The sequence below is a fragment of the Dactylosporangium sp. NBC_01737 genome, assembly GCF_035963215.1.
GTDB lineage: Bacteria > Actinomycetota > Actinomycetes > Mycobacteriales > Micromonosporaceae > Dactylosporangium.
The window spans coordinates 9,617,454-9,672,441 of sequence record NZ_CP109153.1; the positions used below are offsets into that span (position 1 = coordinate 9,617,454).

Below are 54,988 nucleotides of genomic sequence, written 5' to 3' on the forward strand. Positions count from 1 at the left end.
GCCGTGACCGGCGCTCAGCCGCCGAGCGTGTCCGGGCGCTGCCTGGTGCCGGGGATGTCGCCGGCCTTGCCTGCGACGCCGGCCCGCGGGTGCGCAGTGGACCGCCCGAGCGTCTTCGCCGTCGCGGTCGTGAACGTCTCCGTGTACTGCGCGTCGTCGTACGCGCCCGGCACGGAGATGGCGTCGCCGAGCGGCTCGATCAGGTCGTTCTTCAACGCGAGCGGGCCGCGGCAGCGAGCAGCGCGGAGCGGCGGGTCAGTCCGAACGACGCGATGTCTCCCCAGGAGGTCGTCGACCGCCTCCCCCGGTGATCATCGCGAGGAGTGTAAGGGCACCTCGCGTCCCGTGAGTACCTCCGCGATCCGCGCCGCGGCCGCCGGGGCGGTGAGGATCGTGTAGTGGTTGCAGTCCGCGATCAGCTCGGCGCGCAACGTGCTCTGCCGCGTCCAGTGCTCGACGAGCGGTTGCGGCAGGATGCCGGGCTCCTGGCCGAACATGCCCCGCGGCGCGTACAGCAGGTCGGCGGGGAGCCGCAGGCCGCGCAGGTCGTCGCCGAACGTGGCGGCGTTGACGATCAGGTCCCGGCCGTCGGCGGCGACGGCGGCGGGGTCGACCCGGGAGCGGATCGCCCCCGGGTCGCCGGTCGCGTCGTAGCGGACGTACGCGTCGAGGTCGTCGCTCCACGACGCGGCCAGGGCGGGATGGTTGCGGAAGACGTCGACGTACGCCTCCTGCGTGGGGAACGTCATCCGCAGCCGGAGGATCGCCGGGCCGAGGGTGGCCTCCAGGACCGCGTCGGGGTCGGCGCCGGCCGGGACCGGCAGCGGCAGGCCGCCGTCGATGAGCACCAGGCGGGTGAACAGGCCGGGGAACCTGGTCGCGGCCCGCAGCGCCGCGTACGCGCCCATCGACTGGCCGGTCAGCACGACCGGGCGGCCGACGTGCTCGGCGGCGCTTGCCAGGTCCCCGGCGTGGCGGTCCATGCCGTACGGCCCCGGCAGGGTGTTGCTGCGGCCGCGGCCGCGCAGGTCCACGGCGAGCAGCGACCAGTCCGGCGGGAGCGCGCGGGCGACCGCCGCGAACGACATCGCCGAGGCGGTGATGCCGTGCGCGGCGAGCACGACCGGCCCGCCGTCGCTTGCTGCGGGCCCGGACCGCAGCGCGTGCAGCGGGCCGTCCGGCGTGGGGATCTCGACGGTGTGCATGGCCGGTGTTTCCTCCGTTGCGGTGATCTACGGGACGAGGGCGTTGCGGCGGACGTCGGACCAGGTCGCGGTGTCGGTGCACATGCCGCAGGACGGTCCGTAGAACTCCGCCCGGGCGGCGGTGTCGCCCATCAGCTGGAACCGGAACCAGGCGGTGGTCGGCGCCGCGAACGGCCCCGGGTCACCCACGACGGTGAAGTGGTCGGCGCCCCTGACCTCACCGTAGATCGCCGGGATGTGGGTCGCGTCGTTGTAGAACGCCTTCACCAGGAACGGGAAGACGATGCTGTCGTACTGCCCGGCCAGCAGCAGCGCCGGCACGTGCACGTCGTCGATGTCGGCGAGGGGGCCGGGCTGGATCGGCAGGATCGCGTCGATGCGCGGGTCGGCGCCGACCACGATCGCCGCGGCGCCGCCCTGCGAGTGGCCGGACGCGCCGATGTGCGCCAGGTCGACCTTGCCGCGGAAGACGCTGCCCGGGGTCGCGTCGGCCTGGGCGAGGGCGTCGATGCCGAGCCGCATCGAGATGCCGAGGTTGGAGGCGGGGGTGTTGGCGGCCGAGACGATGAAGCCATGGCTGGCCCAGTACAGCAGCAGGTCGCGGTACACCAGCGGCGCGGCGCCGGTGCCGTTGCCCCACACGATCACCGGGTGGCGGCGCGGGCTCGAGGCGATGTCGCGCGGGTAGTACAGGGTGTTGACGGCGCCGATCTGCACGGCGGTGGCGTAGGGGCCCGGCGCGTCCCAGGGGTCCTGGGTCGCGGCCGTGGCGGCGGCCGGCGTGGCGGGGATCAGCAGCGCCACCGTGCACAGCACGGCGGCAAGGCGGGAACGGTGAGACATCGTGCCTCCTCGTTGCTTGGGGGTTACCGAATCCTCACGCCTGCGCGCGCCCGCTGTCTGTGCGCACTTGCGGCAATCATTGACGCGCCGGTTTGGGCAATGTGACGATGCCGGGATGCCGGACCTGCATGATCGGATGGCCGGCCGGCTCGCCGACCTGACCCGCGAGATCGTCGCCGGATGCGCCGCCGACGTGCCGTTCTACCGCGGGCTGCCGGCCTCGACCCTGGACGGGCCGGTCCGCGAGTCGGTCGGCGCCGTCTTGGGCCTCCTGCTGAGGATGCTGCGCGACCCGGGCCCGCTGCGCCCGTCGGACCTGACCTGGGTGGTGGAGCTGTCCGCCCGCCGGGCCCGCGACCATCTGCCCCTGGAGGCGGCGCTTGCGGCGTACCTCATCGGTGCCAGGGCATGGTGGCGCACGGTCACCCGGGTCGCCGCGCCCGACGACCTCGCGGTGGCCGGTGCGCGCCTGCTGGACGGTCTGGCGGCGGTGATGCCCGCCGTCGTCCTGGCCCACCTCCAGGCCCAGGAGGACCTGCACAGCGAGGACCGGCGGACCCGGCGCGAGCTGCTCGCCGCCCTGCTGCACGGTGCGCCGTTCCAGTCCCTGGCGCAGGACGCCCGCGTCGAGGTCGGCCGCCGGCACACGGTGCTCATGCTGCGGTGCTCACCCCGCCCGCCGGACCGCCTGGTGCAGGTCGCGTTCGACGCGCACGCCGGCACACCCGTCCTCGTCGACCACGTCGACGGCGTCGCCCTGCTGCCCGACGGCGTCGAGGCAGGCGCCCTCGTCGCGAGCCTGCGCGAGGCCCTGGACACCGCCGTGCTGGCCACCGCCGCCGACGCCGCCACCCCGGCCGCGATCCCCGCCGCGGCCGCCGAGGCCCGCGAGGTCCTCGACCTGGTCACCCGCATCGGTCACCCGCAGGGGCTGTACCGCTTCGACGACGTCCTCGTCGAGTACCAGCTGGCCCGGCCCGGCCCGGGGCTGCGCCGGCTGGCCGCGAAGCTGGACCCGCTCGCGGAGCACCCGTATCTGCTGGAGACGCTGCGCACCTTCGTGCGCCACGGGCACAACCGGCGCCAGGCGGCCCTGGAGCTGCACATCCACCGCAACACCCTGGACTACCGGCTGCACCGCATCACCACCATGACCGGCCTCGACCCGGCCGTGCCCGCGCAGGCCAGGATCCTCGACGCCGCCCTCACCGCCGCGGACCTGCGCTGACCCGCGGCGCCCGCTATCGGTGGGTGGTGCCGTGCCCGCTGCGCTGGGCGAGACGGTGGAGCTGCCCGTCGTGCACTTCGCTGACCCACTCCCAGCCGGGCCTGGCCGACGGGCCGATCCGCGGGTCGCCGGGGGCGTGGCCGTCGCGCAGGGCGAGCACGTAGGCCCGGTCCCGCTCGATGCGTGCGTGCACCTCGCCGGCTCCGCCGACCGACCCGTGGCCGGGGACGACGACCTCGGCGTCGCCCGCCACGTCCTGCAGCAGCCGCAGCGCGGCGAGGTAGTCCCCGACCGGGTCGGCGGCGCCGTGCAGGTCGAGCATCGGGATCAGCACGTCGGAGAGCATGTCGCCGGCGACGAGCACCCGGCGGTCCTCGATGAACAGCGCCGCGTGGCCCGGGGCATGCGCGCGATGCTCGATGATCCGCACGTGCGGGCCGTCCCAGGGGATCCGCGCCGTCCCGTCGGGCAGGGCGGTGATGAGCCCGTAGAGGTCCAGCGCGACCTTCTCGGCGATGCCCGTCTCGGCCAGGTGTTCGGTGATGGCGGCCTTCGCGCCCGGGTCGGACAGCTCCTGCCGGACCGCGGCCGCGCAGCCGGTCGTGCCGTAGCGGGGTGCCTCCCCGAACCTGGGGTGCCACAGCAGGTGGTCCCAGTGCGGATGGGTCGAGAAGCCCACCACGACGGTCTGCCCCGAACCGGACAGGTCCTCGGCGAGGCAGGCCAGCTCGTCGTCCTGCACCCCGGCGTCGATGAGCAGCACGCCGTCGCGGCCCTGCACGACCACGGCATTGCTCTGGACGAACTCGCTCTCGTGGACCAGCACACCCTCCGCGACCTGCCTCAGCACGAGCCCGTCTCCCTTGCGTCCTGGATGGCGTAACGGTGCATCGTGACGCCCTGCTTGAACGATCGCTGCTCGATCAGGTCGAGGTCGATCGGCACGTCGTAGTCGTCGAACAGCGGCCTGCCGAAGCCGAGGATCGCCGGGTGGGTGAACAGCAGCAGCTCGTCGAGCAGCCCCGCCCGCAGCAGCTGCGTGGCCAGCGCCGCGCCGCCCACGCTGATGCTGCCCTCGGTGCCGGCCCGCAGGGCGGCGAGCTGCCCGATCGCGTCGTCACCGCCGATGACGCGGGTGTTGTGATCGGCGCTGCGGCGGGTGCGGGAGACCAGCACCTTGGGCTTGGCCGTCCAGAGCTCGCCGTATTCACGCATGTAGTCCGGCAGCGACGCGTCCTCGCCCGCCCGTGGCCAGAACTCTTCCATCACCTCGTAGAAGACCCGGCCGTGGACCATGAGCGCGAGCGCCCGCGTCTGCGCATTGGCCTCGCGGTGCAGCTCCTCGTCGATGCGTAGCCACTCGCCGGCACCGTTGTCCCCAGGCACCTGTTCGATCCGCAGGTCGAGGGACACCTGCATCGCATAGATGAAGCGGCCCATCCTCTTCCCGTCCCATAGTGATTGCGTTCTGCAACCACTATATTGGGGGCGAGGTACCTGTCAAGGAGGAACGGTGGAACCACGGTCCGGGTGTCCGATCAACGCCGCCATCGAGGTGCTCGGAGATCGCTGGTCGCTGCTCGTGCTCCGCGACGTCATCTTCGGCGACCGCCGCTACTTCCGGGCGCTGCTCACCGGGTCGGCCGAGGGCATCGCCTCCAACATCCTCGCCGACCGCCTCGTGCGGCTCGTCGAGGCGGGCATCCTCACCCGCGGCACCGCGGCGCGGGGGCAGCGCGCCCGCTACAGCCTCACCGAGGCCGGCATCCAGACGCTGCCGATCATCTACGCCCTCGGCAACTGGGGCCTCGACTGGCGCCCCGGCGGCGACGAGCTGCGCGGCCGGCAGCAGCGCATGCGCGATGGAGGCCCGGCGTTCGTCGAGGAGCTCATGGACGAGCTGCGCGTGCGCCACCTCGGCGCCACGCCGGGGCCGCACGACGGACCGGGCCCGTTCGATCGCCTCGACGCCACCGGCACGCCGCCGGGCCGGTGACCGGCACCGCGCACCGGCCCGCGACCGACGTTCAGGGGCCTGCCGGGCCGGGGGCGGCACCGGCCGCGATGCTCTCCATGGCGCGCAGCACGGCCTCGCCGTCGGCGGGTGAGATGTAGTCGGCGTCGAGCTGGATGGTGAGGCGCATGGTGCCCGGCGCGTCGTCGACGTGCACGAACAGCGGCTCGACCGCGGGTGCGTCCTGTTTGGACACCCAGCGCAGCCCGGACACCGACGGCGCGTCGTGCGGTGCGTCGAGGTCCCGCTCGCGGTCCGGGCCGCGGCGGTCGTTGTAGAAGCAGCCGATCTCGACCGGCGCGCCGCGGTCGGAGGCGACCCGGTCCAGCAGCTCGGCGACGTCGTCCGGGTCGAAGTACGCGTACTTGTACGCCGGCAGCGTCAGCCGCCTGGTCCGCTCCAGCACCTCGTCGAACGGGGTGCCGGCGACGTGCACCATGAGCAGCCCGGCCTGCACCAGGGTGCAGACCACGTCGGACAGGCCGGCGCGGAAGCGGTTGCTGACCGTCGGGCGGATCGCGACCGGGTCGACGCCGCTGACCTGGCCCAGCGCCGCGGCGTACAGCGCCACCAGGACCGTGGAGGAGTCGACGCCGGTGCGCCGCACGATCGCGCGCACCGCGTGGTGCAGGTCCGGGGAGACGAACTCGCCCTGCCAGTACCGCGGCGAGGTGCGCACGACCGGGTCGGGGAACCTGCGCGGGGCCAGGGTGCGCAGGATGCCGTCCCAGTAGCGCAGCGCCGCGGCGTTGTGCCGCCGGCCGGCCGGTGAGCGCTGCCAGTCCGCCTGATCCAGTGGCTGCTGCCCGGTGACCGGCGTGGCGTCGCCGGTGGACACGCCGGCCAGCATGACCGCGGCTCCGGTGGCGTCGACGGCGAAGTGGCTCAGCAGCGCCACCAGATGGGTCAGCCCGCCGTCCTTGCGCACGGCCGCCATCCGGATCGGCCACTCGGCGGTGAAGTCGAGATCGGTGTCGCGGTAGCGGTCGTGCACCTCGCCGGCCACCGCACCCGGGTCGCGTCCGCCGGCGTCGTACACCTCGAGCATGATCTCGCCCGAACCGGCCACCACCTGGACGGGGCGCCCGCCGTCGGTGAGCCGCAGCCGGGTGCGCAGCGACGGGAACCGGCTCAGCAGGTAGCGCAGCTCCCCGGCGACCCCGGCGACGGTGCTGTCCGCGGGCAGCGGCTGGACCCCGCCGAGCGGCAGCCAGGTCTGCTGCCGCTGGATGGCGCGCCAGTTCTCCGTCTGGCCCCAGGACAGGGGCCCCTCGCCGGCGCCGTCCCCCTCGAACCGCACCACGACCTGCTCCGGTGGCTGCATGCGCTCGTCCTCCGATGAACCTCGTGCTGCTGTGAATTTGCGGCAATCGAAGCGCAAAGCACGCACAACATTGCCGACTTATTGCTGAAGGTGATGTTCAAGGTTGCAGATTCGTCACTGGTCGTCAATCCGCCATCCGCCGCGGAACGGGCGGGGCCGGCACGGCGGTACCGTGGGCCGGTGCTGACGACCCGCGTCGGAGGTCCCGCCGACGCCGCCGCTGTCGCGCGCCTGTGGACCGTCGCCAACGTCGCCCGGCAGGCGCACCTCGGCCTGCCGCTGGGGCCCGTCGCCGGCGCAGTCTCCCTGACCGCCGCCGAGGACCGGGTCCGCGGGCGGCTGGCCGGCCCGGGCGCCGTGCTGATCCTCGGCTTCGCACGTGAAGCCTCAGGCAGTGCCCCAGGCAGTGCCGCCGACGGTGAGCCGGCGGCCATGGCGCTCGTCGTGCAGGCCCTCACCGACGACGGCGCCGGCACCGACCCGCTGCCCGGCCTCGCCCACGTGTCGATGGTCGCCGTGCACCCCGACCAGTGGGGCCGCCGCCTCGGCGGCGTCGTCATGCAGCGCGCCCAGGTGGAGGCCCGCCACGCCGGCTACACCCGGGCCCAGCTGTGGACGCACGAGACGAACCACCGCGCCCAGCGCCTGTACGAGCGCCTCGGCTGGGCACTGTCCGGCCGCACGACGGCCGATGAGCACGGCGAACAGATCCGCCACTACACCCGGGACCTGTGAGCCCGCCGCAAGGTTGCCGGTGACCGGCGAAAACCCCGGCCGGTGCACGGAACACCGCCCGCCGTTGCCGGTGATGGCACCGCTGCGATACGACGGTCCCTTGTGGACCGCTTCGGCTGATCGGGGGACTCGATGCGATCACTGCACGTGGTGTCGGCGGCGCTCGCGCTGGTGCTGCTCGCCCCGGCGACGCCGGCCGGCGCGGGCGGGATCCGTTTCCTGCCTGGGGCGCCGGGCATCGGCGACCCGCAGTATCCGGCCGACGGCAACGGCGGCTACGACGTGCGGCACTACGACCTGGCGGTGCGCTACCAGCCGGCCACCCACCACCTCGACGGCCACGCCACCGTCGTGGCCACCGCGACGCAGCACCTGTCGCGCTTCAACCTCGACCTGATGGACCTGACCGTCGAGGCGGTCACCGTCAACGGGCGGCCCGCCACGTGGTCCCGGTACGCCGACGAGCTCGTCGTCACGCCGTCGCGAGGGCTCCCCGCCGGTCGGCCGTTCGTCGTGGACGTCCGCTACCGGGGTGTACCGCGCACCTTCAGCGTGCCGGAGATTCCCCTGGAGTCGCTGTTCATGCCCACCGGCGACGGCGCGATCGTCGCGGGCGAACCGCAGTCGGGGGCGTCGTGGTACCCCGTGAACGAGCACCCGCAGGACAAGGCGACCTACACGGTCGCGGTCACCGTGCCGGCCGGGCTCACCGCGCTGAGCAACGGCGTGCTGCTCGGCTCCACGACCCGCGACGCGTGGACGACGTGGCGGTGGGCCTCGACCAGCCCGATGGCCAGCTACCTGAGCACCGTGGCGATCGGACGGTGGCGCATCGACCAGCACACGCACGACGGCCGGCAGACCATCATCGCGGTCGACGCGACCCTGCCGCCCACGCTCGCCGACGACGCGGTCGGCCGCACCGACGAGATCACCGACTTCCTGGAGGCACAGTTCGGCCCGTACCCGTTCGAGGCCAACGGCGCCATCGTCGAGCAGCACGAGCCGCTGCTGTTCGCGCTGGAGACGCAGACCCGGCCGATCTACCCGGCGAGCTTCTTCGCCGACGGCCCCAACCCGTTCGACGACAACATGGTCGCGCACGAGCTGGCACACCAGTGGTTCGGCGACAGCGTCTCCGTGCGGTACTGGCGGGACCTGTGGCTCAACGAGGGGTTCGCCACCTACGCGGAGTGGCTGTGGAGCGAGCACGACGGCGCCATGTCGGTCCGGGAATGGTTCAACCTGTTCTACGACACTCCCGTGGAGGACGGGTTCTGGAGCCCACCGCCATACGACCCGGCCGCCGCGAACCCGTTCGTGGTCTCGGTGTACCAGCGCGGCGCGATGACACTGCACGCGCTGCGGCTGCGCATCGGCGAGGCCGCGTTCTGGCGGACGATGCGCGCCTGGACCGCCGTGCACCGCCACGGCAACGCCTCCACGCCGGACTTCGTCGCCCTCGCCGAACACGAGTCGGGGCAGCCGCTCGGCACGTTCTTCGCCGCCTGGCTCAGCGGCGCGCAGAAGCCGCCGAACCCTGACCCGCTGCCGCCGGGCCTGCGCAAGGCTTCCCTGCCGGCCGCCTGCACCGCGGTGCCGCACCTCAACTGCCGGACGGCTTGAGGGCGGCCCGCAGCGCGTCGGGCACCGCCCGCTCCCGCGGGTCGGCGGCCTTGGGCCGACGCCGGTCATCGCCCCACCCGGGACAGCCTCGTCGTGGGGCGGCCGGCGTCGTAGGGTCGAGACGGTCCCGGGGACGGAGGGTGCGGTGCTCATCGTCGGCGAGGTGCACACGAACGTGTTGCGGGAGCGGGACCCGGTGACCACCGATCATGCCGGGCACCTGCTGGATCTGCTGCCGGGTGAGCCGGTGCTGGTGTCGGAGCGGCCGATGTCCCACGTGCGGTCGCCGGAGAAGCCCGTCGGTGTGGACTGTCCCGTGGTGGAGGGGAGCGGGCGGCAGGTGCGGGTGGTCGGCACGGTGCTGCAGCGGGCGACGATCGCCGGTGGGCACGTGCTGCAGGGGTCGGCGTACGTGGAGGTCCGGCGGGCGGCGCAGAACGCGCGGCTCGGGTGGTCGCACTATCTGGCGCGCCCCGGGGTGGTGGAGGCGCTCGGGCGGGCGCGGTGGCCCGAGCTCGCCGACGCGTTCGCCGGGGGCGGGCACGCCGGGGCCGAGCTGGACCTCGGGGCGATCGCCGGGCGGGTCGTCGACGACGTGCAGCGGCGCGCGGTGCGGGACACGCGATACCAGGGGCCGCTGCGGCTGCGGTCGGCGCGGACCCGGCTGCGGTGGGTGGCGGAGGTCGGCGCGGAGCCCGGGGACCCGGTCCGGTTCGCGGTGCGAAGCGGCGATCTGCGGGTGCTGCGCCTGACCACCGCGACGCAGACCGCCCCGGCGCAGGACGCAGGTGTTTCGCGGGAGACCGTCGAGCGGCTGGTGGCGGTCTGCGAGGACGTGGCGTTGCACGACTGGCTGCTGACCACGCTGGTGGACATCACCCGCAAGGCGGGCATCGGCGTGCTGCCCCGGCACGAGAGCCTGGAGCGTCTCGTGCCGGCGATCGACTACCTGCTGCACCTGTGGCTGCCGGGCGCCCGCGGCGGCGAGGTCAGCGACCTGGTGTGGGCGGCGCTGGAGCGGCGGGGCGGCTTCAGCCGGCAGTGGGACACGCTGGTCCGCCGCATCCGCGACCAGCTGTCGGTCGCCGCGGTCACCAGCCTCGCCCAGGCCGTGCCGCGCCAACCGCCTGGGCAGCAGCCTTACACGAACGCGTAGCCGATCCGTTCGACCACCTCCGAGGGCAGTTCGAGACCTTCGGAGCGGGCCCGGCGCAGGGTCTGCTCCGCGACGACCGGGTCGATCGACACCTGGCTGATGATCGTGCGCACCGCGTGCTCGATCGGCAGGAAACGGCCGTCCATCGCCGTGAACGTGCGGTACGCCCGCATCGGTGCGGCGCCCGGCGTCAGCTGTACCACCGCCGGCATCGCATCCCAGTCGGCGGGCAGGTCGGCGACGGCGAGGGGGACGGGGTCGGCGACCGGTTCGCCGCGGTAACGGACCAGGCCGAGCCGCTGCAGCTGCCAGACCGCGGCGAGGAACGGGCAGGACCACAGGCGCTCGTCGCGGCCGCCGCTCCACAGCTCGACGTCGACGAAGATCGAGTGGTTGCGCACGGCGTTCTCCCGGGGTGGCTGCCACTGCCGCGGCGGCGCCATCGCCGGGCCGGGCGCGGCCGACGGCGAGCGCACGCCGTTGGTCAGCCACCCGGACACGGTCGTCGCCGGGCGGCCACCGTTGGTGCCCTCGGCCGGTTCGTCGACGATGTGCTGCTGCACCAGCGTCGCGAGGTCCACGTCGCCGGCGCGGGCACAGCCGGACTCCCGGGCCACGTAGTCGATCGTCAGCCCCGCCGACGCGGCGGCCGTGACCAGTGCCGTGACCACCTCGGGTGGTGTGGAGAACCGGGTGAAGTAGTCGTCGATGAGGAAGCAGGTGCTGACGCGTGGCTTCCGCGACCGCACGTCGAGGGCGTCCACCGCGGCGCGGGCCCACGGCGCCACCCGCCGGAACTGCTGCCGCAGCCGGGTCTCGCCTTCCAGGAAGTCGTCCATGTACAGGTGGCCCAGCTCGATCGACAGGTGCGACAGCGGCACCGAGCGGACGACCCGCGCCGCGCTCTCCTCGGTGAAGGTGGGGGTGTCGTCGGCGCTCGTCACAGCCCGTCCCAGGCCCGGTCGTCGGTGACGAGCTTGGCGAGCTCCTCGAAGGCGTTCACGGTGCCCTGGTTGGCGGTGCGGTGCAGCCAGACGTCCTCGCCGGACAGGATCTGCTCCTGCCACTGCAGGACCGGATCGAGGGGGATCTTGGCCAGCAGCGCGGCGCGGCCCACGTTGCTGCGGCCGGCGAGCTCCTGCAGGCGCTGGTCGCACACCTCGAGCCAGGCGAGCTGCTCGGCGCGTAGCCCGGCCTGGTCGGGGCCGCTGATGTCGGGCACGGCCGTGCGCACGAAGCGGATCGCCCGGCGCAGCGCCTCGCGGTCGTGGCCGCGGTGCTGGCCGGATTCGAGGATCCCGGACGGGCCGTACACCAGGCCGTTCGCGGCGATGATGTGCTGGCGGGTCCACCGGTGGAAGATCAGCCAGCGCACCTGCACCTCGCGGGTCCAGTCCAGCGCGGTGGCGGCCAGGACCATGTCGATCGCGTAGGAGCGCCCGGCGCTGAGGTCGACGATGACGAGGTCGTGCTCCTCGTCGGCGCGCAGGAACAGGTCGGCGCACCGGGCGATGATGTCCTCGTCGATGCTGAACTCGCCGAAGCCGGAGTCGCCCGGCATGAGGGTCAGCTTGCCTGCGCCGCCGGGGCGCCGGCGCAGGGCGTCGCGGTGCGAGTCGGCCCACACGTCGATCTGCCGTGCGCGCGGGACACCACCGGTCAGGTAGCTGTGCAGGCCGCCGCCGGCGACCCCGGCCTGGACGCCCGGGATCTCGAAGATCGCTCCGGAGGTCGGCGAGCCGAAGTCGAAGTCGAGGTAGCAGGAGTCCCTGCCCTGCAGCGCGTGCTGGTAGGCGAGGTTGCAGCTGGTGACGGACCGGCCGGTCCCGCCCTTGTCCGAGGCGGCGAAGATGAGCATGGTCCCCCTACCTCAGGTCCCGGCCCGCTGGGCGGCGGCGAGCACACCCAGCTCGCGCAGGACGGCCTGGGCGATGGACACCGCGACGCCCGGCTGGGTCGCGAGGACGTCGCGGGCCAGGCGCAGCTCCACGCCCATGCGGTCCAGCTCCTCGCGCCGTTTCGTGCCCGCCTTCGCGGAGCAGTTGAACAGCTCCCGGTCGTGCAGGTGCCCGGCCTCGTCCAGCAGCCCGGTCGCGAACTGCAGCAGCCACTCCGCCGGTTTCGGCGGCGCCCCGATCATGCGGGCGGCGGTGACCAGGCAGTCCACGATGCGTTTGGTGTAGTACCAGCTGAGGCTCCCCTCGGGCAGGTCGGTCTCGGTGAACACCCCGGCGGGCCGGTCCCACAGCCGCTCCCCCGTGCCGGCGGGGATCCGGCGGCGGTCCAGGTGCTCCCAGACCCGTTCGGCCAGGTCGACGGCGGTGCGGCGCTGGTCGCCGTCGGGCATCGCGCCGATCAGCTCCAGGGTGCGTTTCAGCAGGATCGGCGCCATGTCGCTGAACGTCCATTCCAGCTCGGGGCCGGTCGTCGCGGCGCTGCCGACGAGCGGGAACCCGACGCCCGGGTGGTGCATCTCGATGCCGTCGGCGTTGCGGCCGGTGACGCGGGCGGTGATCCGGCTGCGCTCCGCCAGCCGTTCGAGGACGGCGCCGATGCGGCCGAGGTCGGTGCCGTCGCCGCCGGGCCCGCCGTCGCCCGGCGGCGGGCGCACCAGGCCGGCGACGAGCAGGCTGTAGTAGTCGGTCTCGCGCCCGTCGGTGGTGCGCCACGGCAGGTCCTCGATCGGCCAGCGTCCCCCGGAGTCGAACGTGGCCACCGTGGTCCAGTAGGCGCGCACCAGCTCGGAGCGGACCTGCAGCTGCTGCGCCAGCCGCAGCTGCTCCGCGTCCAGCCAGCCCGGCAGCCGGGTCCGCTCCGAGGCGAGAGCCTCCGCGGCGTCCATCGCGACCGTGGTGAAGTACAGGTAGGGGGCGTTCTCCGCGACGCCGTCACGCTGCGCGCCGATGTGGGCGCGGGTCTCGACCTGCTCGGCGCCGCTCACCACGCCCCACGACCAGCCGCACTCGAACAGCCAGTACGGGTTCTCCAGGTGCTCGCTCTTGTTGCCGGTGCTGATCGTACGGTCGTCGCGCAGCCCGGCAATGACCTGCTTGAGCGCCTCGTGGAGCCGTTCGGCGACCTGGTCCGGCGCGCGGTGCCCCTGGTTGACGGTGCGCATCAGGTGCCGGCCGGTCTCGCCGTCCATCGAGAAGACGTGCACCGCGAAGCTGCGCAGCAGCCCGACCATCGCGGCGGTCAGCCGCAGGCTCGCCCGGTGCTCCAGGTCGTTGATCCGCTCCAGCAGCTCCGGCCGGGTCGCGACCCGGCGGAAGTCCTGCGTGAAGCCGATGATGGCCAGCATCAGCGTGACCGACACGGCGAAGGAGTCCACGACGTCCCGGTCCTGCTGCTCGGGCCGGACCGCCGCGGCGGGGTCGCGCGACCGGAACGAGGTGCCGCCGGGGAAGCGCGGCGTGCCGTCCTGGGCGGTGTACCTGGCGATGTGCGCGGCCAGGATGTCCAGCAGCCGCCGCGGCACCTCCAGGGGGCTGCCGAGGCTGCGCAGGGCCTCCTCCACGTCGGGGGCGACCTTGTCGGGCATGCCGAGTTGAAACGGCGCGAGCTTGGTGGCCGGCGACATCAGGCACAGCAGCTGCTCGGCGTCGCTGACGGAGCTGCCACCGGCCGGATGCCACCGCTGCTCGCGATAGGACGCCTTGACCGTGTGCCGCCAGATGTCCAGCAGTTGCTGCCGTGGCTGGATTCGCATCGGTACATCCCCCGTCCGGAAACGCTGGTCAACCGCTGCCGAGCAGGTCGCGCACGACGCCGGTGACCTCGTCGGCGCAGCCCCAGGAGAGGCTGACGCCGGAGCCGCCGTGGCCGTAGTTGTGCACGATGTGGTGCTCGCCGAGACGTTCGTGCTCCAGGCGGACCGTGGTGCGTTTCGGCCGGATGCCGGCGCGGTGGCCGAGCACCTCGGCGCCGGCCAGTCCGGGGAACGCCGCCGTGCACCGGCGCACGATCCCCTCGGCGATCGCGGCGTCCGGTGCCGGGTCGAGGTCCGGTGCCGTCTTCTCCGCGCTGCCGCCGAGCAGCAGCAGCTCGCCCTGCGGCAGCAGGTAGGTGCTGTCGGCGAGGTCGCGGCCCGGGTCGTGCTCGACGAAGAACTCGTGGATGCCCGGGTTGGCAATCACGACCAGCTGCCCGCAGATCGGCTGGAGGTCGCCGTCGAGGGTGAGCTTGCGGGCGCCGACGCCGCTGCAGTTGACGACGACGCCGGCGTCGGCGAAGGCCTCGGCGAGGGTCGTCAGGTGCCTGGTGCGCACCTCGCCGTGCAGGGTCTCCAGCCGGTGCTCCAGCCATCGCAGGTAGGGCGGCATCTCCACCAGCGGGGCCCGGTAGTGCCAGCCGGTGACGAACCCGACCGGCAGCTCCGCGGCGGTGCATTCGCGATACCCGGGCAGCCGCTTCGCCGGGGCGGGCGGGCGCAGCGGGACGCGGGACGCCTCGACGCCGCCCAGCAGCCGCACCCACGGCAGCCCCTGGGCGTGCAGCAGCTCCAGCTCCCGGCGGGTGGCCGCGGCCCACCGGTCGCGGTGCGGGTGGTCGGCCATGAGCGGGTCGAAGATCGCGCCCGCGGCGAACGAACTGGTCCCGGCGCCGCGCCGGTCGGCGTAGACGCGGACCCGCAGGCCGCGCTCGGCCAGGCGGATGCCGGTGGTCAGGCCGATGACGCCGGCGCCGACGACCACCACGTCCGGCCGCGGCGGGTCCATGCCTTCGAGACTGGTCACGCTACTTCCTCTGGCCGCAGACAACGATCATGCCGTCGTAGCCGTCCCGCAGATCGTGACTCTCCACGGTCTGCATCTCTTCGATGTACGCGACGTCGGCCAGGCACCGTCCGACATCGCCCTCGTCCACCGAGCAGGCGGGAAACTCCCGGTCTCCGACGCGATATCCGGACGACTCGCGCATGAACGCTGCCGCGAACGGCGCCCGCGGCACCAGCGACGCCACGAACCGCCGGATGGCCCGGCGGAACTCGTCCTCCCGGCTCGTGATGGACTCCGCGACGAAGAACATCGTGCCCATGTCGTACTGGCCCGGTTCGAGCGCGAAGAGGTCACCCTTGACGACCTTGGCGGTGCGGCTCAGCACGTCCATCGGATCGGAGATCCGGCGGTACTCCGGTCGCCGGCCCTGGATCTCCAGCCAGAACCGCGCCCAGGACGCCGCCGGGCTGTGCAACTGCTCGATCAGCCAGGCCCGGTTGCTGAAGGCACGCTCGTACAGCACGATCTCCGAGGCCAACGGCAGCATGGTCATCGCGGGGTAGAGGTTGGCGCCGGTGCCGACGTCGATCGCCCGGGGCCGCCACTGGCCCGGTGCCACCCGCTGGAAGAAGTCGGCGACCACACCGATGATCTGCGCGTCCTCGTGGTGCAGCTCGCGGTAGTTGTTGTCGAAGTAGATCTCCGAGTCGAACTTGTCCCAGTCGACATCGGCGTTGCTGAACGTCGGAGCGGTGTCGATCGACTCGGCATCGGTCACTGTCTTTCCTCCGGCACCTGGGTTCGGGCGTCCGCGCCAGACTACGACTCGGCTCCGGCCCACAGCGCCTCGAAATCGCGCCGCCGCAGCTGCAGATGCTGGTCGCCGACCATGAGTGCCACCGTCTCCAGCATGAATCTCGTGTTCTCCCGCGCGGCCCTGGACGTCTGGAACTCGTAGCAGATCTTCTGGTCGAAGATGATGAAGTCCGCCACGGCGACCAAGGGGTCGACCTGCGGCAGCGGCAGCACCCGCGTCTCGACCCCGATCTTGCGGTGCGGCTCCAGCAGCCCGGCCACCCTGGCGTCGTCGACGTCGTTGTCGGTCAGCACGAACAGGCGGCGGATGCGCACATTGCGTTCGATCGCCCGGCGTTGCCGCGCCAGATACCGCAGGCCCAGTTCGCTCTCCCAGAAGGCGCCCTCGTCCACGTAACCCTGGTATTCGCTGAACGACGTCAGGCTGGTCGCGTCGATGCTGACACTGACCCGGTCGGTGAGGCCGAGCAGCCAGTCCGGGTGCTCACCCTCGTGCGAGGCGCGCCCGGCCTTCAGCCCGTTGAAGAGCGTCGCCAGGTCCTCCACCTGCTGCTCGGCGAAGCGCAGTTGCAGGCCCTCACGGCGGTCGAGACCACCGGCCGCCTTGACCAGCCGGGTGAGGCTGTCGCTGCCCAGGACGCCCTCGGACTCGGCGAGCAGCGTCGCGCCCTCATGGATGCGGGCGACCAGCTCTGCCGTCCTGCGGGACTGCTCGGCGGCGTCGATCAGGAACTGCACCACGAACACCACCCCGCCGACGAAGATCGACATGGTGAGCTGCCAGATGTCGGGCTGGTCCGTGGTGTTGGTCAACAGGTAGGTCAGGCCACCGGCGACGGCCGTGATCACGATCTTGAGCAGCACCTGCACGTAGGACCTCCGAGATCGGCGTGCCCATATCTCATCGCAGTCTCAGGCGATCACGCAATGCTCGGAATCGATCGCCTCGTGTCACCGAACCGGCAGGTTTCACCCGGCCCTCGTGTCAGTCGCGCGGGCGCCGGTGACCACGCCCGCACGTCGCCGGGCATCGAGGACCCTTGACATGCCGGAGAGGCCGACGCGACACTGCTGCCATTGCTGAGAGCGCTCTCACCGCCATGAGGGCGCCCGGCAGATGAGCAGAGGAAGCAGGTAGGCCATGAGAGCCGTGCCAAGACCGCTGTATCGCGGGCTGATCCTGACAACGTTGACACTCGTCGCCGCGTTCGGGCTGGGCGCGCTGCAGCCCGCCGGCGCCGCCGTCGTCGGCAACCCGATCGCCGCACCCGGCGGCAAATGCGTCGACGTCGCCGGCGACGACACCGGCGTCAACGGCGCCGCCGTCCAGCTGTGGGACTGCCAGAGCGCCGCCGCCGACCAGCACTACACGTGGAGCGGCACCGCCCTGACCGCCATCGGCCGCTGCCTGGACATCATCAGCGGCGGCACCGCCAACGGCACCAAACTGCAGCTGTGGGACTGCAACGGCACCGGCGCCCAGCAATGGACCCAGCAGGCCGACGGCTCGCTGCGCAACCCGCAGTCCGGCCGCTGCATGGACTCCCCCGGCGGCGCCACCGCCAACGGCACCCGCCTGCAGATCTGGGACTGCAACGGCACCGGCGCACAGAAGTTCTCACTCACCACGGTCACCCCGCCGACCGGCACCTGCCCGACCTACTCCGAAACCCCGGACCTGGGCGCCAACGTCCACATCTACGACCACGGCATGAGCGACGCCACCATCCAGGCCTCCCTCAACAGCGTGTTCGAGGCGCAGAAGAGCACCCAGACCGCACAGTTCGCCACCCGGCGCGACGCGCTGCTGTTCAAGCCCAGCACGACCCCGTACGCCGTCGGCGCCAACATCGGCTTCAACACCTCGATCGCCGGCCTCGGCCTCAACCCCGACGACACCCGCATCAACGGCGCCGTCACCGTCGACGCGTTCAACGCCAGCGACGCCGGCAACGCCACCCAGAACTTCTGGCGCTCCACCGAGAACCTGTCCGTCAACACCCTCGGCGGCACCAACCGCTGGGCCGTCGCACAGGCCGCACCGTTCCGCCGGATGCACATCATCGGCGGGCTCAACCTCTTCCCCGCCAGCTACGGCTGGGCCAGCGGCGGCTACATCTCCGACTCGAAGATCGACGGCAACAGCGAGTCCGCGTCGCAGCAGCAGTGGTACACCAAGGACAGCACCCTGGGCAGCTGGAGCGGCTCCAACTGGAACATGGTCTTCTCCGGCACCGGCGGCGCACCGGCCACGAACTTCAACACCAACCCCGCCGCCGGACCCCGCTACACGACCCTTGCCACCACCCCGGTCTCCCGGGACGTGCCGTACCTCTACATCGACGGCGCCGGCAAGTACCGCGTCTTCCTGCCGTCGCTGCGCACCAACGCCTCCGGACCCAGCTGGGCCGGCGGCTCCACACCCGGCACCTCGGTGTCGATGAGCACCTTCTTCGTCGCCAAGCCCAGCGACTCCGCCGCCACGATCAACACCGCGCTCGCCAACGGCTGCAACGTCTTCTTCACCCCCGGCGTGTACCACGTCAACCAGACCCTGCACGTCACCAAGGCCAACACGGTCGTGCTCGGCATCGGGTACGCCACGATCATCCCGGACAACGGCGTCAACGCCATGGACGTCGCCGACGTCGACGGGGTCCGGATCAAGGGCCTGCTCTTCGACGCCGGCACCACCAACAGCGACACCCTGCTCAAGGTCGGCCTGTCCAAGACCGGGGTGTCGCACGCCGGCAACCCGACCACGATCCAGGACGTGTTCTTCCGCATCGGCGGCATGGTCGGCGGCAAGGCCACCAACAGCCTGGTCGTCAACACCAACAACACCATCATCGACCACACCTGGGCGTGGCGCGCCGATCACGGCAGCGGCGTCGGCTGGACCGTCAACACCGCCGACACCGGCCTCATCGTCAACGGCGACAACGTCCTGGCCACCGGCCTCTTCGTCGAGCACTACCAGAAGAACGAGGTCATCTGGAACGGCGCGAACGGCCGCATCATCTTCTTCCAGAACGAGATGCCCTACGACCCGCCGAACCAGGCCGCCTGGATGAACGGCTCCGCCCAGGGCTACCCCGCCATCAAGGTCGCCTCCGGCGTCACCACCTTCGAGGCCTGGGGCCTGGGCAGCTACTGCTACTTCAACGTCAACCCGGCGGTCGCCTCCGCCAGGGCGTTCGAGGTGCCGGCCGTCTCCGGCGTGAAGTTCCACAACATGGCCGTCGTCTCCCTCGGCGGCGTCGGCACCATCTCCCACGTCATCAACAACACCGGCGCCGCCGCCAACTCCACCACCAACAACGTGTACCTGCTCAACTTCCCGTAACCCGCCCAGGGTGACGACCACGGTGGCCGGCTCGAACACAACCGAGCCGGCCACCGCCGTCGCTAATCGACGTCGCGGGACGCAGCCAGCGGCAAGGACGCCAACTCGTCAATGCTGGCGGGGCGCGCCGACCAGCAGCACACCCACATGACCGAGGGCGCGGCGACCATCCACCACCGTCCTTGTCCGCTCCCGAAGGCCAATGCAGCGGTCGCCCCGGCAACCGCGAGCGCGGCCACGAGCATCGGCCCGTACACGACGAACACGACGATGCCGCCCAACCCACCGGCAGCAGACAGGTCCGGCGCGAACGCGCAGACCGCCCACACCACCGGCAGTCCCGCGCCGACTCCCAGCAACCCCGACTGCCACGACGTGACGGGCACCGGGACCCAGCGATCCATGGCGCCGGCGTGCCAGCCGGCACCGCAGGGCGCGACAACCAGACCGACACCTCCACAACATCGCCACCTCCGCGTCCCGCTGAAGACGATCGAACATGGATCCGCGCGCCTCGACTATGGAGCGTCTCGCCGGGCCGCGATGCAATGGACGCATGACGAACGAGATCCTGGTCCTCGGCGGCACCGGCAAGACCGGCCGCCGCATCGTGCAACGCCTGCGGGCCGCCGCAGTCCCGGTCCGGGTCGGCTCCCGCACCGCCCCGCTGCCCTTCGACTGGTCGGACCGGTCGACCTGGGCGCCCGCGCTGCGCGACGTGCGCACCGTGTACATCTCCTACTACCCCGACCTCGCCGTGTCCGGCGCACCGGCGGACATCGACGCGTTCACCTCGCTGGCCGTCGCTTCCGGCGTCACCCGGCTGGTACTGCTGTCCGGCCGCGGCGAGGACGAGGCCGAGGCGTGTGAACGCATCGTGCAGGGCGCCGGCGCCGAGTGGACGATCCTGCGCTGCAGCTGGTTCAGCCAGAACTTCTCCGAGGACTACCTGCGCGACGCCGTCCTCAGCGGCGAGGTCGCCCTGCCCGTCGGCGACGTGCCCGAGCCGTTCGTCGACGCCGACGACATCGCCGACGTCGCCGTAGCCGCACTCACCACCGACGGCCACACCGGCCAGCTGTACGAGCTGACCGGTCCCCGCCTGCTCACCTTCGCCGACGCCGTCGCCGAGATCTCCGCCGCGACCGGCCGCCCCATCACGTACGTGCAGGTGCCGGCGCAGGACTACGCCGCCGCGCTCCCGCCCGAGATCGCCGGCCTGCTCATGTACCTGTTCACCACGGTCCTGGACGGCCGCAACGCCCACGTGACCGGCGACGTGCGGCGAGCGCTCGGCCGCGAGCCCCGTGACTTCGCCGACTACGCCAAGCAGACGGCCTGGTTCGCATAAATCGCTGGCGCGCCGGGCCCGGCCCGGTGTTGCCTAGCGCCCATGATCGTTGTCACCGCCGCATCCGGCGCGCTCGGCCGGCTGGTCGTCGAGGAACTGCTGACCCGCTTCCCGGACCGGCCGGTCGCCGCCGCCGTCCGCGACCCCGGCCGCTGCGCCGACCTGACCGCCCGAGGCGTCGACGTGCGCCACGCCGACTACGACTCCCCCGATACGCTCCGCGCGGCGTTGCGGGGAGCGGACCGGCTGCTGCTCATCTCGTCGCCGGTGATGGACACGGAGCACCGGACCCGGCAGCACCTGGCGGCGGTCGCGGCGGCCGTGGACAGCGGAGTGCGGGCCGTCGCCTACACCAGCTTCCTGGGCGCCGACGCGCCCGCCGCGGCCCTCGGCCCGAACGCCGCCCACCACACCACCGAACGCGCTCTGGTCGACAGCGGGCTCGCGTACACGATCCTGCGGCACCCGTTCTACACCGACGCGTTCGTCAACGGCGACACCCTCCGCGCCGCCGTCGCCTCCGGCACGCTGGTCAGCGGCACCGGCGGTCGCGGCCTCAACACCGCACTGCGCTCCGACCTCGCAGCGGCGGCCGCCACGGTACTGACCGACGACGCCCGCACTGCGCTCCGACCTCGCAGCGGCGGCCGCCACGGTACTGACCGACGACGCCCGCCTCGGCAACGGCTACGACCTGACCGGTCCACTGTGGACGTATCCCGAGCTCGCGGCGACCCTGAGCGCAGTCACCGGCCGCCCGGCCTCCCACGCCGACGGCCCCGTCGACGGACCGATGGGCTTTCTGATGAACCTCGCCAAGGCCGGAATGCTGGAACGGCAGACCCCGGACCTGGAACTGCTCCTCGGCCGCCCGCCGACTCCCCTGCCGCAGGCCGTGACCGCTGCCCTCGCCTGATGCGACGAGGTGGCGCGCGCCACAGCGCGCAGGGCATCCTAGGACACTAGGTTCCAGTGTTCTGGAAAGTCGCTTGATACGGCGGCGATGATCAACGGGTGGATCCACTGCTGGACGAGGTCGTCGAGTACTACACGGTGCGCTACCGGGAGGACCAGCGCCTCGCCGGTAGGCCGCACGCGCGGTTCGCCTCCACCGGACGCCTCGACCCCCGCGCCCTCGACCACGCCAGGTCACTGCTCACCGACGGCACCCACGACCCGAGCATCGGCTTCACCCACGCGTACTTCCACCGCGTCGCTGAGCTGGCCGACGAATGCACCGCCGCGGGCCTGACCGACATCACGGTGCACGGCGTCGAGGGCCCCGCCTGGACGGCTGCCGAGGCCGCGGTCCACGGCCCGGCGGCCGACGCGGTCTTCAACGCGGCCCTCGACCTGGCCCGCCTCTACAGCACCGAACCGGCCCTGGTCGCCGCCAGCGCCCACCTGCTGTCCGTCGGCACCGTCCCATCCCGATGACCGTCGGTCACGACCGGCCGACCTGACGCTCGCCGGGGTGCATCAGCGCCTCGGAGGCAACCGGCCGGAACCCGGCGGCCTGGAACGCCCGGATACTGCGGGCGTTGCCGGCCGCCTGCTGCGACCAGACGTGCTCCCCCGCCGGCACGAGATGGCGCGCTGCGGTGGCAAGCGCCCGGCCGAGCCCCTTGTGGCGGGCCGCCTCGTCGACCTCGACCGCCGTCTCCCACCGCCCCGCCACCCCACGACCGAGGATGAGCATCCCGCCGTCGGCCGCCCACACCCGCACGTCGTCACGGCGCTGCTCCGCCCTGCGGACACGGGGGTGCTCGGCGTCGGTGAGCTCCCGCAGCCGCACCGGCGGCTCACCGGGCAGCCCCGCCGCCACGGTCAGCAGGTCGATCGTGTCCATGGCCCGCCCAGTGCGGTCCAGCAGCGCGGCCAGGAACCGGGGATGCATCGCGGCCGCCAAGGGATCACAGTCCAGGCCGGCGAGCGCCTCGCGCACCCACCGCGGGTCCTCATCGGTGAACACCGCGGAATGCGCCGTGAACGCCACTACCCCCGCGTCCCGCTCCCCTGGCTGCGGCACGACGGTCACCCCACCATCGGCGGCCGGAAACCGCCCCACGGCCGCACCGTCGAGCAGCTGCACAAGAGTCATCCGCACAGGAGTCCAGTCCACGTCCTCCAGGTATAGGCCATCCGGTCAGCGGGCGGTGTCGAGTGTGCGCACGACCGTGGCGTGGAGGGTTTCCGCCGGCACGGGGCCGAACAGCGTCGAGTCGAGTCCCGGGGTGTCGCCGAGGACGACGACCATGCCCGCAGGGACCGGGTCCGGGCACGGTACGCCGGGCGGGGCCGGGTCTCCCGGCACGGCGGCCACGCGCTTGACGAGCCACGGCGAACCCGCCACCGCAGGCGCTGCACTGTGGACGACGACGGAACCTGGCGGCGGGGCAACGGCACGGGGGCGGCGCAGCACCACGATGTCGCCACGGTGCGGAAGATCGCCGCCGAGGCGGCGGGCGAGCACGAGGTCGCCGTCGTGCAAGGCCGGTTCCATGCTGCCACCGTGGACCCTGACCACCGTCCACCGGCGCCACGGGAACAGCGCGGCGACCGCTTGAAGGAACGTCACGGTTGGTAGCCGCCGGCCTGGAGGCGGAACAGTTTCGCGTACCGCCCGCCGCGGGCCATCAGCTCGTCGTGGGTGCCGGACTCCGCGATCCGGCCCTCGGCGAGGACGAGGATGCAGTCGGCGTCGCGGACGGTGTTGAGCCGGTGGGAGACGAGGACGCTGGTGCGGCCGGCGCGGTGGGCGGTGATCGTGCGGTGGATCCGGTGCTCGGCGGCGGCGTCCAGGCCGGAGCTCGGCTCGTCCAGGATCAGCAGGTCGCGCCGGCCCCGCAGCAGGGCACGGGCCAGGGCGAGGCGCTGCCACTGGCCGCCGGAGAGCAGCACGCCGTCCGGGCGGTCGTAGTCGACGAACGTGCGGGACAGCAGGGTGTCGTACCCGCCGGGCAGGCCCGTCAAGACGTCGTGGATGCCGGCACGGGTCGCGGGATCGGTGAGCCGTGCCGCGTCGGTGTCCAGGGTCGCGCGGCCGTCGGTGTCGCCGAGCGCGATGTTCTCCGCGGCCGTCAGTTCGTAGCACATGAAGTCCTGGAACACGGCCGCCACCCGCCGGCGCAGCTCGTCGACGGGCAGGTCGCGCAGGTCGACGCCGTCCCAGCGGATCGCGCCGCGGGTCGGGTCGTAGAGGCGGCACAGCAGCTTCACCAGGGTGCTCTTGCCGGAGCCGTTCTCGCCGACGACTGCGACGGCGCAGCCGGGTGCGATGACGGCGCTGACGCCGCGCAGCACCCACGGATGCTCGTCGCCGTAACGGAACCACACGTCGTCCAGGACGAGGCCGGTCTCACCGACGACGCCGCCCGCGGTGACCGCGCGCGCGTCCGGTGGGGTGGCGAGCAGCGCGCGGTAGTGGTCGAACAGCAGGCCGGCGTGGTGGGCGAGCGCGAGGTACTGCACGCCGCCGGACAGGGCGGCCTGCACGCTGGCGACGGCGAGGATGACGGCGCCGATGTCGCCGGGGCTGAGCCGGCCCGCGGCGGCGGCGACGAGGGTCCAGGCGATGGCGGCGCCGGCGAGGAGCGCCGACAGTGCCGCGAGGGCCACCTGGCTGCCGAGCTCCGCGCGGTCCATGCGGCGGTGCCCGTCGTTGACGGTGCGCAGCTCGGTGAGCATCCGGTGCCGCAGCAGGGCGCCGGCGCCGAACAGCCGCACCTCCTTGGCGGCGCTGAGGTCGGTGAGCAGGTCGGTGTAGAACAGTTCGCGCCGCTCGGCGGGGCTGAGGCTGAAGGTGAGCGCGGCCCGGCGCCGGCTGAGGCGCAGTTCGGCCACGAGCGCGGGCGCGGCGGCCGCGACGAGACCGGCCGCGAGCCACGGCGAGACGACGGCGAGGGCGCCGGCCATGCCGATGAGTGTCACCGCCGCCTGCGCGACGCCGAGGACGCTGTCGACGACCTGGCCGGGGCCGCCGTTGCCGGCCTGTTCGGCGAGGCGCAGCCGGTCGCGGAAGGCGGGGCTCTCCAGGGTCTGCAGCAGGGTGAACCGGCCGACCGCCGCGTACAGCCGGTCCTTGGCGATGACGGCGACGGCGCGGCCGAGTTCGGCCTGGGCGTAGCGCAGCACGGGCGGGCCGAGCGCGGCGAGCAGCCCGGCGGCGGCGAGCGCGGCGGCCACCGGCAGCACGGCCGCGGTCGCGCCGTCGTCGACGACCCGGTCGATGGCGACCTTCGTCAGCCACGCGGCGAGCGCGGGCAGCGCCCCGGCGAGCAGTCGCGCGGCGACGTACCCGGTCAGCAGCGCCGGCCGGGCCTGCCAGGCGAGGACGAGCGCCGCGCCGGCCCGGCCCAGGAAGGCCCTCACAGCGTGGCCGGCACCGGCACCTGGTAGCCGACGGACTCGACCACGCCACCGTCGCCGACGAGCACGAAGGCGGGGAAGCCACGGACCCCGAAGGCGCGCGTGACGGGTCCGTCGGGGTCCTCGATGACGACGGCGACGCCGCCGGTGCCGCCGAGCGCGCCGACGACCGGTGCCACGTCGCCGCCGTCGTTGACGACGACGGCGAGCACGTCGCCCGGGTGCCGGTCGGCGGCGGCGCGGAAGTCGCCGAGCCGCTCGTGGCAGGCGGGGCAGTCCGGGGAGAAGAACCCGACGAGGGTGCGACCGGTCAGCGACGCGCGGTCGACCAGCCGGCCGTCCTGCGTGGACGCCGCGAAGTCGGCGACGGGCTCGCCGAGCGTCGCGGTCGACACCGGCGGCGGCTCGGCCAGGTCGCCGAGGCGGGTCTCGTAGGCGCGCAGCCGCCGCACCACGCCGAGCACGACGACGAGGTTGAAGACGGTCAGCACGGTGAGCAGCAGCACGGCGACGAGCAGCGCGGTGTTCACCGGCCGGCCCCCTTCGCCGGTACGGGCGGGATGCGGAACAGCGACACGATGTCCTCCAGCGACGCGACGACGAGTCCGGCGACGCCACCGGCGACCGCGCAGACCAGGGACAGGGCGGTGGTGCCGGGGCGGTCGGCGGTGACGGCGCCGAGCAGTCCGAGGGCGATGAGCACGGCGTTGCGCGCGACCCCGGTGCGGCTCACCGACGTGTCGGTGCGTCCGAAGCAGGCGCACGTGACGGCGCGCCCCCGGCGCAGCGCGAGGATCTGCGCGGCCGTGAACACGGCCAGCAGCAGCACGGCGGCGCTGAAGACGGGCCGCGGCGCGACGATGCCGACCAGCAGCAGCCCGGCCGCGACGGCGGCCTCGGCGAGGAGCACGGCCGCGGCGAGCGCCGTCGCCGGCCGCGCGCCGAGGCGGCCCGGCACCGGCCACAGCGCGGCCGCGCTACGCCGGAACCGGGTGAACGCCGGGCGTGAAACTTTCCCGGCGACCGCCATCGCGAACACGACGGCGAGCGCACCGGCGGCGACCGCGGTCACCGGCACCGGTGACCGGCCGGGGTGCGCGGCACCGTCGTGTGGGTCAGCACGTGCCGGTGACCGTGCAGGAGTAGCAGTGGTTGGGCACGCCCGAGCAGCCGTACATGCACCTGCGGCGGTAGCGCAGGCCGCCTTTGCAGTAGCACGTCTCCCATTCGTACGTGCATCCCGCGTCCGCCTCCGTGGTGGGGGCGAGGCGCGCGAGCACGCGGTCGGCGAGCCGACCCATGACTTGAACCATCGGGGACTTCCTTCCATCGGGGATTACCGATAGGCAGGGTGATCGATGCGTTGCAGTGTGTCAATGGGAACGTTCCCACGGGTGCCGCGGCGAATTTCTCAGGCGGCCCGCGTCGGCGCCGATGAGCCGATCGGGCGTCAGGAGGCGGGGATGGCGGACAAGACGATCAAAACCCGGGGCTGGACGTTGTGGTCGCGAAGCGGCTACCGGGGACCGAGCGACCTCAAACCGGGCCAGGTCGCGGGCGCGGACCCCGCCCCCGCCGACGACCCCGACGACCTCGATGAGCCCGACGAACCGCCGGGCCGGCCCGCGCCGCCGGGCGCGGCGCCCGCCCGCCCGCGACCGGCACGCCCGCGCCCGGCCGGCACCGGCTCCCTCATCGACCAGATCATCGCCGACCGGGCGATCCGCCTGGAGTACCAGGCCGTCCACGACACCGACAACGGCCAGATCGTCGGGTTCGAGGCCCTCACCCGGGGACCGGAGGGGCCGCTGCGCTCACCGGTGCAGTTGTTCGCCGCCGCGCACGCCGCCGGGCGGCTCGGCGAGCTGGACTGGATCTGCCGGGTGACCGCGTTCCGGGAGATGCTTGACGCCGGCCTGCCGCCGTCGATCTCGCTGTTCGTCAACGTCGAGGCCGACTCGCTGATCGAGCCCTGCCCGCCGGACCTGCTGCCGACCGTGCAGGAGGCCGAGCAACGGCTGCGGGTGTACGTGGACCTCACCGGCCGCGCGATCTCCCGCTTCCCGTGCCAGGCTCTGGAGACCGCGCGCCGGGCCCGGGCCGCGAACTGGGGCGTCGCCATCAACGACATCGAGTTCAGCGCCGCCGGCGCCGCGCTGCTGCCGACCCTGGAACCCGACGTGGTCAAGCTCAACCATCAGCTGATCTCCAGCGGGCTCGGGCAGGCCAACGTCGCGCTCATCGCCGCGATGGCCGAGTGCGAACGCACCCACGCGGCCCTGCTCGTGGAGCGGGTCGAGAACAGCGACGCCGCGATGATCGCCCGCGCGGCCGGCTCGCACCTCCAGCAGGGCCACCTGCTGGGCAAGCCCGGACCGCTGCCGGAGCACCTGCCGCAGCCGCTGCACCCGATCCCGCTGCTGGTCCATCCGGACCCGGGCGAGACGGTCAGCACCCCGTGGAGCGTCCTGTCGACCGGCGGCGCCCGGCAGACCACCAACGTCAGCCAGGCCGGCCTGGACCATCTGATCCTGGGCATCACGACCCGGGCCGCCGTCGGCGACCAGACGCCGGCGGTCGCGGTCGTCGTCCCGGCCACCGCGGGTGCGGCCGCGATGGCGCCGGAGCGGCAGGTGATGTTCACGATGCTGCTGGAGCGCTGCCCGCTCATCATCATCATCGGCCCGAACGTCTCGGCGTGGAGCGACTGGCGGGTCAGGGCGGCCGATATGCCCGTCGGGCACGCGTTCGCGCACGAGACCTGTTTCGTGGTCCTGTCCCCCGGCCTGTCCATGGCCGTCGCCGGCCAGCCGCACGGCGGGCACCCGCAGCTGTGGGACGTCGCCGTGAGCCAGAACCCGGACCTGTGCCGGACCGTGATGCGGCAGATCCTGCGCACCGTCGACACCCTCGCCGGCGGCGTCCACCACCACGGCTGACGGGGACTGCTCCCTCTTGCACGCGACCCGCCCCGCCGCGACACGCTTGACCCGGGCCCCATCGGAGGCCCGGGTCAGGTTGCGTGCGGTTCAGGCGTTGACGAGTCCCTTGCCGGTGGCGTCCGGGACCGCGAAGCCCTTGCTGCCCGGGGTCGCTGCGGCGTGGATGAGGCCCGCGGCACCCAGCAGGAGCAGCAGCCCGGCAGCGCCGTACGCCACCAGCGCGGCCTGACCGGCCTTCACCCCGAACTCGCTGAACCCGTACGAGGTCAGCAACAGCCCACGCAACGTCTCACCCTTGAACACCGTCTCCCGCGCGGTGGTGGCGTCGGTCAGCTGCTTCTGCAGGTCCGCGGCGGCCGGGTCGTCCTTGGCCAGCTTCGCGATCTGCGCCCGCAGATCCGTCTGCACATCACCGAGCTGCGCGTAGGTCTTGCCACCCGCGATCGACTTCAGATGCAGGCCGATGAACTCGTTGGCGTAGCACTCCGCCTGCTTGCCGGTCGTCAGCTGCTGACCCGCGTACCTCACCAGGCACGCCGACTGCTTCTCCTCCGCCGTCATCGTGTCCGCGGTCTTGAACGTGATCTGCTGCTGACCCAACTGATCCTTGACATAGTCGTTGGCGAAGCTCGCGTTACTGGTCAGCACCACACCAGCGACCAGCAGGAGACCGGCCAGGACGACCAGACCGAGACCGACGAGGATGTCGAGCGTCTTGCGCTTCATGGCGTGCCCTCCGGGGCTTCAGGTTGGTGCCGCTGTGTTCTGCCATCAGCCTGTGGCACCACGCTCGTCCACCACAGAGGACAATCACCCACGTCGAAAGGGCGTCGGTCCCTCCGCCGGCGGGACCTTCGGCCCGGCCGCTCCGGCCCGTGCTGAGGTACAAAGGACCTATGATTCGGGTATACCTGCTGGACGATCACGAAGTTGTCCGTTTCGGACTTCGCGAGATGCTGGAACGCGAGGGCGACATCGAGGTGGTCGGCGAGTCAGGATCGGCGGTGGACGCCACCCACCGCATCCCGGCGCTGCGCCCGGACGTCGCCGTCCTGGACGGCCGGCTGCCCGACGGCAGCGGCATCGACGTCTGCCGCGACGTGCGCTCCGTCGACCCGGCCATCAAAGCCCTCATCCTGACGTCCTACGACGACGACGAGGCCCTCTTCGCCGCCATCATGGCCGGCGCCTCCGGCTACGTGCTCAAACAGATCCACGGCACCGACCTCGTCGACGCCATCCGCCGCGTCGCCGCCGGCCAGTCACTGCTGGACCCCGCAGTCACCGCCCGCGTCCTGGAACGCATCCGCAAAGGCCCCGAACAACCCGACGAACTCAAGAACCTCACCGACCAGGAACGCAAAATCCTGCTGCTCGTCGCCGAAGGCCTCACCAACCGCGAGATCGCCGAACGGATGTTCCTCGCCGAGAAGACCGTCAAGAACTACGTCTCCAGCCTCCTGGCCAAACTCGGCCTCGAACGGCGCACCCAGGCCGCCGTGCTCGCCTCCCGCCTGCTCAACAAGCACTGACTCCGGGCCGCGTCAGGCGAGCAGGTCGCCGAGCGCGGCGCGCAGCTGGGGGTGGGCGAACTGGAAGCCCGCCCGCTGCAGCCGGGCCGGGACGCAGCGGCGGCCGGTGAGGGCCAGCGCAGGGTCGGTGCGCAGGACGAAGGCGCCGAGGCGGACCAGCGGCGCCGGGGTCGGCGGGGCCGGCGGCCGGCGCAGCGCCTGCCGGAGGGCGGCCATCAGCTCGGCGTTGCGGACCGGTTCCGGGGACGTGGCGTGCACCACGCCGCTGAGCTGCGGGTCGTCGAGGCAGCGGCGCACCACGGCGAGCATGTCTGCGACGTGCAGCCAGCTGATCCACTGCCGGCCGTGGCCGACCCGGCCGCCGAGGCCCCAGCGCACCAGGCCGGCCAGCCGGTGCATCGCGGGTGTGGCCCGGTCCAGGACGATGCCGGTGCGCAGCACGACCTGGCGTTGCGCGGGCGCTCCCGCCGCGGCCCGCTCCCAGGCCCGGGCGACCCCGGCCATCTGCGCCGGCCCCTCCGCCGGCGCGGCGGTCTCGTCGAGGACGGCCTCACCGGCGTCGCCGTAGATCGCCAGGGTGCTCATCTGCAGCCAGGCCCGGACCGGCCGGTCACCGGCGGCCAGTGCCAGCGCGCGGGTCGGGTCCACCCGGGACCGGGTCAGCAGGGCGATGTTGGCCGGGGTCGGCGGCCGGTCGACCAGGGCGCCGCACAGGTTGATCACCCTGTGCGGCGCCGGCGAGCTCGTCCGCCCACCCGCCCACGGTCGCGCCGTCCCAGCGGACCCACCGGCCGGAGCCGGGCGCGGCCGGCGACCTGCTCAGCACGACGACCTCATGTCCGCGGCCGGCCAGATCCCGGCAGATGCGCCGGCCGAGGCCACCCGACCCGCCCGCGACGACGACCTTCATGGGCCCTCCCCCGATTGAGCGGTCGCTCAAATCCGGAGTCTGGCATGTTTTGAGCGAATGCTCAACCCGGCGTCGCGACCCGGGGCAGGCGGCGGGCGCCGGGGCCTTCGCGGCTGAGGACGTCGCGCGGGTTGGTCAGATGGCACACGCGCAGCGACAGGCAGCCGCAGCCGATGCACTCGGTGAGATCGTCGCGCAGCGCCTGCAGCTGTGCGATGCGCGCGTCGAGCTCGGTCCGCCAGGCCATGGACAGGTGGGCCCAGTCCTCGCGGGTCGGGGTGCGTTCGCTCGGCAGCCGGTCCAGGGCGTCGCGGATCACCGCAAGGGAGATGCCGACGTGCTGGGACGCCCGGATGAAGGCCACCCGGCGCAGCGTGTCGCGGCCGTACCGGCGCTGGTTGCTCGCCGTGCGCGTGCTGCGGATCAGCCCGTGGCGCTCATAGAAGTGCAGTGCGGAGATCGCGACGCCGCTGCGGTCGGCGACCTGCCCGACGGTGAGCTCGTGGAAGGTGGTGCGGGGCCTCGGCATGGGTCGACCGTACCGCTTGACCTCAACCAACGTTGAGGCCAGAGAATCGGCGGTGCCCACCCGCTGCGATCAAGGAGCCCATCTGTGACCACCGTCCTCGTCATCGGCGCCACCGGGAAGCAGGGCGGCGCCGTCGCCCGGCTGCTGCTCGACCACGGTCACGACGTCGCCGCCTACGTGCGCTCCCCCGGGTCCCCGGCCGCCCTGGCCCTGTCCACCGCCGGGGCACGGCTCGTCACCGGCGACCTGGCCGACCCGGAGGCGCTCACCCGCGCCGCGCAGGGCGTCGACGCCGTCTTCGGCCTGTCCGTGCCCTTCGGATCCGGTGGGAAGGACGAGGAGGTCGCCCAGGGCCGCCTGCTGGTAGACGCCGCGAGGCACGCCGACGCGCACCTCGTCTACTCCTCGGTGCGCGGCGCCGGCCGGCTGGCGCGGACCGACATCGACCACGCGGACAGCAAGCAGCTCTTGGAGGCGTACCTGCGGACCCAGGACGTCCGCGCGACCGTGCTCGGGCCGGTGTACTTCATGGAGAACGCGCTCAACGTCGGGTTCAGCGGCCTCACCGACGGCGTCCTGGCCAACCCGTTGTCGGCGGCCAAGCCACTGGACCAGGTGACCGTGCGCGACATCGCCGGGCTCGCCGTGCACGCGATCGAGCACCCCGACCGGCTCGCCGGCGAGCGGATCGACGTCGTGTCCGACCGGGTGACCGGCGAGGAGGCGGCGCGCATCCTCAGCGACGTGCTGGGCCGGGAGATCCCGTACCGGCAGCTGCCGCTGGACCAGGTCCGCCGGTGGGCCGGTGATGAGATCGCCGACATGTTCCAGCGCTTCGAGGACAACACCGACTTCCTCGACGCCGACGGCCTGCACGCCAGGTACCCGGAGGTGGCCTGGCACAGCTACGCCGCATGGGCCCGCACGGTCGACTGGGACCTCGTGCTCCGAAGCCCGGCGGCGGCCCGATAGCCCCCGCTTCCGGGCCGCCGGACAGGCCCAACGGCCCCGGACGCGCGGGCCGGTGCGCCCTGCCGGTGCCGACCACCGCGGAGCACGCTGCAGAGGCGGATGCCATCCGCTCCGGTCGAAGGAGGCACTCATGAGCAACAGCGACCTCATCGTCGTCGGCGTGGACGGCTCCGAGGGCGGCCGCCACGCGCTGCGCTGGGCCGTCGCGGAGGGCCGGCGTACCGGCGCGGCGGTCGAGGCCGTCACGGCGTGGTCCTGGGACGGCATCGAAGCGGCGATGCTCGCGGCCACCAGCCCCCGCATCGAACGCGAGCAGGCGGAGCGGGTCTCGCAGCACGAGCTGGACCTCGTCCTGGCCGGCGCGGGGTCGTCGAGCCCGGTCGCCCGGGAGGTCGTCGAAGGCCACCCCGTCAAGGTGCTGCTCGACGCGGCCCGCCGGGCGAGCCTGCTGGTGCTCGGCAGCCACGGCCACGGCCGCCTGCGCCACGCGGTCCTCGGCTCGATCAGCGAGGAGTGCGTGCGGCACGCGACGTGCCCGGTGGTGGTCATCCCGCTGCCGCGCCACGACACCGAGACACCAAACGCCGTGGCGGTCCCGGCCGGCAGGTGAACGCCGCGGAAAGCGGCCGGTCCCGGACGGGACCGGCCGCCTTGCCGTCAACGGGTCTCAGAACTCGAACACCAGGCGCGCCGGCACCCCGCCCGTCAGGATCTCCTCGAAGCAGGCGTTGACCTCGTCGAGCTTGCGGGTCTGGGCGATCACCCGGGTCCGGCCGGCGGCGTGCAGGGCGAACACCTCGGCGAGGTCCTGCCGCGTCCCCACGATGGAACCGATGATCGACTTGCCGCCGAGGACGGTGTCGAAGATGGGGACGGGGATGCTGCCGCCCGCGGGCAGGCCCACGCAGACGAGCCGGCCACCGCGGGCGAGCGAGCGCAGCGCCTGTTCGAACGGTTTCGCCGTGGCGGCCAGGACGATCGCGACGTCGGCGCCGCCGACCGCCTGGATCTCGGCGACCGGGTTACCGGCGTGCGCGTCGACGAGGTGGTCGGCGCCGAGCTGCCGGGCCAGTTCCAGCTTCTCCGGCTCGATGTCGACCGCGGTCACCAGGCCGCCGACGATCCGTGCGTACTGCACGGCGAGGTGGCCGAGCCCGCCGATGCCGAACACGGCGACGCGTTCGGCGGGACGCACACGGGCGACCTTGATCGCCTTGTACGTCGTGACCCCCGCGCAGGTCAGCGGCGCGGCGTCCAGCGAGGAGACCCCGTCGGGCACCTCGACCACACCCCGCTCGTAGGCGGCCACGTACTCGGCGTACCCGCCGTTGACCGAGTAGCCGGTGTTGAGCTGGTGCTCGCACAGCGTCTCCCAGCCGGTCAGGCAGTACCGGCAGCGCCCGCATGCCGCCGCCAGCCAGGGAACCGCCACCCGCTTGCCCAGCCAGTCGCCGGTGACGCCGTCGCCGACCGCCTCCACCACGCCGACGCCCTCGTGACCGGGGATGAACGGCGGCGTCGGCTTCACCGGCCAGTCGCCGTGCGCGGCGTGGATGTCGGTGTGGCACAACCCGGACATCTTGGTGCGGACCAGCAGCTGGCCCGGTGCGAGGTCCGGGACCGGGACGTCCTGGATCTGCAGTGGACGGTCGAAACCGGTGACGACGGCGGCCTTCATGACACTGTCTCCTTGGTCCGCGGCGTGCGTGTCTCAGCTTCGGCGCCCGGATCGCCGCGGCCTTCCCGGGCGAGGCGCTCGGCGCGCTGCTTGACGCCGAGCAGCATCCTGCGTTCCATCACGGAGAATCGTGTCGGCGCTGTGCATGTCGAGGCCGAGCAGGTTTCTCGGTTCCGGGCTCGCTTGCTCATCGCCGGTTCCTCCTTCACACGGTCCTGGGGACCCGGCCGGTGCAGGACAGCACGCACCGCATCACCTTGTGGCCGGGGTCGGCGGCGGGGTCGTACATCAGGGGGCAGCCGCCGTCGATCACGGTGATCCCGTGGCCGCGGCCGTATTCGGTGGCGGTCGCGGACACGCTGCCGGCGTCGACGGAGCGGTGCATCCACACCTGCCGGATGCCGAGTTCGGCGCATTCCCGGACGGTCGCCTCGGCGGCCTCCGGCCGGGTGCCGATGACCACGGCGTCGACGCCCCCGGGGACGGCACCGAGGCTCGGGTAGCAGCGGTCGCCCTCGACCCGGTCGGTGTTCGGGTTGATCGCGAACACCTCGTAGCCGCGTTCCCGCAGCCGCTGGTACACGACGTTGCTGCCGTGGCCCTGCGGCGTGCGGGACACGCCGGTCACCGCGATCCGTTTGCTGGCAAGGAACTGCGACGCAGCCACCTTGGTACGCATGTCATCCTCCTCGGATGGGCGACGAGATCGGTTCAGTACGTGGTGAGCCCGGCGTCGATGAACCGGTCGCGGACCCGTGCCACGAGCGCGGCGTCCGGCGGGGGCGTGTCGCGCAGCGCGAACGGGACGCCGAGCCGGTCGTACTTGGCGGCGCCGAGGCGGTGGAAGGGCAGGACGTCGACGCGTTCCACGTTGCCCAGCCCGGCGGCGAAACCGGCGACGCCGTCGACGTCGGCGAGGTCGTCGGTGAGGCCCGGGACGAGCACGTACCGGACCCAGACGGGTGTGCCGCGGTCCGCGAGGCGGCGCGCGAAGTCCAGCGTCGGCGCGATCGAGCCGCCGGTGAGCCGGTGGTAGCGGGCCGGGTCCCACGACTTGATGTCGAGCAGGACGAGGTCGGTCACGTCCAGCAGCGCGTCGCCGGCGCGGGCGCCGAGCGCGCCGGACGTGTCCAGGGCGGTGTGCAGGCCGAGCTCCTTCGCGCCGGCGAACAGCGCGTGGGTGAATGCGGGCTGCAGCAACGGTTCGCCGCCGCTGACGGTCATGCCGCCGCCGGTGGTCCGCACGAACGCGACGAAGCCGCGGACCTGCCCCATGACCTGGTCGGCGGTGGTCGCGGTGCCGTCGCGCATGTGCCACGTGTCCGGGTTCTGGCAGTACAGGCAGCGCAGCGGGCACCCGGCGAGGAACGCCACGAACCGGGTGCCCGGCCCGTCGACACCGGTGGAGATGTCCCAGGAGTGCAGCCGCCCGGAAGCCGGACGCCACCAGCCGGGGGAACCGGTGGCGTCCGGCCGGACCGCGGCCGACGGGAGGTTCATGTCGCGCCGTGGAAGGTGCGGTTGACCACGTCGCGCTGCTGCTCCGGGGTCAGCCGGACGAAGTTGACGGCGTAGCCGGAGACGCGGACCGTCAGTTGCGGGTACCGCTCCGGGTGCTCCATCGCGTCCAGCAGCGTCGCCCGGTCCAGGACGTTGACGTTGAGGTGGAAGCCGCCGGCGGCGGTGTAGGCGTCGAGGATGCGGGCCAGGTTCGTGATCCGCTCGGCGTCGGCGCGGCCGAGGCCGTCGGGGGTGACGGTGCTGGTGAGGGAGATCCCGTCGCGGGCCGCCGCGTAGGGCAGCTTCGCCACCGACAGGGCCGAGGCGACCATGCCGTGGGTGTCGCGGCCGTTCATCGGGTTGGCCCCGGGCGCGAACGGCTCGCCGGCCCGGCGGCCGTCCGGCGTGTTGCCGGTGTGCTTGCCGTACACCACGTTCGAGGTGATGGTCAGCACCGACTGGGTGTGGATCGCGTGCCGGTAGCTGGCGTTCGCGCGGACCTTGTCCATGAACGCCTCGACCAGCCAGACGGCGATGCTGTCGGCGCGGTCGTCGCCGTTGCCGTACGCGGGGTACTCGCCGTCGACGACGTAGTCGACGACCAGTCCGCTCGCGTCGCGGATCGGTTCGACGTGCGCGTAGCGGATCGCGGCGAGGCTGTCGGCGGCGACGGAGAGTCCCGCGATGCCGCAGGCGAGGAACCGGCGCACCGGGTAGTCGTGCAGTGCCATCTCGATGCGCTCGTAGGCGTACTTGTCGTGCATGTAGTGGATGATGTTGAGGGCGTCGACGTAGGTGCGGGCGAGCCAGTCCAGCGTCGTGTCGAACGCGGCGAGCACCTCGTCGTAGCGCAGGACGTCACCGGTCACGGGCGGGGTCGCGGGCGCGACCTGCACCCCGGTCATCTCGTCGCGGCCGCCGTTGATGGCGTACAGCAGTGCCTTCGCGACGTTGACGCGGGCGCCGAAGAACTGCATGTCCTTGCCGACCCGCATCGCCGACACGCAGCAGGCGATGGCCGTGTCGTCATCGCTGTACTGCCGCAGCAGGTCGTCGTTCTCGTACTGGATGGCGCTGGTGTCCATCGACACCTTGGCGCAGAAGCGTTTGAACGGCTCCGGCAGCGCCGGCGACCACAGCACGGTCAGGTTCGGCTCCGGTGCCGGGCCCAGGTTGTACAGCGTCTGCAGGTATCGCAGCGACGTCTTCGTGACGAGGGTCCGCCCGTCGGCGCCCATGCCGCCGATCGACTCGGTGACCCAGGTCGGGTCGCCGGAGAACAGCTGGTCGTACTCGGGGGTGCGCAGGAACCGGATGATGCGCAGCTTCATGACGAAGTCGTCGACGAGCTCCTGCGCGCCGGTCTCGGTGAGCGTGCCCTCGGCGAGGTCGCGTTCGAGGTACACGTCCAGGAACGTGGAGGTGCGCCCGAGCGACATCGCCGCGCCGTTCTGCTCCTTGGTGGCGGCGAGGTAGGCGAAGTACAGCCACTGCACGGCCTCCCGCGCGGTGCGGGCCGGGCCGGCGATGTCGTAGCCGTAGCTCGCGGCCATCTCCTTGAGCTCCTCCAGGGCGCGCAGCTGCTCGGCGAGTTCCTCGCGGTCGCGGATGACGTCCGCGACCGCGGCATGCTCGTCGAGTGACGCCTTGTCGAGGCGCTTCGCGGTGATGAGGAAGTCGACGCCGTACAGCGGCACCCGCCGGTAGTCGCCGATGATGCGGCCCCGCCCGTACGCGTCCGGCAGGCCGGTGATGACGCCGGCCTTGCGGGCGGCGAGGATCTGCGGCGTGTACGCGTCGAACACGGCGGCGTTGTGCGTCTTGCGGTACCGGGTGAAGATCTCCTTCACCACAGGGTCGAGCTCGTAGCCGTACGCCTTCAACCCGTTCTCGACCATCCGCAGCCCGCCGAACGGCATGATCGCCCGCCGCAGCGGCGCGTCGGTCTGCAGGCCCACGATGAGCTCGCGCTCGCGGTCGATGTAACCGGGCGCGTGCGCGGTGATCGACGCCGGGGTGTGCGTGTCGACGTCATAGATGCCGCGCTCGCGCTCCTGCGGGAACATCGCGGTCAGCAGACCCCACACGTGGCTGGTCCGCCGGGTCGGACCGGTCAGGAATCCCTCGTCGCCCTCGTACGGGCGGACGTTGGCGCGTACGAAACCGGCCACGTCGACCTGCTCACGCCACGAGCCGCCCTGAAAGCCGCGCCAGGCGGCGAGCTCGGCCGGGGCGCTGATGGTGGTCATCGGTTCCTCCTCGATGGTTCCTGCTGCGGTTCAAGCCTTTCCCGGCGCGGCCGGAGGCGGCAGGGCCGGAAGTCCTGCCGCCCCGGGACACCTGTCAGGTGTTCACCGCAGCCACGGCGCCTTCTTGACCAGCGCGGTCTGTGCCCACCGCTTCCCGAGGCCGAACGTGTCCCCGGCCTGGGTGAGCGCGAGGCCGACGATGGTGCCGGCGTAGATGAGGTGGTCGTCCATGAACGGGTTGTTCTCGGGCGGGAGCACCGCGGTCCACATGAGCACCAGCAGCAGCGCGGCGGCGGCCGCGGCGACCCGCATGCCGATGCCGAGGATCAGCGCGACGCCGATGCCCAGCAGCCCGAGCATGAACATCCAGTCGGCCCAGCCGGCGCCCGCGATGCCGTTGTAGAAGTCTTTGAACGGGCCGGCGACCGCGCGGCCGAGGAACCCGTTGGTGGGGCTGCCGCCGTTGATCCAGGCGGCCTTCTCGGCGGTCTCGTGGCCGAGCCCGAACAGCTTGTCGAGGAACGCCCACAGGAAGACCCAGCCGAGCGCGATGCGCACGCCGGCGAAGACGTACCGGCCGGCGGTCGCCGCCTTCGTGCCGGTAGCGGTGATGGCGGTGCTGGGGGCGAGGGTGGCCATGGTGCTCGCTTCCCTTCCGGGTGAGATATCGGCCTTCGTTGCTGACGTACCGAGCGTCGCGCAGATCGATGAACGTCAGCAGGGCATGTCTGCCCGACCTCACGGGACGAAGGTCCCGGCGCCCGTTCGGACCGGGCCGTCTGAGGCGAAGGTCCCGGCCGGGCAGGGGCTGAACGGACCGGAGCCGATGACCTTCGCCTCATCCGCCACCACGCGGACCGCCCGCAGGCTGGCACAGCGCACATCCAGCCGACAGGGGGCCGCCGACATGGGTACACAGGCACGAACGTCGTCTCGCCGGGGCGGACGTGACTTTCGGCCCGTGTGCCCGGCGCGGCGGCGCGGCATCGTGAGCAGCGAAGGGGGTGGACCGATGAACGATCCACGCGTTCGTGACGTCATGAACCCGTCGGTGGTCGTGGTGACGGCGGACTGCACCTGCCGGCACGTCATCGACGTCATCACCGAGTTCGGCGTGAGCGGCGTCCCGGTCGTCGGCGACGGCAACCGGGTGCTCGGTGTCATCTCCGAGGCCGACCTGCTGCCGAGACTGCACCCCGCCGGCCCGGCGCCCGGCCGGGACGGATCCGCGGCCGCCCGGCACAAGGCCGGCGCGCGGACCGCCGGTGAGCTGATGAGCGTCCCGCCGGTGACGGTGACCGCCGGGGCCGCCGTGAGCACCGCCGCCCGCCTGATGGAGCGGCACCGGGTGAAGCGGCTGCCCGTGCTCGACGACGACGCGGGGATCCTCGTCGGGATCGTCACCCGGCGGGATCTGCTGCGCGGCGCGCTGCGCTCCGACGAGGCGATCGAAGGTGAGCTCATGGACGAGCTGCTCGCCCACGGGCTGTGGTTCGACCACGAGGGCGTCACGGCGGCCGTCCACGACGGCGTCGTGACGCTGTCCGGCACCGTTGAACGCCGGCGCGATGCCGTGCTGACGGTCAGGGTCGCCGGCGGTCTGGACGGGGTGGTCCGCGTCGTCGACGACATCGCCGTGCCGGCCGGGGCGGAACCGGCCATCCCGGAATCGATCATCCCGGAACCGATCACCCCGGCACCGGCCGCCCCGGAACTGATCACCCCGGAACGGTTTTCCGGCGCGGGTTCCGGATGAGCGCGGGACCGGCGGCCCCGGCCGACTGCCTGACCGCGGATGGCAAGGTCGTCCGGGTCCGCCAGGTCACGGCCGCGGACGCGCCGGCGCTGCGCGAACTGCACGAGGGCATGTCCCCGCACAACCGGTACCTGCGGTTCTTCAGCGCGGGCGCCGCACTCGACGCGGAGGTGCGGCGGCTGACCCGGCCCGCCGACGATCGGCACCTCGCGCTGCTGGTCCAGCGGGGCGACGCCGTCCTGGCCGCCGGGTCGTACGAGCGGATCAACGCCGACCAGGCGGACTTCGCCCTCATCGTCCACGACGCGCACCATGGCGAGGGTCTCGGCACACTGCTGCTGGAGCACCTGGCCGGCGCCGCCCGCCGCCAGGGCATCACCGAACTCGTCGGTGACGTCCTGGCCGGCAACCGGGCGATGCTGCGCGTCAGCGGCGGCCTCGCGCCCGGCGTACCGAGGACCTTCGAGGACCCGGGCGTCGTCCAGGTGCGGATCCCGACGCTGCCGGACGAGGCCGCCCTCGCCGCCGTCGGCGAGCGGGACCGCACCGCCGCGCACCACTCGCTCAGGCCGCTGCTCGCCCCGGCGTCCGTCGCCGTGATCGGCGCGGGCCGGCAACCGGGCGGTGTCGGGCACGAGATCCTCGCCGCGCTGCTCGCCGGTGGATACGACGGCGACCTGTACGCGGTCAACCCCCGCGCCCGCGACGTCTGCGGACTGCCCGCGCTGCCGTCCGTCGCCCTGGTCGGTGAGGAGATCGACCTCGCGGTCGTCGCCGTGCCGGCCCGGGCCGTGACGGAGGTCGTGCAGGACTGCTGCGCCGCCGGGGTTCGCGCCGCGGTCATCCTCACGTCCGGTCTCGGCGACGCCGTCCGCGCGGACCTGGTGCGCACGGCCCGGCGGCACGGTATGCGGCTGGTCGGCCCGGACAGCCTCGGCGTGCTCAACACCGACCCGGCGGTGCGGCTCACGGCCACGTTCGCCCAGACGCTGCCGCCGGCCGGTGGGCTCGCCGTGGCGTCGCAGTCCGGCGCGATCGGCGTGGCGATCCTGGAGGACGCCGCGCAGCACGGGATCGGGGTGTCCACCTTCGTGTCGCTCGGCGACAAGGCCGACGTCAGCGGCAACGACCTGCTGGCCTACTGGCACGACGATCCCGCCACCCGGGCCGTGGCGCTGTACGTCGAGTCGTTCGGCAACCCCCGGCGCTTCGCAGGGATCGCCCGCGCGCTCGGGCGGCGCAAGCCGGTCCTCGCCGTGCGCAGCGGCCGTCGCGCCGGTACCGGTGCGTCCGCCGACATCGCCGTCGAGGCGCTGTTCGACCAGGCGGGGGTCATCCGCACCGACACGCTCGGGGAGCTGCTGGACACCGCCAGGGTCCTCGTCGACCAGCCGCTGCCCGCCGGTGACCGGCTCGCGGTCCTCGGCAACGCCCGCGGCCTCAACGCCCTCGCCGCCGGCGCGGCCGCAGCCGCCGGGCTGGCCGTGACCGCGTCCGGCAGGGCGGGCGGCCCTGTCGACCTCGGCACCGGCGCCTCCGCGGAGGCCATGGCGGGGGCGGTCCGGGCCGTCGCCGCGTCCGGCGAGGCGGACCTGCTCGTCGTCACCTACGTCGCGACCCGCACGAACGACGGCGCCGCGACGCTGCGCGCCCTCGCCGCCGCCGTCGACGAGGCCCCGGACCTGCCCGTCGCGGTCGTGGCGGTCGGGGTCACCGGCGCTCCGGCGACGCTGGGCCGGCGCAGGGTCCCCGTGTACCGGTTGCCAGAGCCCGCCGTGCGCGCGCTCGGCCGGATGGTGCGTTACGCCGCGTGGCGGCGGAGCCGCTCGGTGACCGGCCGCTGCTCGACGGCGTCGACGCCACCGCCGCCCGGGCGATCGTGGACCGTGCGCTGCGCTCCGGTGCCGGGTGGCAACCTGGGGGCGTCGCCCGGGAGGTGCTGCGCGCCTACGGCATCACGGTCCTCGACGCCCACCTCGCCGACGGGGCCGCCGCGGCGGTCGCGGTCGCGGCGAGCCTCGGCCATCCGGTCGCGGTGAAGGCGGCGACGCCCGGCCCTCTGCCCGGTGGCGGCACCGTCCGGCTCGGCCTCACCGACGCCGCGGCGGTACGCCACGCCTGCGGCCTGATCGGCGCCGCCATCGGCGAGGCCGATCCGCCCGTGGTCGTCCAGCGGATGGCCGCACCGGGCGTCGAGCTCACCGCCGGCATCGCGCACGATCCGCTGTTCGGCTCGCTGGTGACGGTCGGCCTCGGGGGCGCGCCGAGCTGCGTGGCGACCCCGTGCCGCGGCTGCTGCCGCTCACCGACCGCGACGCCGCGACCATGTGGCGCTCGCTGCGCGCCGCGCCGCTGCTGACGGGTGGGTGGGGCGCGCCGCCCGCGGACACGGCCGCGCTGGAGGACCTCCTGCTCCGCCTGGGCCGGCTGGCCGAGGACGTGCCCGAGATCGCGGAGCTCGACCTCGACCCGATCCTTGCGGGCCCGGCCGGGTGCACGGCCGTCGACGTGCGGCTGCGGCTGTCCGCCGTCGGCGTCGAGCCCGACCCGTACCTGCGCAACCTGCTCCTGCGACCCGACACCGACGACGACCGGGAGCCGCGATCATGACGCAGCTGGACTCAGACCGACGGCCACCCGTCACCGGACCCGGCGGCACCGTGCTGGTGCCGGTGACGGAGCACCACGCCGACCGGTCGCGGCCGCTCGGCGCCTTCACGATCCACGCCGACGGCACGGTGTCGTTCGTGCCCGTCATGGACCCTCAGCGGCTCGCCTGGTGCGCCGTGGCGGGACTCGTCGCCGTGGCGGCCGTCGCGGCGGCCACGCGCGGCCGTGGCCCGTCGATCGGCACGGTGAGCATGGGGCCGGGCGGCTGGGTCAGTCTCAAAGGCGCCGCGTCCCCGCACCTGACGCCGCGGCGGCGTTCGGACCGCCCATGGTGGGCGCGGTTGCTGCGGGCACACCGGCTCGTCGTGCAGTGACCGCCCGGGGACGGCCGAGGGGCGGACGGCTCTGCCGTCCGCCCCTTGCCGGAGCACTGCTCAGAACATCACCGGCGCCCGGTAGCCCTTCGGCTGCTCGCCGGTGTCGTCCGCCTCGGCCGACAGGTGGCTGACGACGTCGACGACACCGTCGACGCGCTCGATCTGGCGGATCAGCGCCGGCACGAGCGACCCGCGCTCCACCTCGCCCAGCAGCGTGACGACGCCGTCGTCGACCTCGACCCGCACCTGGGACTGTTCGACGCCGACGAGCCCGTCGAGGGCCTCGGCGACAATCTCCCGGCGGATGTCGTCGTCGGTGCGCAGGAACACCTTCAGCAGGTCCCTGCGGGTCACCATGCCGATGAGCCGGCCCATGTCGTCGACGACCGGCAAGCGCTTGAGCTCGTCGGTCTCCATGATCCGCGCGGCGGCGACCACGGACGTGGTGCTCATGACGGTCACGGCCGGGGCGTTCATCAGCTCACCGGCGGCGGTCGCGTGCGCCTTGCCGCGGGCCTGGCGGGTGTGCCGGTTCTCGAACAGCCGCAGGTGGTCGTCGTCCCCGGCGAACTCGATCTTCGGCACCAGGTCGGCCGACGACACGACGCCGACGACCCGGTCGAACCCGTCGACCACCGGCACCGCGTTGATCTCATGCGCCTCCAGAAGGTCGACGATCTCCTTGAACGGCGTGTCCTCCTGCACCGATATCGCGCCGATCGTCATCACGTCGGCGACGTTCCAGCGGCCCATGGCCTGCCTCCTTCTCGCGGCTCCTGCGTTTCGTCGCTCTGTCGTTGCGTCGCTGTGTCCTGAGCCGAACGTATGGCCGGCCGGAGGCGCGCAGCAGGGTCCAACGACACGTCCGCGGGTGACGTTCGACCGGCCCGCGAACCCGGGTCCATCGGCCCTGTCCCCGGCCGTGGACCGTGCCTAGCGTTCGAGCCGGACCCCCTTGGAGGTGCGCCGTGGCGATGACCGTGGCGAGCCGGATGACCGCGGGTGCGGTCACCGTCGGCGGGCACGCCCGCCTGCAGCAGCTGATCGACCTCGTCGAAGGCCGCCGGGTGACCGGCGTCGCGGTCGTCGACGACTTCGGCCGGCTCCTCGGCGCCATCGACACCGCCGACCACCCGGACCTGTTCGGTCCCGCCGGCGGCCCCCGCATCGCGGGCACGCCGCGGCAGCGCCGGCGCAGGGACCGGCAGTGCCGGGCGGTCGCCGGCGACCTCATGGCGGCAGCCGAACCGGTGCCGTGGACGTGGCCGGTGGCGCGGGCGTTGCAGGCGCTCACCGCCGCCGGGACGGACGTCGCCTACGTCGTGGACGACCTGGGCTGCGTCCGGGGCACCATCACCATCCGCCAGTGCCGCACGGCGCCGGCGGCTCGCACCGCGCTGAAGGAGGCCGGTCGTGACCAAGTACGTGTATGACTTCGCCGAAGGTGGCATGGAGCTCAAGGACCTGCTCGGCGGCAAGGGCGGCAACCTCGCGGAGATGGCGAGGCTCGGGCTGCCGGTGCCGCCCGGCTTCACCGTCACGACCGACGCGTGCCGTGCGTACCTGCGCACCGGCGACGAGCCGTTCGGCCTCGGCGACGAGATCGACCTGCATCTGGAGCGGCTCGAACAGCAGGCGGGCCGGCGGCTCGGCGACACCGTCGACCCGCTGCTGGTCTCGGTGCGGTCCGGGGCGAAGTTCTCGATGCCGGGCATGATGGAGACGATCCTCAACGTCGGGCTGACCGACACCACGGTCATCGGCCTCGCCGGGCAGACCGGCGGCGACGAGCGGTTCGCCTGGGACTCCTACCGGCGGCTGATCCAGATGTTCGGCAGGACCGTCTGCGACGTGCCCGGCGAGCGGTTCGACGCGGCGCTGGACGCCGCCAAGGCGGCGAAGGGCACCACCGACGACCTCGGCCTGGACGCCGGCGATCTGCGCGCGCTGGTGGAGACCTACAAGGACATCTTCACCGCGCACACCGGCCGGCCGTTCCCGCAGGACCCGCGCGAGCAGCTCGACCAGTCGATCCGCGCGGTCTTCAGCTCGTGGAACGCCGAGCGCGCCGTGCTGTACCGCCGGCAGGAGCACATCCCCGCGGACCTCGGCACCGCCGTCAACATCGTCGCCATGGTCTTCGGCAACCTCGGCGCGGACTCCGGCACCGGCGTGGCGTTCACCCGCGACCCGGCCACCGGCGCGGCCGGTGTCTACGGCGACTACCTCGCCAACGCCCAGGGCGAGGACGTCGTGGCCGGCATCCGGAACACGGTGCCGCTGCAGGAACTCGCCACCGTCGACCGGCGATCCTACGACGAGCTGCTGACCATCATGGCGAGGCTCGAGGAGCACTACCGGGACCTGTGCGACATCGAGTTCACCATCGAACGCGGCAAGCTGTGGATGCTGCAGACCCGCGTCGGCAAGCGGACCGCGGCGGCGGCGTTCGTCATCGCCGCGCAGCTGCTCGACGACGGCGTCATCGACGCCGACGAGGCGTTGACCCGGGTGACGGGCGCGCAGCTCGCACAGCTGATGTTCCCCACGTTCGACCTGTCCGGCCGCCCGGAGCGGATCGCCACGGGCGTCGCCGCGTCGCCCGGGGCGGCCGTCGGCGCGGCGGTCTTCGACGCCCGGCGCGCGGCGGACGTCGCCGCCGGTGGGACGGCGGTGGTCCTGGTCCGCCGCGAGACGAACCCCGACGACCTGCCCGGCATGATCGCCGCGCAGGGCATCCTGACCAGCCGGGGCGGCAAGACCTCGCACGCGGCCGTCGTCGCCCGTGGCATGGGCACGACGTGCGTCTGCGGCGCCGACGGCATCGACGTGGATGTCGACGCGCGGCGGTTCACCGCCGGCGGCGGCCAGGTGGTGCGGGAGGGTGACGTCATCTCCATCGACGGGACCACCGGCAGCGTGTACCTCGGTGCCCTGCCCGTCCAGCCGTCGCCGGTCGTGCGCTACTTCGAGGGCACCCTCTCCCCCGGCGCCGACCCGCTCGTCGCGGCCGTCGACCGGATCCTCGGCCACGCCGACAAGGTGCGGCGCCTCGCGGTGCGGGCCAACGCCGACACCTTCGACGACGCCGCCCGGGCCCGTCGCTTCGGCGCGCAGGGCATCGGCCTGTGCCGCACCGAGCACATGTTCCTGGGTGAGCGGCGGCCGCTCGTCGAGCGGCTGATCCTCGCCCGGACCAACGAGGAACGCGACGCGGCGCTGGCGGACCTGCTGCCGTTGCAGCGCGCCGACTTCGTGCGGCTGTTCCAGGCGATGAACGGGCTGCCGGTGACCATCCGGCTGATCGACCCGCCGCTGCACGAGTTCCTGCCGCCGCTGGAGGAGCTTTCGGTGAAGGTCGCCCTGGCGCAGTCGCGCGGCGAACCGGACGGTCACGACCGGGCGCTGCTCGACGCGGTCCAGCGCATGCACGAGGAGAACCCGATGCTCGGCCTGCGCGGGGTCCGGCTCGGCCTGGTCGTGCCCGGGCTGTTCGCGATGCAGATCCGCGCCGTCGCCGAGGCTGCCCTCGCCTGCCGCGAGCAGGGCGTCGCGGTGAGCCCCGAGATCATGGTGCCGCTCGTCGGTGCCGTGCAGGAGCTCGAGGCCGTCCGCGAGGAGGCGATGTGGCTGCTGAGCTCGCTCGGGGTGCAGGCGCGCATCGGCACCATGATCGAGGTGCCGCGCGCCGCCCTGACGGCCGGTGAGATCGCCCGTGCCGCGGACTTCTTCTCCTTCGGCACCAACGATCTCACCCAGATGGGGTGGGGCTTCTCCCGCGACGACGTCGAGGGCGCCTTCTTCACCCGGTACCTGGAACTGGGCATCTTCGGGGTCTCACCGTTCGAGTCGATCGACCGCGACGGCGTCGGCCGGCTGGTCCGCATCGCCGTGGACGAGGGTCGCCGCGCCCGGCCGGACCTGCACATCGGCGTCTGCGGCGAACACGGCGGCGACCCCGCGTCCATCCACTTCTTCCACGACGCCGGGCTGGACTACGTGTCCTGCTCGCCGTTCCGGGTACCGGTCGCGCGGCTGGAGGCGGGCCGCAGCGCCGTCGCCGCAACCGGATCCGACACCCGCTGACAGCACACCTGAGGAGGTTGCAATGCACACGCAACGGATCGTGGTCGGCTACGACGGCTCCGACGAGTCGCGCAAGGCGGTGGACTGGGCCGCCGCCGAGGCCGGGCGGACCGGTGCCCAGTTGCAGATCGTGCACGGGTACCACGTGATGTGGCCCGGCATCTACTACGACGTGACGGCCGAACTGGTCGAGGCGGCCGAACGCGCCGGCGAGCAGCTCGTCGGCGACGCCGTCGCCCGGGTCCGGGAACGTCACGACGGCATCGACGTCATCGGCACCGCCGTGCACGCGCCGGGGGCGTCGACGCTGCTGGACCTGAGCGAAGCCGCACACCTGCTGGTCGTCGGCAGCCGCGGCGCCGGCGGGGTCAGCAACCTGCTGCTGGGCTCGGTGAGCCAGCAGGTCGCCACGCACGCCCGGACACCGGTCGTCGTGGTGCGCGGGCACGGCGACGCGGTCGGCGGGCCGGTCGTCGTCGGGGTCGACGGTTCGGCGTCGGCGGAGACCGCGCTGCGCCTCGCGTTCGAGGCCGCCACCGCCCGCGGCACCGAACTGGTCGCGGTCCGCGCGTACCTGCCGCCGTCGCCGGTGCTGGTCCCGCGCGACGCGGCCGAGGCGGCGGAGCGGGCGGCGCTGGAGTCGTCGCTGGCCGGCTGGCGGGAGCGGTACCCCGGTATCAAGGTCGAGGCCGTCGTGGCCGCCGGGCGGGCCGCCAAGGTCCTCATCGGGGCGTCGCATACGGCGCAGCTCGTCGTGGTCGGCAGCCGCGGGCACGGCGGCTTCACCGGGCTGCTGCTCGGCTCCGTCGGCCAGCAGCTGATGCACCACGCGGAGTGCCCGGTGCTGATCGCCCACACGCCGGCGGCCACCTGACCCCCGGCAGTCCCGGCACGGCGGGACCTTCGCCCCTGGGCGAAGGTCCCGCCCGGTGCGACGGTCGAGACATGATGCCCACACTGACGACGAACCAGGCCGGGCTCGCCGCAGCGGAGGTCGCCGCGCTGCGCGAACGGCACGGCCGCAACGAACTGCCGGTGGCCCGGCCGCCGTCCGTCCCGGCGCGGGTCGGCGCGCAGCTGCGCGATCCGCTGATCGTCGTGCTGCTCGCCGCGATGGTCGTCACCCTGGTCCTGCGCGACGTCAGCGACCTCGTCGTCATCCTGCTGGTGATCGTGCTCAACACCACGGTCGGTGTGGTGCAGGAGTTCCGCGCGGACCGGGCCGTGTCGGCGCTGCGCCGGATGGCCGCGCCCGCCGCCCGGGTCCGCCGCGACGGCGTCGACGTGCAGCTGCCGGCGGGTGATCTGGTCCCCGGCGACCTGGTCCGCGTCGAGGCCGGTGACATCGTCCCGGCGGACCTGCGCGTCGTCGAGGCGGTCCGGCTGGCGCTGGACGAGTCGGCGCTGACCGGCGAGTCGATGACGGTGTCCAGGGGCGTCGGCGACGAACTGTCCGCCGGGACGGTCACCGCCACCGGCCGCGCGGCCGGCGTGGTGCTGCGCACCGGGCCGGCCAGCGCGCTGGGCCGCATCGCGGCGCTGGTGTCCGGGCAGCCGCGCCGGCAGACGCCGCTGCAGCGCCGGCTCGTCGGGCTGGGCAAGGTCCTGGCGGTGACCGCCGTCGCCCTGTCGGGCGTGGTGTTCCTGGTCGGGGTGCTGCGCGGGCAGCCGGTCACCGAGATGCTCCTCGCGGCGGTGAGCCTCACCGTCGCCGCCGTGCCCGAGTCGCTGCCGGCGGTCGTGACGCTCGCCCTGGCGCTCGGCGCGCACCGCATGGCCCGGCGGTCCGCGATCGTGCGCCGGCTGCCGGCGGTGGAGACCCTCGGCTCCGTCACCATCCTGGCCACCGACAAGACCGGCACCCTCACCGAGGGGCTGATGAGCGTCGAGCGGTTCCTGCTGCCGGACCGCACCGAGATCGCGCTGCACGGGTCCGGGTACGACCCGGCCGGCACCGCAACGCCGGCGCCCGGCGCCGCCGGGACAGGCCTCGCCCGGGCGCTGGTGCTGTGCACCGACGCGGACCTGGCCGCCCCGGACGGGGACCGCACCGCATGGGCGCCGGTCGGTGACCCGATGGAGGCCGCGCTCCTGACCGCGGCGGGCCGGTGCGGGGTCGGCACGGCGCTGCGGCAACGGTTCCCGCGGGTCGACGAGGTGCCGTTCGACGCCGACCGGCGCCGCATGACCACCGTCCACACCGACCTGGACGGCGGCTACCTGATCGTGTGCAAGGGCGCACCCGACGCCCTGCTCACCCCCGGCGGCCCCGTCGACACCGACGAGGAGACCCGCGCGTGGGCGTCCGAGGCAGCCGCCGGGCTCGCCGCCGACGGGTACCGGGTGCTCGCCGTCGCCGGAGCGCACCATGCCACCAGGCCGGCGACGCAGGACGCCGAGCGCGGGCTGCCGCTGCTCGGCCTCGTCGCGCTCATCGACCCGGTCCGCGACGCCGCACCCGCAGCGGTCGCGGCGTTCCACGACGCGGGGATCCGGCCGATCCTGATCACCGGCGACCATCCGGCGACGGCTGCGGCGATCGCCGAGCGCGTCGGCATCGCCGCACCGGGCGCCAGGGTCGCGCTCGGCGACGACCCCGTCGACGAGGGCGAGCCTGCCGTCGTGTACGCGCGCACCAGCCCGGAACGCAAGCTGACCATCATCGCCGCGCTGCAGCGCGACGGCGCCGTCGTGGCCATGACCGGTGACGGCGTGAACGACGCGCCGGCGCTGCGCCGCGCCGACATCGGCGTCGCGATGGGCCGCGGCGGCACCGAGGCGGCGCGGCAGGCCGCGGACCTCGTCCTGGCCGACGACAACCTCGCCACGGTCGCCACCGCCGTGCGGGAGGGCCGGCGCATCTACGCCAACATCCGCCGGTTCCTGGTCTACGCACTGTCCGGCGGCGCCGCCGAGGTGGTCATCATGCTCGCCGGCCCCTGGCTCGGCCTGCCGGTGCCGCTGCTGCCGGCGCAGATCCTGTGGATCAACATGATCACGCACGGCCTGCCCGGCGTGGCGCTCGGCGGCGAACCGGCGGGCCCGGACCTCATGCGCCGGCCACCCCGCCGGCCGGACCAGGCGATCCTCGGCGGGCTGGCCGGGCCGATCGCGGCCACCGGCCTGCTGATCACCACGGCCGCCCTCGCCGCGGCGGCGTGGACCAGCCACACCGGCGGGCCGTGGCAGAGCGTGCTGTTCGTCGTGCTCGGACTCGCCCAGCTCGGCGTCGCGCTCGCGCTGCGGGTCCGCGGCAGCGGGCAGCGCAACTGGAGCCTGGACGCCGCCGTCGCGCTGTCCCTGGTCCTGCAGCTCGGCGCCGTGTGGCTGCCGCCGCTGCAGTCGCTGCTGGGCACGGAGCCGCTGACCCTGACGCAGGCGCTCGGGTGCGCCGCGGTGGCCGCGGTGCCGGGACTGGTGACGTACGCGCGGGGCCGCCGCCGCTGACCTACCGCTCAGCGCGCGTCGATCGCCGGCGGCCGTGCGGGGCGGCGCTGAGCACCGCCCCGGCACGCGACGAGGTCACGCCCAGGTGCCGGCGGACCATCCGTCGCTGGACCAGGTGCGCCCGGACCAGGTGCCCGCGGACCAGGTGCGGCCGGACCAGGTGCGGCCGGACCACGCGGGGTCGCTCCAGCCGGCGGCGCTGCCGGCCCAGGGGGTGGCGGTCCACGTCGCGGGCGCCCAGGTCCTGGACGCCCAGGACGTGCCGGTCCACCCGTCGCCGGCGACGCGGTTGCCCAGCCACAGCCCGCCGCTCCAGGTCGTGCCGGAGGACTTGGTCGAGGCCCACTGCGACGAGGTGAACGTGCCCCAGACGGTGCGCTCGCCGGTGAGCTTCACGCCGTCGAGGGTCATCGAGCTGGTGCCGCGGGAGCCCTGGAGGGGGCCGGTGCCGCTGGACAGCTTCAATGTCGGCGCGGTCACGGTGGTGCCGGTGCGGGCCAGCGCGCCGTTGACGTTGAGCTCGCGCAGGCCGAGAGTGGCGGCGGTGCCGGTGGTCAGGGCGGTGGCGCCCTTGGTGAGCCAGTCCTTGACCTGGTTCGGCGTCGCGGTCGGCTTCGCCTGCAGCAGCAGCGCGGCGGCGGCGGTGACGACGGCGGTGGCCTGGGAGGTGCCGCTGCCCTTGAACAGGGTCTCGCCCACCCGAGCCGATGGGTACAGGTTGTCGACGTTGGAGCCGGGGACGCGCAGCGACGCGATCGATGTGCCCGGGGCGAGCAGGTCGACCTGACCGGCGGCACCGGCTGTGGTGGTCGAGGACAGGTTGGTGAACGCGGCCAGGGTGTCGTCGGTGGTGGCGGTGGTGCCGTTGGTGGCGGTGGCGCCGACGGCGAGCACCCAGTCGTCGGTGGCCGGGTTGGTCAGCGCGCCGGCGGCGTTGCCGTTGTTGCCGGCCGCGGCGACCACGACGATGCCGGCCTGCCACGCCTTCTCCACCGCGAACTGCAGCGGGTCGGTCCACGTGACCGGGTTGCCGCCGGAGCCGTAGGAGAGGTTGACGACCTTGATCGGGTTCGCCGCGTCGTCGTTGCGGTGCACCACGACCCAGTCGATCGCGGCGATCATCTGCGACACGTCTACGGCGCCGGTGGAGGTGCCGACCTTCACCGACGTCAGCTTGACGCCGGGCGCGATGCCCTTCGTGCCGGTGGCGGTGTCGTTGCCGACGATGATGCCGGCCATGTGCGTGCCGTGGCCGTAGGTGTCCTGGTAGCGCAGGTTCGCCGCCTGCGACTCGAACGACAGGTCCGGCCCGTTGACGATCTGGGTGGCCGGCAGCCCGGGCACCGAGGCGACGCCGGTGTCGATGAGCGCCACCCCGACGCCCTTGCCGGTCAGTGTCGCCGCGGACCCGGTGTCGGCGCCGATGATCGATCGCACCTGGGCGAGGCTCGTCGCCGACGCCATGGTGTCCGCCGTCTTCACGACCGCGTGCGCGGGCCCGGCGGCGAGCGTCACCGCGGTGGGTGCCAGCAGCGCGCCCGCCGCCGCGGCCCGCAGTCTCTTGCCGATGTTCACGGTATGGGTACTCCGTCCTTGGAGGTGGTCTTTCGACGCTCCAAACCATGACCGGCCTCGGTTGCAGTTCCACCGGACCGATCGGCGAACTGCCCGGACACCCGACACGAATTACCCACCCGGCGTCCACCACCCGGGTCGGCGCCCACCGAGCCGCAACCGATCCGCAACGGTCGTTGTTCACGGCGCGACGCCCCATCTACTGTGGCGTGAGGCGGAAGCTGTAGTCCCTGATCGCGCCACCGAACGCGATGACCTCCACCGCGTATCGGCCGGCGGGGTCGGGCAGCTCCATCGTGAGGCCGTCGCAGAGCGGCGCGGGCACGTCCGATCCGAGACACTCGCCGGTACGGGCGTCGAACAGGCGCAGCCGGACGTCGTCGCATGCCTTGGCGCCGCCGGTCGTGCGGATGCCCTTCGCGCCGGTGCCCTTGACGTTCACCAGCGTCATTCCCCGGTCCGGGAAGCCGCGGTCGGTGTACGTGGCGGTGCTCTCTGATACATCGCCGGCCGGCCGACGTCGACGGAGCCCACCTCAGAAACGTCATGCGTTGGGGCCTGCGGCGGCGCCGCGGCGTGGACCACCTCCGTGGATCACGGCCCGTCGGTTCAGGGGGTGGACCGGCAGTCCATCGGGTCGTCGTCGGAGACCAGGAACACGCCCGCCTTCCCGGCCTTCGTGTGCTCGCCCCCGTCGGTCATGAGGATGCTGAAGTAGAGGCGGCTGGCCTCCGGCATCTTCGACGGCGCGATGACGAGGACGTACCTGTTGACCGCCCCGTCCGGTGAGGTCACCTGCTCGAACCGGTAGGCCTGCTCGGCCTCTGGCAGCTCGCTGTCCCGCGGCGCGCAAAGGACCCCGGTCCTGACCTCGGCGGGGATACCCGCGTCGGCCAACGCCCGCTGGAGGGCCTCGGCGTCGAACACCTGCCTGAGCTCCAGGGTCAGCTTCACCGTGCTGTCCGCCTGCCTGGTCACCGTGAACGCCACCGGCTGCATCGCCGCCGTGGTGCCGGTCGTGCTCCCGCCGGCGGCAGGGCCGCTGCCGGCCCGGGTCGTGCCGGCCGGCTGGTTGACCATCGGCAGCGTCAGCGCCAGCGCCGCCGCGGCCGCGAGCCCACCACCGGCGGCGACGCCGAGCAGGCGACGGTTGCGCCGCCACGCCTGACCGCGCTGCTCGATCGCCTCGAGCGGACGATCCATCTGTACGTCGGCAAGGGTCATCTTCACCGCGCCCAACACCTCATCGTCATTCATGATCACTCCTACTTCGATACGGTCGCCAGTTGTGCCCGCAGGGTTGCGATGGCACGTGACAGATGGACGGCCACGGTCAGGGCGGAGATGCCCAGCACCTCGGCCACGGTCTTGGTGTCCAGGTCGAGCCAGACGCGCAACACGATCACCTCGCGCTGCCGTTGCGGCAGCCGGCGAACAGCGGCCAGCAGGACGTCGTCCATGACGGGCCCGTCCCCGGCCGGTTGCGCCCGGTCGTGGCCGTCGAGCGCCACCTCACGCCGGCGCCGCCGCCACCACGACACGCGCACGTTGAGGGCGGTGCGCACCACCCACGCCGCCGGTGCCGGATGCCGGCTCACCTTCGACCACGAGGCCCAGGCCCGCGCGAACGCCTCAGCGACCAGATCGTCGGCCAGCGCGCGATCGTCCGTACTGGCCAGCACGGCACGCAGGCATTCGTCCCGGGAGCGCTGGTAGAAGTCCGCGAAGTCCTTCCGTTGTCGTTCCACACCCGCTCTACGCATGAGCACCCCGATCCATTTACCGCCCGCCGGAAACTTCGGCACGCGAGGCCGCCGGCCGATCAGCCGATCACGCGGGCGGCGCCGTGAAGGCCGGGTCAGGGCGAGCCGGACTCCGGCGCCGGCAGCCAGGTCGTGCGTGGATCGGCCGGCACGGCGGGCCAGCCGGGAGCCAGTTCGTCCACCGCCGTGTGCAGGGCGCGCAGCCCCGGATCGTCGGCGTCGACGCGCCAGATCATCGCCCAGGGGAACAGTGGGACCGGATCGACGATCGGGCGCAGCACCCCGCCGGGCACGGCGGGCTGGGTGCTCATCACCAGGATCGGGCCGCTGCGGCCGACCAGGTGCTGGGCCAGCTCGTCGGTGCCGTGGACGTGCGGGTGGGCGCCGGACGCCTCGATGCCGAACGGGGCGAGCAATTGCAGGATCGCGTGTTCCCAGCCCGGGGTGGCGTGGCTGCCGGCGCGGTAGCACGCGCCGGCGCCGCGCAGCGCGTGGAGGGGAACGGCGTCGTGCGCGGCGAGCGGATGATCCGCGGGCAGGAGTACCGCGAGCGGCTCGTTGCGGACCGGCCGGTGCCGTAACCCGTCGGTGTGGTGCGGTGCCCGGCCGAAGGTGACGTCGAGGCGCTCGGCGAGCAGCAACGGCACGGCGTCCTCGGTGCCGGTGTGGAAGCGGGCGAAGTACTCCACCTGCGGGGCGCGGTGCCGGGCGGCCGCCAGGACGAGAGCCGGGGTGAGTCCGGCGCCGACGACGTCGACGGTCAGCGAGCGCGGCTCGCCGTGCAGCTCGCGCAGTGTGGTGTCGTGCAGGGCGAGCAGTTCCCGCGCCCGGCGCAGCAGCGTGTGCCCGGCCGGGGTCAGCACGACCCGCCGGGTGGTGCGGTCCAGCAGGCGCACCCCGGCCCGGTCCTCCAGCCGCTGGATGTCGCGGCTGAGCGCCTGCTGCGCCAGGAACAGCCGCCGCGCGGCGCGGCTGAAGTGCAGTTCCTCCGCCACCGCGACGAAGTGGCGCAGCAGGCGGATGTCGAGGTCTTCGGGCACGCATCCGTTGTACCCGATTCACAACCACGGTGCGTCAATGCGCCTCGAACAGGTGTTGGAGTTCGGGCCGCCGCCCGGGCCACGATCGGATCACCGGCAACCGATGATCGAGGTGGTTCGCGATGGGCGCACGAGGCGCGGTGGCGTTGCAGTACGCGGCGGCTGGCACGCTGACCGCGTTGTGGGGCGCGGCGTTGCCCGCGTTCGACGCCCGGCTCGACCTCGGTGCGGCCCGGCTCGGCGCGATCCTCATGGCCCTCGCCGTCGGCGCGCTCGTGGCCATGCCGGTCGCCGGCTGGCTGGCGGACCGGTGGACCGGGCGGCGGCTGCTGCGGTTGAGCGCACCGGCGGCGGCGCTGGCACTCGCGGGTCCGGCGCTGGCCGGCTCGGCCGCGACGCTCGCGATCATCGCCGTCGGGCTGGGCATGCTGCTCGGCGTGCTCAACGTTGCCTTGACCGTGCAGGCGGCGGCGGTGGAACGCGCGGCCGGCCGGCCGGTCATGACCACGATGCACGGGATCTGGACGCTCGGCGCGGTCGCCGGCGGCGGGGCGATGGCCGGCGGCCAGTGGGCCGGCGCGGGCGTGCGGGTGCTCCTGGTGGCCGGGGCGGTGGCTTTGGCGGCGGCAACGGCGGCGGCGGGCCGTGGACTTGCCGACGCGCCGGCGCCGGCAACAACGACCGCGGCGACAGCGACAGCAACGGCGGATGCGGTACCCGTCCGGCCGGCGCTCCTCGTCGCGCTCGGCCTGCTGGGTGCCGCCGCGTTCGTCGCCGAGGCGGCCGCCACGGACTGGGCGGGATTCCACGCCACCCGGGTGCTCGGCGCCGACGCGGCCACCGGTTCGTTCGCGTACACGCTGTTCTTCGCCGCGATGACCGCCGTCCGTTTCGTCGGTGACGCCGCCCGGTCGCGGCTCGGCGCCGGCCGCACGATCCGGTTCGCCGGCTGCACCGCCACCGCCGGGTTCGGTCTGGTACTCCTGGCCGGCGTGCTGCACGCCGGCGGCTCGGCGCGGGTCGGCTGCGCGCTGGCCGGTTGGGCGCTGACCGGCGCCGGGGTCGCGGTCGTCTGGCCGATGGTCGCCAGCACCCTCGGCGCCACCGGCGGTCCGGCCCGGCAACTGTCGGCCGTCACCACGATCAGCTACGGCGGCGGGCTGGTCGCGCCGGCGCTGCTCGGGTTCGTCGCCGCCCGCGCGTCGCTGCCGGTCGCGCTGCTCATACCGGCCGCGCTGCTGATCGCGATCGCCGCCGGCGCGCCCGCCGTGCTCGCCGCGACCATGCGGGGC

General features: G+C 73.2%; 57 protein-coding genes and 1 pseudogene (2 of these 58 only partly in view). 23 read left to right on the top strand and 35 right to left on the bottom strand.

Going from position 1 to position 54,988, the window contains the following annotated elements:
- On the top strand, positions 1-7 hold the final stretch of the coding sequence (locus OHA72_RS44010) for a helix-turn-helix transcriptional regulator (protein ID WP_327002044.1). It extends 830 nt beyond the left edge of the window; 7 of the gene's 837 nt are visible here — the last part of the coding sequence; the start codon falls outside the window, past its left edge; its stop codon occupies positions 5-7.
- A gap of 7 nt (positions 8-14) precedes the next feature.
- On the opposite strand, the gene OHA72_RS44015 is transcribed toward OHA72_RS44010, so the two are convergent.
- The 3 genes from OHA72_RS44015 to OHA72_RS44025 form a co-directional block, all read right to left on the bottom strand.
- Positions 15-215, bottom strand: a complete 201-nt coding sequence (locus OHA72_RS44015) for a hypothetical protein (RefSeq protein ID WP_327002045.1) — start codon at positions 213-215, stop codon at positions 15-17.
- A gap of 96 nt (positions 216-311) precedes the next feature.
- A complete protein-coding gene (locus OHA72_RS44020) occupies positions 312-1,205 on the bottom strand; it encodes an alpha/beta hydrolase (RefSeq protein WP_327002046.1) in 894 nt (297 codons plus the stop codon).
- Between the two features lie 27 nt (positions 1,206-1,232).
- Positions 1,233-2,048, bottom strand: a complete 816-nt coding sequence (locus tag OHA72_RS44025; RefSeq protein ID WP_327002047.1) for an alpha/beta hydrolase family protein — start codon at positions 2,046-2,048, stop codon at positions 1,233-1,235.
- Between the two features lie 115 nt (positions 2,049-2,163).
- Between OHA72_RS44025 and OHA72_RS44030 the strand changes: the two genes are divergently transcribed.
- Positions 2,164-3,276, top strand: a complete 1,113-nt coding sequence (locus OHA72_RS44030; protein ID WP_327002048.1) for a PucR family transcriptional regulator — start codon at positions 2,164-2,166, stop codon at positions 3,274-3,276.
- A gap of 13 nt (positions 3,277-3,289) precedes the next feature.
- On the opposite strand, the gene OHA72_RS44035 is transcribed toward OHA72_RS44030, so the two are convergent.
- Both OHA72_RS44035 and OHA72_RS44040 read right to left on the bottom strand, forming a co-directional pair.
- The gene (locus tag OHA72_RS44035; RefSeq protein WP_327002049.1) at positions 3,290-4,126 is read right to left on the bottom strand and encodes an MBL fold metallo-hydrolase; all 837 of its coding nucleotides are present in this window, start codon (positions 4,124-4,126) and stop codon (positions 3,290-3,292) included.
- Positions 4,120-4,716 (bottom strand): dihydrofolate reductase family protein, encoded by a 597-nt coding sequence (locus OHA72_RS44040; protein WP_327002050.1) that lies wholly within the window; start codon positions 4,714-4,716, stop codon positions 4,120-4,122. Before OHA72_RS44040 ends, OHA72_RS44035 begins: the two co-directional genes overlap by 7 nt.
- Positions 4,717-4,789: 73 nt before the next feature.
- Between OHA72_RS44040 and OHA72_RS44045 the strand changes: the two genes are divergently transcribed.
- Complete coding sequence (locus OHA72_RS44045; RefSeq protein WP_327002051.1) at positions 4,790-5,272, top strand: winged helix-turn-helix transcriptional regulator; 483 nt, start codon at positions 4,790-4,792, stop codon at positions 5,270-5,272.
- A gap of 31 nt (positions 5,273-5,303) precedes the next feature.
- On the opposite strand, the gene OHA72_RS44050 is transcribed toward OHA72_RS44045, so the two are convergent.
- Positions 5,304-6,614 carry a condensation domain-containing protein gene (locus OHA72_RS44050; protein ID WP_327002052.1) on the bottom strand — a complete coding sequence of 437 codons (1,311 nt, stop codon included), beginning with the start codon at positions 6,612-6,614 and terminating at the stop codon, positions 5,304-5,306.
- 180 nt (positions 6,615-6,794) lie between these two features.
- Here OHA72_RS44050 and OHA72_RS44055 point away from each other — a divergent pair, with 180 nt between their 5' ends.
- The 3 genes from OHA72_RS44055 (at position 6,795) to OHA72_RS44065 (ending at position 10,131) form a co-directional block, all read left to right on the top strand.
- A complete protein-coding gene (locus OHA72_RS44055; protein WP_327002053.1) occupies positions 6,795-7,349 on the top strand; it encodes a GNAT family N-acetyltransferase in 555 nt (184 codons plus the stop codon).
- 132 nt (positions 7,350-7,481) lie between these two features.
- Positions 7,482-8,975 (top strand): M1 family metallopeptidase, encoded by a 1,494-nt coding sequence (locus tag OHA72_RS44060; RefSeq protein ID WP_327002054.1) that lies wholly within the window; start codon positions 7,482-7,484, stop codon positions 8,973-8,975.
- Between the two features lie 145 nt (positions 8,976-9,120).
- Positions 9,121-10,131, top strand: a complete 1,011-nt coding sequence (locus OHA72_RS44065) for an SCO2521 family protein (RefSeq protein WP_327002055.1) — start codon at positions 9,121-9,123, stop codon at positions 10,129-10,131.
- On the opposite strand, the gene OHA72_RS44070 is transcribed toward OHA72_RS44065, so the two are convergent.
- Genes OHA72_RS44070 through OHA72_RS44095 form a run of 6 tightly spaced genes read right to left on the bottom strand, consistent with a single transcriptional unit; the run spans position 10,116 to position 16,535 of the window.
- A complete protein-coding gene (locus tag OHA72_RS44070; protein WP_327002056.1) occupies positions 10,116-11,075 on the bottom strand; it encodes an SCO2522 family protein in 960 nt (319 codons plus the stop codon). The two genes, OHA72_RS44065 and OHA72_RS44070, sit on opposite strands and share 16 nt — an antisense overlap.
- The gene (locus OHA72_RS44075) at positions 11,072-11,989 is read right to left on the bottom strand and encodes an SCO2523 family variant P-loop protein (protein ID WP_327002057.1); all 918 of its coding nucleotides are present in this window, start codon (positions 11,987-11,989) and stop codon (positions 11,072-11,074) included. The genes OHA72_RS44070 and OHA72_RS44075 overlap by 4 nt, the downstream gene beginning before the upstream one ends.
- A 12-nt stretch (positions 11,990-12,001) precedes the next feature.
- The gene (locus OHA72_RS44080; protein WP_327002058.1) at positions 12,002-13,840 is read right to left on the bottom strand and encodes an SCO2524 family protein; all 1,839 of its coding nucleotides are present in this window, start codon (positions 13,838-13,840) and stop codon (positions 12,002-12,004) included.
- A gap of 28 nt (positions 13,841-13,868) precedes the next feature.
- The gene (locus tag OHA72_RS44085; protein ID WP_327002059.1) at positions 13,869-14,867 is read right to left on the bottom strand and encodes an FAD-dependent oxidoreductase; all 999 of its coding nucleotides are present in this window, start codon (positions 14,865-14,867) and stop codon (positions 13,869-13,871) included.
- A 1-nt stretch (position 14,868) separates the two neighbouring features.
- Positions 14,869-15,627 (bottom strand): SCO2525 family SAM-dependent methyltransferase, encoded by a 759-nt coding sequence (locus OHA72_RS44090; RefSeq protein ID WP_327002060.1) that lies wholly within the window; start codon positions 15,625-15,627, stop codon positions 14,869-14,871.
- 41 nt (positions 15,628-15,668) lie between these two features.
- Positions 15,669-16,535, bottom strand: a complete 867-nt coding sequence (locus OHA72_RS44095) for a hypothetical protein (protein WP_327002061.1) — start codon at positions 16,533-16,535, stop codon at positions 15,669-15,671.
- Between the two features lie 271 nt (positions 16,536-16,806).
- Between OHA72_RS44095 and OHA72_RS44100 the strand changes: the two genes are divergently transcribed.
- Complete coding sequence (locus tag OHA72_RS44100; protein ID WP_327002062.1) at positions 16,807-19,011, top strand: pectate lyase-like domain-containing protein; 2,205 nt, start codon at positions 16,807-16,809, stop codon at positions 19,009-19,011.
- A gap of 62 nt (positions 19,012-19,073) precedes the next feature.
- On the opposite strand, the gene OHA72_RS44105 is transcribed toward OHA72_RS44100, so the two are convergent.
- On the bottom strand, positions 19,074-19,415 hold the full coding sequence (locus tag OHA72_RS44105; protein WP_327002063.1) for a hypothetical protein: 342 nt from the start codon (positions 19,413-19,415) through the stop codon (positions 19,074-19,076).
- 116 nt (positions 19,416-19,531) lie between these two features.
- Here OHA72_RS44105 and OHA72_RS44110 point away from each other — a divergent pair, with 116 nt between their 5' ends.
- From OHA72_RS44110 to OHA72_RS44120, 3 genes are read left to right on the top strand one after another with little or no spacing between them, the layout of a single operon-like run.
- A complete protein-coding gene (locus OHA72_RS44110) occupies positions 19,532-20,362 on the top strand; it encodes an NmrA family NAD(P)-binding protein (protein WP_442788769.1) in 831 nt (276 codons plus the stop codon).
- 42 nt (positions 20,363-20,404) lie between these two features.
- The gene (locus OHA72_RS44115; protein WP_327002065.1) at positions 20,405-21,328 is read left to right on the top strand and encodes an NAD(P)H-binding protein; all 924 of its coding nucleotides are present in this window, start codon (positions 20,405-20,407) and stop codon (positions 21,326-21,328) included.
- A gap of 48 nt (positions 21,329-21,376) precedes the next feature.
- Positions 21,377-21,799 carry a hypothetical protein gene (locus tag OHA72_RS44120; protein ID WP_327002066.1) on the top strand — a complete coding sequence of 141 codons (423 nt, stop codon included), beginning with the start codon at positions 21,377-21,379 and terminating at the stop codon, positions 21,797-21,799.
- 7 nt (positions 21,800-21,806) lie between these two features.
- Here the strand turns inward: OHA72_RS44120 and OHA72_RS44125 are convergent, their stop codons facing one another.
- Genes OHA72_RS44125 through OHA72_RS44150 form a run of 6 tightly spaced genes read right to left on the bottom strand, consistent with a single transcriptional unit; the run spans position 21,807 to position 26,031 of the window.
- Positions 21,807-22,463, bottom strand: coding sequence for a GNAT family N-acetyltransferase (locus OHA72_RS44125; protein WP_327002067.1), 657 nt, complete (start codon positions 22,461-22,463; stop codon positions 21,807-21,809).
- A gap of 45 nt (positions 22,464-22,508) precedes the next feature.
- Complete coding sequence (locus OHA72_RS44130) at positions 22,509-22,940, bottom strand: S26 family signal peptidase (protein WP_327002068.1); 432 nt, start codon at positions 22,938-22,940, stop codon at positions 22,509-22,511.
- The gene (locus OHA72_RS44135; RefSeq protein WP_327002069.1) at positions 22,937-24,733 is read right to left on the bottom strand and encodes an ABC transporter ATP-binding protein; all 1,797 of its coding nucleotides are present in this window, start codon (positions 24,731-24,733) and stop codon (positions 22,937-22,939) included. Before OHA72_RS44135 ends, OHA72_RS44130 begins: the two co-directional genes overlap by 4 nt.
- Positions 24,730-25,260 (bottom strand): TlpA family protein disulfide reductase, encoded by a 531-nt coding sequence (locus tag OHA72_RS44140; RefSeq protein WP_327002070.1) that lies wholly within the window; start codon positions 25,258-25,260, stop codon positions 24,730-24,732. The genes OHA72_RS44135 and OHA72_RS44140 overlap by 4 nt, the downstream gene beginning before the upstream one ends.
- The gene (locus OHA72_RS44145) at positions 25,257-25,802 is read right to left on the bottom strand and encodes a MauE/DoxX family redox-associated membrane protein (RefSeq protein WP_327002071.1); all 546 of its coding nucleotides are present in this window, start codon (positions 25,800-25,802) and stop codon (positions 25,257-25,259) included. Before OHA72_RS44145 ends, OHA72_RS44140 begins: the two co-directional genes overlap by 4 nt.
- 43 nt (positions 25,803-25,845) lie before the next feature.
- The gene (locus OHA72_RS44150) at positions 25,846-26,031 is read right to left on the bottom strand and encodes a hypothetical protein (RefSeq protein WP_327002072.1); all 186 of its coding nucleotides are present in this window, start codon (positions 26,029-26,031) and stop codon (positions 25,846-25,848) included.
- Between the two features lie 162 nt (positions 26,032-26,193).
- Between OHA72_RS44150 and OHA72_RS44155 the strand changes: the two genes are divergently transcribed.
- Positions 26,194-27,669 (top strand): EAL domain-containing protein, encoded by a 1,476-nt coding sequence (locus OHA72_RS44155; RefSeq protein WP_327002073.1) that lies wholly within the window; start codon positions 26,194-26,196, stop codon positions 27,667-27,669.
- Between the two features lie 90 nt (positions 27,670-27,759).
- Here OHA72_RS44155 and OHA72_RS44160 read toward each other — a convergent pair whose 3' ends face one another.
- Positions 27,760-28,398, bottom strand: a complete 639-nt coding sequence (locus OHA72_RS44160; RefSeq protein ID WP_327002074.1) for a hypothetical protein — start codon at positions 28,396-28,398, stop codon at positions 27,760-27,762.
- A gap of 170 nt (positions 28,399-28,568) precedes the next feature.
- Here OHA72_RS44160 and OHA72_RS44165 point away from each other — a divergent pair, with 170 nt between their 5' ends.
- Positions 28,569-29,204, top strand: coding sequence for a response regulator (locus tag OHA72_RS44165; protein WP_327002075.1), 636 nt, complete (start codon positions 28,569-28,571; stop codon positions 29,202-29,204).
- Between the two features lie 12 nt (positions 29,205-29,216).
- Here OHA72_RS44165 and OHA72_RS44170 read toward each other — a convergent pair whose 3' ends face one another.
- The 3 genes from OHA72_RS44170 to soxR form a co-directional block, all read right to left on the bottom strand.
- A complete protein-coding gene (locus OHA72_RS44170) occupies positions 29,217-29,927 on the bottom strand; it encodes a DUF1731 domain-containing protein (protein ID WP_327002076.1) in 711 nt (236 codons plus the stop codon).
- Positions 29,815-30,114, bottom strand: coding sequence for an NAD-dependent epimerase/dehydratase family protein (locus tag OHA72_RS65130; protein WP_442788384.1), 300 nt, complete (start codon positions 30,112-30,114; stop codon positions 29,815-29,817). Before OHA72_RS65130 ends, OHA72_RS44170 begins: the two co-directional genes overlap by 113 nt.
- Before the next feature lie 61 nt (positions 30,115-30,175).
- Positions 30,176-30,643 carry a redox-sensitive transcriptional activator SoxR gene (gene soxR / locus OHA72_RS44175; RefSeq protein WP_327002077.1) on the bottom strand — a complete coding sequence of 156 codons (468 nt, stop codon included), beginning with the start codon at positions 30,641-30,643 and terminating at the stop codon, positions 30,176-30,178.
- Positions 30,644-30,727: 84 nt separating this feature from the next.
- On the opposite strand from soxR, the gene OHA72_RS44180 reads away from it, so the two are divergent.
- Both OHA72_RS44180 and OHA72_RS44185 read left to right on the top strand, forming a co-directional pair.
- Complete coding sequence (locus OHA72_RS44180) at positions 30,728-31,615, top strand: NmrA/HSCARG family protein (RefSeq protein ID WP_327002078.1); 888 nt, start codon at positions 30,728-30,730, stop codon at positions 31,613-31,615.
- 130 nt (positions 31,616-31,745) lie between these two features.
- Positions 31,746-32,225: a universal stress protein gene (locus tag OHA72_RS44185; protein ID WP_327002079.1), complete on the top strand. Its 480-nt coding sequence runs from the start codon at positions 31,746-31,748 to the stop codon at positions 32,223-32,225.
- Positions 32,226-32,282: 57 nt separating this feature from the next.
- On the opposite strand, the gene OHA72_RS44190 is transcribed toward OHA72_RS44185, so the two are convergent.
- The 6 genes from OHA72_RS44190 to OHA72_RS44215 form a co-directional block, all read right to left on the bottom strand.
- A complete protein-coding gene (locus OHA72_RS44190) occupies positions 32,283-33,293 on the bottom strand; it encodes a zinc-dependent alcohol dehydrogenase (RefSeq protein ID WP_327002080.1) in 1,011 nt (336 codons plus the stop codon).
- Entirely contained in the window at positions 33,290-33,412 is a 123-nt protein-coding gene (locus OHA72_RS44195; protein ID WP_327002081.1) for a hypothetical protein, read from the bottom strand. The genes OHA72_RS44190 and OHA72_RS44195 overlap by 4 nt, the downstream gene beginning before the upstream one ends.
- A gap of 86 nt (positions 33,413-33,498) precedes the next feature.
- Positions 33,499-33,972: a CoA-binding protein gene (locus OHA72_RS44200; protein WP_327002082.1), complete on the bottom strand. Its 474-nt coding sequence runs from the start codon at positions 33,970-33,972 to the stop codon at positions 33,499-33,501.
- A 32-nt stretch (positions 33,973-34,004) separates the two neighbouring features.
- Positions 34,005-34,793, bottom strand: coding sequence for a pyruvate formate-lyase-activating protein (pflA, locus tag OHA72_RS44205; protein ID WP_327002083.1), 789 nt, complete (start codon positions 34,791-34,793; stop codon positions 34,005-34,007).
- Positions 34,790-37,042 carry a formate C-acetyltransferase gene (pflB, locus tag OHA72_RS44210; protein WP_327002084.1) on the bottom strand — a complete coding sequence of 751 codons (2,253 nt, stop codon included), beginning with the start codon at positions 37,040-37,042 and terminating at the stop codon, positions 34,790-34,792. The genes pflA and pflB overlap by 4 nt, the downstream gene beginning before the upstream one ends.
- Positions 37,043-37,144: 102 nt before the next feature.
- On the bottom strand, positions 37,145-37,681 hold the full coding sequence (locus OHA72_RS44215) for a DoxX family membrane protein (protein WP_327002085.1): 537 nt from the start codon (positions 37,679-37,681) through the stop codon (positions 37,145-37,147).
- Between the two features lie 373 nt (positions 37,682-38,054).
- On the opposite strand from OHA72_RS44215, the gene OHA72_RS44220 reads away from it, so the two are divergent.
- The 4 genes and pseudogenes from OHA72_RS44220 (at position 38,055) to OHA72_RS44235 (ending at position 41,782) form a co-directional block, all read left to right on the top strand.
- Positions 38,055-38,798 carry a CBS domain-containing protein gene (locus tag OHA72_RS44220; protein ID WP_327002086.1) on the top strand — a complete coding sequence of 248 codons (744 nt, stop codon included), beginning with the start codon at positions 38,055-38,057 and terminating at the stop codon, positions 38,796-38,798.
- Positions 38,795-40,837 (top strand): GNAT family N-acetyltransferase, encoded by a 2,043-nt coding sequence (locus tag OHA72_RS44225; RefSeq protein ID WP_327002087.1) that lies wholly within the window; start codon positions 38,795-38,797, stop codon positions 40,835-40,837. Before OHA72_RS44220 ends, OHA72_RS44225 begins: the two co-directional genes overlap by 4 nt.
- Positions 40,735-41,408, top strand: a pseudogene (locus OHA72_RS44230) (acetate--CoA ligase family protein). Before OHA72_RS44225 ends, OHA72_RS44230 begins: the two are co-directional and overlap by 103 nt.
- On the top strand, positions 41,405-41,782 hold the full coding sequence (locus OHA72_RS44235) for a hypothetical protein (RefSeq protein WP_327002088.1): 378 nt from the start codon (positions 41,405-41,407) through the stop codon (positions 41,780-41,782). The pseudogene OHA72_RS44230 and the gene OHA72_RS44235 overlap by 4 nt, the downstream one beginning before the upstream one ends.
- Before the next feature lie 60 nt (positions 41,783-41,842).
- On the opposite strand, the gene OHA72_RS44240 is transcribed toward OHA72_RS44235, so the two are convergent.
- Positions 41,843-42,538 (bottom strand): CBS domain-containing protein, encoded by a 696-nt coding sequence (locus OHA72_RS44240; protein WP_327002089.1) that lies wholly within the window; start codon positions 42,536-42,538, stop codon positions 41,843-41,845.
- Between the two features lie 221 nt (positions 42,539-42,759).
- Here OHA72_RS44240 and OHA72_RS44245 point away from each other — a divergent pair, with 221 nt between their 5' ends.
- From OHA72_RS44245 to OHA72_RS44260, 4 genes are all read left to right on the top strand, one after another.
- The gene (locus OHA72_RS44245) at positions 42,760-43,218 is read left to right on the top strand and encodes a CBS domain-containing protein (protein ID WP_327002090.1); all 459 of its coding nucleotides are present in this window, start codon (positions 42,760-42,762) and stop codon (positions 43,216-43,218) included.
- 16 nt (positions 43,219-43,234) lie between these two features.
- The gene (gene ppdK / locus OHA72_RS44250; protein ID WP_327011776.1) at positions 43,235-45,871 is read left to right on the top strand and encodes a pyruvate, phosphate dikinase; all 2,637 of its coding nucleotides are present in this window, start codon (positions 43,235-43,237) and stop codon (positions 45,869-45,871) included.
- Between the two features lie 22 nt (positions 45,872-45,893).
- Positions 45,894-46,745, top strand: coding sequence for a universal stress protein (locus OHA72_RS44255; RefSeq protein WP_327002091.1), 852 nt, complete (start codon positions 45,894-45,896; stop codon positions 46,743-46,745).
- A gap of 71 nt (positions 46,746-46,816) precedes the next feature.
- The gene (locus OHA72_RS44260; protein ID WP_327002092.1) at positions 46,817-49,318 is read left to right on the top strand and encodes a cation-translocating P-type ATPase; all 2,502 of its coding nucleotides are present in this window, start codon (positions 46,817-46,819) and stop codon (positions 49,316-49,318) included.
- A 75-nt stretch (positions 49,319-49,393) separates the two neighbouring features.
- Here OHA72_RS44260 and OHA72_RS44265 read toward each other — a convergent pair whose 3' ends face one another.
- The 5 genes from OHA72_RS44265 to OHA72_RS44285 all read right to left on the bottom strand — a co-directional run bounded on the left by OHA72_RS44265 (position 49,394) and on the right by OHA72_RS44285 (position 53,696).
- Complete coding sequence (locus tag OHA72_RS44265) at positions 49,394-50,893, bottom strand: S8 family serine peptidase (protein ID WP_327002093.1); 1,500 nt, start codon at positions 50,891-50,893, stop codon at positions 49,394-49,396.
- A 199-nt stretch (positions 50,894-51,092) separates the two neighbouring features.
- Positions 51,093-51,344 (bottom strand): hypothetical protein, encoded by a 252-nt coding sequence (locus tag OHA72_RS44270; RefSeq protein WP_327002094.1) that lies wholly within the window; start codon positions 51,342-51,344, stop codon positions 51,093-51,095.
- 158 nt (positions 51,345-51,502) lie between these two features.
- Positions 51,503-52,150 (bottom strand): hypothetical protein, encoded by a 648-nt coding sequence (locus tag OHA72_RS44275; RefSeq protein ID WP_327002095.1) that lies wholly within the window; start codon positions 52,148-52,150, stop codon positions 51,503-51,505.
- An 8-nt stretch (positions 52,151-52,158) separates the two neighbouring features.
- Complete coding sequence (locus OHA72_RS44280; RefSeq protein ID WP_327002096.1) at positions 52,159-52,698, bottom strand: sigma-70 family RNA polymerase sigma factor; 540 nt, start codon at positions 52,696-52,698, stop codon at positions 52,159-52,161.
- A 53-nt stretch (positions 52,699-52,751) separates the two neighbouring features.
- Positions 52,752-53,696: a LysR family transcriptional regulator gene (locus tag OHA72_RS44285; protein WP_327002097.1), complete on the bottom strand. Its 945-nt coding sequence runs from the start codon at positions 53,694-53,696 to the stop codon at positions 52,752-52,754.
- A 122-nt stretch (positions 53,697-53,818) separates the two neighbouring features.
- Here OHA72_RS44285 and OHA72_RS44290 point away from each other — a divergent pair, with 122 nt between their 5' ends.
- Positions 53,819-54,988, top strand: the 5' portion of a protein-coding gene (locus OHA72_RS44290) for an MFS transporter (protein WP_327002098.1). The gene runs 99 nt beyond the window's last position; 1,170 of the gene's 1,269 nt are visible here — the first part of the coding sequence; it begins with the start codon at positions 53,819-53,821; the stop codon falls past the right edge of the window.

Bases quoted from the DNA above. Each gene is read 5' to 3' on its own strand.
- OHA72_RS44020 (WP_327002046.1), bottom strand. From the start codon at position 1,205: ATGCACACCGTCGAGATCCCCACGCCGGACGGCCCGCTGCACGCGCTG.
- OHA72_RS44025 (WP_327002047.1), bottom strand. From the start codon at position 2,048: ATGTCTCACCGTTCCCGCCTTGCCGCCGTGCTGTGCACGGTGGCGCTG.
- OHA72_RS44030 (WP_327002048.1), top strand. From the start codon at position 2,164: ATGCCGGACCTGCATGATCGGATGGCCGGCCGGCTCGCCGACCTGACC.
- OHA72_RS44040 (WP_327002050.1), bottom strand. From the start codon at position 4,716: ATGGGCCGCTTCATCTATGCGATGCAGGTGTCCCTCGACCTGCGGATC.
- OHA72_RS44050 (WP_327002052.1), bottom strand. From the start codon at position 6,614: ATGCAGCCACCGGAGCAGGTCGTGGTGCGGTTCGAGGGGGACGGCGCC.
- OHA72_RS44060 (WP_327002054.1), top strand. From the start codon at position 7,482: ATGCGATCACTGCACGTGGTGTCGGCGGCGCTCGCGCTGGTGCTGCTC.
- OHA72_RS44075 (WP_327002057.1), bottom strand. From the start codon at position 11,989: ATGCTCATCTTCGCCGCCTCGGACAAGGGCGGGACCGGCCGGTCCGTC.
- OHA72_RS44080 (WP_327002058.1), bottom strand. From the start codon at position 13,840: ATGCGAATCCAGCCACGGCAGCAACTGCTGGACATCTGGCGGCACACG.
- OHA72_RS44100 (WP_327002062.1), top strand. From the start codon at position 16,807: ATGAGAGCCGTGCCAAGACCGCTGTATCGCGGGCTGATCCTGACAACG.
- OHA72_RS44105 (WP_327002063.1), bottom strand. From the start codon at position 19,415: ATGGATCGCTGGGTCCCGGTGCCCGTCACGTCGTGGCAGTCGGGGTTG.
- OHA72_RS44110 (WP_442788769.1), top strand. From the start codon at position 19,532: ATGGAGCGTCTCGCCGGGCCGCGATGCAATGGACGCATGACGAACGAG.
- OHA72_RS44115 (WP_327002065.1), top strand. From the start codon at position 20,405: ATGATCGTTGTCACCGCCGCATCCGGCGCGCTCGGCCGGCTGGTCGTC.
- OHA72_RS44125 (WP_327002067.1), bottom strand. From the start codon at position 22,463: ATGACTCTTGTGCAGCTGCTCGACGGTGCGGCCGTGGGGCGGTTTCCG.
- OHA72_RS44150 (WP_327002072.1), bottom strand. From the start codon at position 26,031: ATGGGTCGGCTCGCCGACCGCGTGCTCGCGCGCCTCGCCCCCACCACG.
- OHA72_RS44155 (WP_327002073.1), top strand. From the start codon at position 26,194: ATGGCGGACAAGACGATCAAAACCCGGGGCTGGACGTTGTGGTCGCGA.
- OHA72_RS44160 (WP_327002074.1), bottom strand. From the start codon at position 28,398: ATGAAGCGCAAGACGCTCGACATCCTCGTCGGTCTCGGTCTGGTCGTC.
- OHA72_RS44165 (WP_327002075.1), top strand. From the start codon at position 28,569: ATGATTCGGGTATACCTGCTGGACGATCACGAAGTTGTCCGTTTCGGA.
- OHA72_RS65130 (WP_442788384.1), bottom strand. From the start codon at position 30,114: ATGAAGGTCGTCGTCGCGGGCGGGTCGGGTGGCCTCGGCCGGCGCATC.
- soxR (WP_327002077.1), bottom strand. From the start codon at position 30,643: ATGCCGAGGCCCCGCACCACCTTCCACGAGCTCACCGTCGGGCAGGTC.
- OHA72_RS44185 (WP_327002079.1), top strand. From the start codon at position 31,746: ATGAGCAACAGCGACCTCATCGTCGTCGGCGTGGACGGCTCCGAGGGC.
- OHA72_RS44190 (WP_327002080.1), bottom strand. From the start codon at position 33,293: ATGAAGGCCGCCGTCGTCACCGGTTTCGACCGTCCACTGCAGATCCAG.
- OHA72_RS44195 (WP_327002081.1), bottom strand. From the start codon at position 33,412: ATGGAACGCAGGATGCTGCTCGGCGTCAAGCAGCGCGCCGAGCGCCTC.
- OHA72_RS44200 (WP_327002082.1), bottom strand. From the start codon at position 33,972: ATGCGTACCAAGGTGGCTGCGTCGCAGTTCCTTGCCAGCAAACGGATC.
- pflA (WP_327002083.1), bottom strand. From the start codon at position 34,793: ATGAACCTCCCGTCGGCCGCGGTCCGGCCGGACGCCACCGGTTCCCCC.
- pflB (WP_327002084.1), bottom strand. From the start codon at position 37,042: ATGACCACCATCAGCGCCCCGGCCGAGCTCGCCGCCTGGCGCGGCTTT.
- OHA72_RS44215 (WP_327002085.1), bottom strand. From the start codon at position 37,681: ATGGCCACCCTCGCCCCCAGCACCGCCATCACCGCTACCGGCACGAAG.
- OHA72_RS44220 (WP_327002086.1), top strand. From the start codon at position 38,055: ATGAACGATCCACGCGTTCGTGACGTCATGAACCCGTCGGTGGTCGTG.
- OHA72_RS44225 (WP_327002087.1), top strand. From the start codon at position 38,795: ATGAGCGCGGGACCGGCGGCCCCGGCCGACTGCCTGACCGCGGATGGC.
- OHA72_RS44235 (WP_327002088.1), top strand. From the start codon at position 41,405: ATGACGCAGCTGGACTCAGACCGACGGCCACCCGTCACCGGACCCGGC.
- OHA72_RS44240 (WP_327002089.1), bottom strand. From the start codon at position 42,538: ATGGGCCGCTGGAACGTCGCCGACGTGATGACGATCGGCGCGATATCG.
- OHA72_RS44245 (WP_327002090.1), top strand. From the start codon at position 42,760: ATGACCGTGGCGAGCCGGATGACCGCGGGTGCGGTCACCGTCGGCGGG.
- ppdK (WP_327011776.1), top strand. From the start codon at position 43,235: ATGGAGCTCAAGGACCTGCTCGGCGGCAAGGGCGGCAACCTCGCGGAG.
- OHA72_RS44255 (WP_327002091.1), top strand. From the start codon at position 45,894: ATGCACACGCAACGGATCGTGGTCGGCTACGACGGCTCCGACGAGTCG.
- OHA72_RS44260 (WP_327002092.1), top strand. From the start codon at position 46,817: ATGATGCCCACACTGACGACGAACCAGGCCGGGCTCGCCGCAGCGGAG.
- OHA72_RS44270 (WP_327002094.1), bottom strand. From the start codon at position 51,344: ATGACGCTGGTGAACGTCAAGGGCACCGGCGCGAAGGGCATCCGCACG.
- OHA72_RS44275 (WP_327002095.1), bottom strand. From the start codon at position 52,150: ATGAATGACGATGAGGTGTTGGGCGCGGTGAAGATGACCCTTGCCGAC.